The 55,964-nt window shown below is 53.2% G+C and carries 59 protein-coding genes (2 of these 59 cut by a window edge); 43 read left to right on the forward strand and 16 right to left on the reverse strand.

Annotated features, from left to right (window positions below; translation table 11 throughout):
* The 6 genes from EDM60_RS13740 to EDM60_RS13765 all read left to right on the forward strand — a co-directional run.
* On the forward strand, positions 1–244 hold the final stretch of the coding sequence (locus EDM60_RS13740) for a riboflavin synthase (protein ID WP_122964487.1). It extends 419 nt beyond the left edge of the window; 244 of the gene's 663 nt are visible here — the last part of the coding sequence; its start codon lies beyond the left edge, outside the window; its stop codon occupies positions 242–244.
* Positions 245–261: 17 nt separating this feature from the next.
* Positions 262–1,455, forward strand: coding sequence for a bifunctional 3,4-dihydroxy-2-butanone-4-phosphate synthase/GTP cyclohydrolase II (locus EDM60_RS13745; protein WP_122964488.1), 1,194 nt, complete (start codon positions 262–264; stop codon positions 1,453–1,455).
* A gap of 20 nt (positions 1,456–1,475) precedes the next feature.
* Positions 1,476–1,940 (forward strand): 6,7-dimethyl-8-ribityllumazine synthase, encoded by a 465-nt coding sequence (ribH, locus tag EDM60_RS13750; protein WP_122964489.1) that lies wholly within the window; start codon positions 1,476–1,478, stop codon positions 1,938–1,940.
* 142 nt (positions 1,941–2,082) lie between these two features.
* A complete protein-coding gene (locus tag EDM60_RS13755) occupies positions 2,083–3,582 on the forward strand; it encodes a spore germination protein (protein WP_122964490.1) in 1,500 nt (499 codons plus the stop codon).
* Between the two features lie 4 nt (positions 3,583–3,586).
* Positions 3,587–4,675: a GerAB/ArcD/ProY family transporter gene (locus tag EDM60_RS13760; RefSeq protein WP_122964491.1), complete on the forward strand. Its 1,089-nt coding sequence runs from the start codon at positions 3,587–3,589 to the stop codon at positions 4,673–4,675.
* Complete coding sequence (locus tag EDM60_RS13765; protein ID WP_122964492.1) at positions 4,672–5,793, forward strand: Ger(x)C family spore germination protein; 1,122 nt, start codon at positions 4,672–4,674, stop codon at positions 5,791–5,793. The genes EDM60_RS13760 and EDM60_RS13765 overlap by 4 nt, the downstream gene beginning before the upstream one ends.
* Positions 5,794–5,808: 15 nt before the next feature.
* On the opposite strand, the gene EDM60_RS13770 is transcribed toward EDM60_RS13765, so the two are convergent.
* The 3 genes from EDM60_RS13770 to EDM60_RS13780 form a co-directional block, all read right to left on the reverse strand.
* The gene (locus EDM60_RS13770; RefSeq protein ID WP_122964493.1) at positions 5,809–7,338 is read right to left on the reverse strand and encodes an aldehyde dehydrogenase family protein; all 1,530 of its coding nucleotides are present in this window, start codon (positions 7,336–7,338) and stop codon (positions 5,809–5,811) included.
* A gap of 15 nt (positions 7,339–7,353) precedes the next feature.
* A complete protein-coding gene (locus EDM60_RS13775) occupies positions 7,354–7,977 on the reverse strand; it encodes a TetR/AcrR family transcriptional regulator (protein WP_122964494.1) in 624 nt (207 codons plus the stop codon).
* A gap of 109 nt (positions 7,978–8,086) precedes the next feature.
* Positions 8,087–9,094: a M23 family metallopeptidase gene (locus EDM60_RS13780; protein ID WP_122964495.1), complete on the reverse strand. Its 1,008-nt coding sequence runs from the start codon at positions 9,092–9,094 to the stop codon at positions 8,087–8,089.
* A 160-nt stretch (positions 9,095–9,254) separates the two neighbouring features.
* Here EDM60_RS13780 and larC2 point away from each other — a divergent pair, with 160 nt between their 5' ends.
* Positions 9,255–10,289 carry a nickel pincer cofactor biosynthesis protein LarC2 gene (gene larC2 / locus EDM60_RS13785; protein ID WP_122964496.1) on the forward strand — a complete coding sequence of 345 codons (1,035 nt, stop codon included), beginning with the start codon at positions 9,255–9,257 and terminating at the stop codon, positions 10,287–10,289.
* Positions 10,290–10,336: 47 nt separating this feature from the next.
* Positions 10,337–10,888, forward strand: a complete 552-nt coding sequence (locus tag EDM60_RS13790) for a DJ-1/PfpI family protein (protein ID WP_063227367.1) — start codon at positions 10,337–10,339, stop codon at positions 10,886–10,888.
* A 74-nt stretch (positions 10,889–10,962) separates the two neighbouring features.
* On the opposite strand, the gene larC is transcribed toward EDM60_RS13790, so the two are convergent.
* Complete coding sequence (larC, locus tag EDM60_RS13795) at positions 10,963–11,724, reverse strand: nickel pincer cofactor biosynthesis protein LarC (protein WP_122964497.1); 762 nt, start codon at positions 11,722–11,724, stop codon at positions 10,963–10,965.
* Between the two features lie 132 nt (positions 11,725–11,856).
* On the opposite strand from larC, the gene EDM60_RS13800 reads away from it, so the two are divergent.
* The 3 genes from EDM60_RS13800 to lipA all read left to right on the forward strand — a co-directional run bounded on the left by EDM60_RS13800 (position 11,857) and on the right by lipA (position 16,205).
* Complete coding sequence (locus tag EDM60_RS13800; protein ID WP_122964742.1) at positions 11,857–12,981, forward strand: metallophosphoesterase family protein; 1,125 nt, start codon at positions 11,857–11,859, stop codon at positions 12,979–12,981.
* Positions 12,978–15,200 carry an ATP-binding protein gene (locus EDM60_RS13805; RefSeq protein ID WP_122964498.1) on the forward strand — a complete coding sequence of 741 codons (2,223 nt, stop codon included), beginning with the start codon at positions 12,978–12,980 and terminating at the stop codon, positions 15,198–15,200. Before EDM60_RS13800 ends, EDM60_RS13805 begins: the two co-directional genes overlap by 4 nt.
* Before the next feature lie 99 nt (positions 15,201–15,299).
* On the forward strand, positions 15,300–16,205 hold the full coding sequence (lipA, locus tag EDM60_RS13810; RefSeq protein WP_122964499.1) for a lipoyl synthase: 906 nt from the start codon (positions 15,300–15,302) through the stop codon (positions 16,203–16,205).
* Positions 16,206–16,280: 75 nt separating this feature from the next.
* Here the strand turns inward: lipA and EDM60_RS13815 are convergent, their stop codons facing one another.
* The gene (locus tag EDM60_RS13815; RefSeq protein ID WP_229049744.1) at positions 16,281–17,186 is read right to left on the reverse strand and encodes a YhcN/YlaJ family sporulation lipoprotein; all 906 of its coding nucleotides are present in this window, start codon (positions 17,184–17,186) and stop codon (positions 16,281–16,283) included.
* A gap of 116 nt (positions 17,187–17,302) precedes the next feature.
* Between EDM60_RS13815 and EDM60_RS13820 the strand changes: the two genes are divergently transcribed.
* Positions 17,303–17,941: a YutD family protein gene (locus tag EDM60_RS13820; RefSeq protein ID WP_233454159.1), complete on the forward strand. Its 639-nt coding sequence runs from the start codon at positions 17,303–17,305 to the stop codon at positions 17,939–17,941.
* A 62-nt stretch (positions 17,942–18,003) separates the two neighbouring features.
* Here the strand turns inward: EDM60_RS13820 and EDM60_RS13825 are convergent, their stop codons facing one another.
* The 3 genes from EDM60_RS13825 to glpX form a co-directional block, all read right to left on the reverse strand.
* Positions 18,004–18,255: a hypothetical protein gene (locus EDM60_RS13825; RefSeq protein ID WP_122964502.1), complete on the reverse strand. Its 252-nt coding sequence runs from the start codon at positions 18,253–18,255 to the stop codon at positions 18,004–18,006.
* Positions 18,256–18,406: 151 nt separating this feature from the next.
* On the reverse strand, positions 18,407–18,676 hold the full coding sequence (locus EDM60_RS13830; RefSeq protein ID WP_122964503.1) for a DUF3055 domain-containing protein: 270 nt from the start codon (positions 18,674–18,676) through the stop codon (positions 18,407–18,409).
* Between the two features lie 12 nt (positions 18,677–18,688).
* Positions 18,689–19,663 carry a class II fructose-bisphosphatase gene (glpX, locus tag EDM60_RS13835; RefSeq protein ID WP_122964504.1) on the reverse strand — a complete coding sequence of 325 codons (975 nt, stop codon included), beginning with the start codon at positions 19,661–19,663 and terminating at the stop codon, positions 18,689–18,691.
* A 120-nt stretch (positions 19,664–19,783) separates the two neighbouring features.
* On the opposite strand from glpX, the gene EDM60_RS13840 reads away from it, so the two are divergent.
* From EDM60_RS13840 to EDM60_RS13855, 4 genes are all read left to right on the forward strand, one after another.
* Positions 19,784–19,891: a hypothetical protein gene (locus tag EDM60_RS13840; protein ID WP_025843832.1), complete on the forward strand. Its 108-nt coding sequence runs from the start codon at positions 19,784–19,786 to the stop codon at positions 19,889–19,891.
* A gap of 10 nt (positions 19,892–19,901) precedes the next feature.
* Positions 19,902–20,336, forward strand: coding sequence for a DUF86 domain-containing protein (locus EDM60_RS13845; protein WP_122964505.1), 435 nt, complete (start codon positions 19,902–19,904; stop codon positions 20,334–20,336).
* 94 nt (positions 20,337–20,430) lie between these two features.
* Positions 20,431–21,057 (forward strand): helix-turn-helix transcriptional regulator, encoded by a 627-nt coding sequence (locus tag EDM60_RS13850; RefSeq protein ID WP_122964506.1) that lies wholly within the window; start codon positions 20,431–20,433, stop codon positions 21,055–21,057.
* Between the two features lie 140 nt (positions 21,058–21,197).
* Positions 21,198–21,977 carry a TIGR01457 family HAD-type hydrolase gene (locus EDM60_RS13855; RefSeq protein WP_122964507.1) on the forward strand — a complete coding sequence of 260 codons (780 nt, stop codon included), beginning with the start codon at positions 21,198–21,200 and terminating at the stop codon, positions 21,975–21,977.
* Here the strand turns inward: EDM60_RS13855 and EDM60_RS13860 are convergent.
* Entirely contained in the window at positions 21,960–22,481 is a 522-nt protein-coding gene (locus EDM60_RS13860; RefSeq protein ID WP_122964508.1) for a phosphatidylglycerophosphatase A family protein, read from the reverse strand. The genes EDM60_RS13855 and EDM60_RS13860 overlap by 18 nt on opposite strands.
* A gap of 120 nt (positions 22,482–22,601) precedes the next feature.
* Between EDM60_RS13860 and EDM60_RS13865 the strand changes: the two genes are divergently transcribed.
* From EDM60_RS13865 to EDM60_RS13875, 3 genes are read left to right on the forward strand one after another with little or no spacing between them, the layout of a single operon-like run.
* The gene (locus EDM60_RS13865; RefSeq protein ID WP_122964509.1) at positions 22,602–23,687 is read left to right on the forward strand and encodes a protein kinase family protein; all 1,086 of its coding nucleotides are present in this window, start codon (positions 22,602–22,604) and stop codon (positions 23,685–23,687) included.
* A complete protein-coding gene (locus EDM60_RS13870; protein WP_122964510.1) occupies positions 23,644–24,603 on the forward strand; it encodes a 2-hydroxyacid dehydrogenase in 960 nt (319 codons plus the stop codon). Before EDM60_RS13865 ends, EDM60_RS13870 begins: the two co-directional genes overlap by 44 nt.
* On the forward strand, positions 24,600–25,550 hold the full coding sequence (locus tag EDM60_RS13875; protein WP_122964511.1) for an alpha/beta hydrolase: 951 nt from the start codon (positions 24,600–24,602) through the stop codon (positions 25,548–25,550). The genes EDM60_RS13870 and EDM60_RS13875 overlap by 4 nt, the downstream gene beginning before the upstream one ends.
* A gap of 52 nt (positions 25,551–25,602) precedes the next feature.
* Here the strand turns inward: EDM60_RS13875 and EDM60_RS13880 are convergent, their stop codons facing one another.
* Positions 25,603–25,824 (reverse strand): NifU family protein, encoded by a 222-nt coding sequence (locus EDM60_RS13880; protein WP_122964743.1) that lies wholly within the window; start codon positions 25,822–25,824, stop codon positions 25,603–25,605.
* Between the two features lie 193 nt (positions 25,825–26,017).
* Between EDM60_RS13880 and cysK the strand changes: the two genes are divergently transcribed.
* The 14 genes from cysK to EDM60_RS13950 all read left to right on the forward strand — a co-directional run bounded on the left by cysK (position 26,018) and on the right by EDM60_RS13950 (position 40,502).
* Positions 26,018–26,941: a cysteine synthase A gene (gene cysK, locus EDM60_RS13885; RefSeq protein WP_063227383.1), complete on the forward strand. Its 924-nt coding sequence runs from the start codon at positions 26,018–26,020 to the stop codon at positions 26,939–26,941.
* A 1-nt stretch (position 26,942) separates the two neighbouring features.
* Positions 26,943–28,076, forward strand: a complete 1,134-nt coding sequence (locus tag EDM60_RS13890) for a bifunctional cystathionine gamma-lyase/homocysteine desulfhydrase (RefSeq protein ID WP_063227384.1) — start codon at positions 26,943–26,945, stop codon at positions 28,074–28,076.
* A 54-nt stretch (positions 28,077–28,130) separates the two neighbouring features.
* Positions 28,131–28,466 (forward strand): YuzD family protein, encoded by a 336-nt coding sequence (locus EDM60_RS13895; RefSeq protein WP_063227385.1) that lies wholly within the window; start codon positions 28,131–28,133, stop codon positions 28,464–28,466.
* 140 nt (positions 28,467–28,606) lie between these two features.
* On the forward strand, positions 28,607–29,821 hold the full coding sequence (locus tag EDM60_RS13900; protein WP_122964512.1) for a hypothetical protein: 1,215 nt from the start codon (positions 28,607–28,609) through the stop codon (positions 29,819–29,821).
* A 200-nt stretch (positions 29,822–30,021) separates the two neighbouring features.
* Complete coding sequence (locus tag EDM60_RS13905) at positions 30,022–30,915, forward strand: hypothetical protein (RefSeq protein ID WP_122964513.1); 894 nt, start codon at positions 30,022–30,024, stop codon at positions 30,913–30,915.
* 254 nt (positions 30,916–31,169) lie between these two features.
* Complete coding sequence (locus tag EDM60_RS13910) at positions 31,170–31,511, forward strand: hypothetical protein (RefSeq protein WP_122964514.1); 342 nt, start codon at positions 31,170–31,172, stop codon at positions 31,509–31,511.
* Positions 31,512–31,931: 420 nt separating this feature from the next.
* The gene (locus EDM60_RS13915) at positions 31,932–33,230 is read left to right on the forward strand and encodes a hypothetical protein (protein ID WP_141254219.1); all 1,299 of its coding nucleotides are present in this window, start codon (positions 31,932–31,934) and stop codon (positions 33,228–33,230) included.
* A 13-nt stretch (positions 33,231–33,243) separates the two neighbouring features.
* A complete protein-coding gene (locus EDM60_RS13920) occupies positions 33,244–34,170 on the forward strand; it encodes an ABC transporter permease (protein ID WP_122964516.1) in 927 nt (308 codons plus the stop codon).
* Positions 34,171–34,290: 120 nt separating this feature from the next.
* Positions 34,291–35,160: an ABC transporter permease gene (locus tag EDM60_RS13925; RefSeq protein ID WP_122964744.1), complete on the forward strand. Its 870-nt coding sequence runs from the start codon at positions 34,291–34,293 to the stop codon at positions 35,158–35,160.
* Between the two features lie 14 nt (positions 35,161–35,174).
* On the forward strand, positions 35,175–36,173 hold the full coding sequence (locus EDM60_RS13930; RefSeq protein ID WP_122964517.1) for an ABC transporter ATP-binding protein: 999 nt from the start codon (positions 35,175–35,177) through the stop codon (positions 36,171–36,173).
* Positions 36,173–37,156 (forward strand): ABC transporter ATP-binding protein, encoded by a 984-nt coding sequence (locus tag EDM60_RS13935; protein WP_063227392.1) that lies wholly within the window; start codon positions 36,173–36,175, stop codon positions 37,154–37,156. Before EDM60_RS13930 ends, EDM60_RS13935 begins: the two co-directional genes overlap by 1 nt.
* Before the next feature lie 94 nt (positions 37,157–37,250).
* Positions 37,251–38,909, forward strand: coding sequence for a peptide ABC transporter substrate-binding protein (locus EDM60_RS13940; protein WP_122964518.1), 1,659 nt, complete (start codon positions 37,251–37,253; stop codon positions 38,907–38,909).
* 61 nt (positions 38,910–38,970) lie between these two features.
* Entirely contained in the window at positions 38,971–39,708 is a 738-nt protein-coding gene (locus EDM60_RS13945) for a gamma-glutamyl-gamma-aminobutyrate hydrolase family protein (protein WP_208715206.1), read from the forward strand.
* Positions 39,705–40,502, forward strand: a complete 798-nt coding sequence (locus tag EDM60_RS13950; protein WP_122964520.1) for a M55 family metallopeptidase — start codon at positions 39,705–39,707, stop codon at positions 40,500–40,502. The genes EDM60_RS13945 and EDM60_RS13950 overlap by 4 nt, the downstream gene beginning before the upstream one ends.
* Positions 40,503–40,537: 35 nt before the next feature.
* Here the strand turns inward: EDM60_RS13950 and pdxR are convergent, their stop codons facing one another.
* Positions 40,538–41,968, reverse strand: coding sequence for a MocR-like pyridoxine biosynthesis transcription factor PdxR (gene pdxR, locus EDM60_RS13955; protein WP_122964521.1), 1,431 nt, complete (start codon positions 41,966–41,968; stop codon positions 40,538–40,540).
* A 141-nt stretch (positions 41,969–42,109) separates the two neighbouring features.
* Between pdxR and EDM60_RS13960 the strand changes: the two genes are divergently transcribed.
* Positions 42,110–43,003, forward strand: a complete 894-nt coding sequence (locus EDM60_RS13960) for an arylamine N-acetyltransferase family protein (protein WP_122964522.1) — start codon at positions 42,110–42,112, stop codon at positions 43,001–43,003.
* Between the two features lie 195 nt (positions 43,004–43,198).
* On the opposite strand, the gene EDM60_RS13970 is transcribed toward EDM60_RS13960, so the two are convergent.
* The gene (locus EDM60_RS13970) at positions 43,199–44,266 is read right to left on the reverse strand and encodes an NAD(P)/FAD-dependent oxidoreductase (RefSeq protein ID WP_122964523.1); all 1,068 of its coding nucleotides are present in this window, start codon (positions 44,264–44,266) and stop codon (positions 43,199–43,201) included.
* A gap of 173 nt (positions 44,267–44,439) precedes the next feature.
* Between EDM60_RS13970 and EDM60_RS13975 the strand changes: the two genes are divergently transcribed.
* A complete protein-coding gene (locus EDM60_RS13975; RefSeq protein WP_122964524.1) occupies positions 44,440–44,703 on the forward strand; it encodes a DUF1450 domain-containing protein in 264 nt (87 codons plus the stop codon).
* Positions 44,704–44,815: 112 nt separating this feature from the next.
* On the opposite strand, the gene mqnE is transcribed toward EDM60_RS13975, so the two are convergent.
* Entirely contained in the window at positions 44,816–45,919 is a 1,104-nt protein-coding gene (mqnE, locus tag EDM60_RS13980) for an aminofutalosine synthase MqnE (protein ID WP_063227400.1), read from the reverse strand.
* Positions 45,920–46,242: 323 nt separating this feature from the next.
* Here mqnE and EDM60_RS13990 point away from each other — a divergent pair, with 323 nt between their 5' ends.
* The 4 genes from EDM60_RS13990 to EDM60_RS14005 all read left to right on the forward strand — a co-directional run bounded on the left by EDM60_RS13990 (position 46,243) and on the right by EDM60_RS14005 (position 49,398).
* Complete coding sequence (locus EDM60_RS13990; RefSeq protein WP_063227402.1) at positions 46,243–46,461, forward strand: aspartyl-phosphate phosphatase Spo0E family protein; 219 nt, start codon at positions 46,243–46,245, stop codon at positions 46,459–46,461.
* 145 nt (positions 46,462–46,606) lie between these two features.
* Positions 46,607–46,966: an iron-sulfur cluster insertion protein ErpA gene (gene erpA / locus EDM60_RS13995; protein ID WP_063227403.1), complete on the forward strand. Its 360-nt coding sequence runs from the start codon at positions 46,607–46,609 to the stop codon at positions 46,964–46,966.
* A 284-nt stretch (positions 46,967–47,250) separates the two neighbouring features.
* Positions 47,251–47,703, forward strand: coding sequence for a VOC family protein (locus EDM60_RS14000; RefSeq protein ID WP_122964526.1), 453 nt, complete (start codon positions 47,251–47,253; stop codon positions 47,701–47,703).
* A gap of 213 nt (positions 47,704–47,916) precedes the next feature.
* Complete coding sequence (locus tag EDM60_RS14005; protein WP_122964527.1) at positions 47,917–49,398, forward strand: DUF4153 domain-containing protein; 1,482 nt, start codon at positions 47,917–47,919, stop codon at positions 49,396–49,398.
* 29 nt (positions 49,399–49,427) lie between these two features.
* Here EDM60_RS14005 and EDM60_RS14010 read toward each other — a convergent pair whose 3' ends face one another.
* From EDM60_RS14010 to EDM60_RS14020, 3 genes are all read right to left on the reverse strand, one after another.
* The gene (locus tag EDM60_RS14010) at positions 49,428–50,003 is read right to left on the reverse strand and encodes a hypothetical protein (protein ID WP_122964528.1); all 576 of its coding nucleotides are present in this window, start codon (positions 50,001–50,003) and stop codon (positions 49,428–49,430) included.
* A 130-nt stretch (positions 50,004–50,133) separates the two neighbouring features.
* Positions 50,134–51,576, reverse strand: a complete 1,443-nt coding sequence (locus EDM60_RS14015) for a M20 family metallopeptidase (RefSeq protein ID WP_122964529.1) — start codon at positions 51,574–51,576, stop codon at positions 50,134–50,136.
* Between the two features lie 64 nt (positions 51,577–51,640).
* On the reverse strand, positions 51,641–52,882 hold the full coding sequence (locus tag EDM60_RS14020) for an MFS transporter (protein ID WP_122964530.1): 1,242 nt from the start codon (positions 52,880–52,882) through the stop codon (positions 51,641–51,643).
* Positions 52,883–53,113: 231 nt separating this feature from the next.
* Here EDM60_RS14020 and EDM60_RS14025 point away from each other — a divergent pair, with 231 nt between their 5' ends.
* From EDM60_RS14025 to EDM60_RS14040, 4 genes are all read left to right on the forward strand, one after another.
* The gene (locus tag EDM60_RS14025) at positions 53,114–54,442 is read left to right on the forward strand and encodes a helix-turn-helix domain-containing protein (RefSeq protein ID WP_122964531.1); all 1,329 of its coding nucleotides are present in this window, start codon (positions 53,114–53,116) and stop codon (positions 54,440–54,442) included.
* Between the two features lie 118 nt (positions 54,443–54,560).
* Positions 54,561–54,947, forward strand: a complete 387-nt coding sequence (locus tag EDM60_RS14030; protein WP_063227407.1) for a cupredoxin domain-containing protein — start codon at positions 54,561–54,563, stop codon at positions 54,945–54,947.
* A gap of 136 nt (positions 54,948–55,083) precedes the next feature.
* Entirely contained in the window at positions 55,084–55,464 is a 381-nt protein-coding gene (locus EDM60_RS14035) for a hypothetical protein (protein WP_244226804.1), read from the forward strand.
* A 168-nt stretch (positions 55,465–55,632) separates the two neighbouring features.
* Positions 55,633–55,964 carry the 5' portion of a hypothetical protein gene (locus EDM60_RS14040; protein WP_122964532.1) on the forward strand. Its footprint extends 307 nt past the window's final position, so only the first 332 of its 639 coding nucleotides appear in the window; it begins with the start codon at positions 55,633–55,635; the stop codon falls past the right edge of the window.

Consider the following 55,964-nt stretch of genomic DNA (forward strand, 5'->3'; position numbering starts at 1 on the left):
GGATGGCATCAGTCTTACTGTGGTGGAAGCTGCGGATACGCATTTCAGCGTGTCGATCATCCCGCACACGCTGGCGCAGACCAGCTTGCAGGATCGGCGCGCAGGCGATCAGGTGAATCTGGAGACAGACGTCATCGGCAAGTATGTAGAGCGGCTTTTGGGCGATCGCGGCCAGCAAAGGAGCGGACAAGCGGCAGGCTCGACGATCAGCATGGCTTTTTTGCAGGAAAATGGATTTGTCTGAACGAGGAGGGAAGTCCCATGTTTCATCAGATAGAAGAGGCATTGGAAGATTTGCGCCAAGGGAAAGCGATTATCGTAGTGGATGACGAAGATCGGGAAAACGAAGGGGATTTCGTCTGCCTGGCGGAGGCGGCGACACCGGAGATGATCAACTTCATGGCAACGCATGGGCGCGGGCTGGTCTGCGTGCCGATTACGCAAGAGCGCGCGGCCAGATTGAAGCTTGCTCCGATGGTCGAAGACAACACAGACAAGCAAGGGACGGCTTTTACCGTCTCGATTGATGAGGCGAGCACGCATACGGGAATCTCAGCCCATGAGCGTTCGCAGACAGTGCTGGCGATGCTGGATGAGCAGAAGACAGCCGAAGATTTCCGCAAGCCGGGGCATATTTTTCCGTTGATAGCAAAAGCGGGCGGCGTGTTGCGCCGGGCTGGTCACACGGAGGCGGCCGTCGATCTCGCGGAGATGGCTGGCAGTGCTGCGGCAGGCGTGATTTGCGAGATTATGAATGAAGACGGCTCGATGGCCCGGTTGCCGCAGTTGGTAGAGATTGCGCGGCGGTTTGAGCTGAAGCTGATCACGATTGCCGATTTGATCGCGTATCGGATGCGCACGGAATCGCACGTGCACAAAGAAATCGAAGTGAATCTCCCGACGAGCTTCGGCGATTTTCGGATCGCGGCCTATACGAACGAAGTAGATGGCAAAGAACACGTAGCGCTCATCAAGGGCGAGATCGACTCGGACAAGCCGGTTCTCGTCCGGGTGCACTCCGAATGCCTGACCGGGGATATTTTTGGCTCCGAGCGATGCGACTGCGGGCCGCAACTGCATGCTGCGCTTGCGCAAATCGAGGCGGAGGGCGCGGGCATTCTTTTGTACATGCGCCAGGAAGGACGCGGCATCGGGCTGATTAACAAGCTCAAGGCGTACAAGCTCCAGGAGGAAGGGCTTGATACGGTGGAAGCAAACGAAAAGCTGGGCTTTGCGGCCGATTTGCGAGAGTACGGGATCGGTGCGCAAATTCTTCGCGACCTCGGAGTGCGCAGGATGCGCCTTTTGACCAACAATCCTCGCAAAATTCGCGGGCTGGACGGCTACGGGCTGAAAGTAGAAGAAAGAGTGCCGTTGCAAATGCAGGCGCAACCGCACAATCAGCGATATTTGACAACCAAGCAAACGAAGCTGGGGCACTTGCTCCACCTATAATGAAAAGGAGAGTGAACGGAATGAGAACATTTGAAGGACATCTGGTAGGGACAGGACTGCGCGTAGGGATTGTAGCAGGGCGATTTAACGAACTGATCGTCAGCAAGCTGGTTGGCGGCGCTCTCGATGCTTTGAAGCGCCACGGTGTGGAAGAGGAAAACGTCGATGTGGCATGGGTGCCAGGCGCATTTGAAATTCCGCTGATTGCCAAAAAAATGGCCGAATCCGGCCGTTACGACGCGGTAGTGACGCTGGGCGCCGTGATTCGCGGCGCAACTCCGCACTTTGATTACGTGTGCAACGAAGCGGCCAAAGGAGTTGCTTCCTTGTCGCTGTCCACAGGGATTCCGGTTATTTTCGGCGTGCTGACGACAGACAATATCGAGCAAGCGATTGAGCGTGCTGGAACGAAAGCAGGCAACAAAGGCTGGGAGGCCGCTGCGGCTGCGATTGAAATGGCGAATCTGTCGAAGCAGTTTGCCTAAACGAGAACAGTATAGCATGAGAAGGCGAGAAGCGGGGGCTGAGGCTCCCGTTTTTGCATGGATAAAAACGCCTATGGATGGATAAAATCACCACCTATCGGTCAAAGTAAGAAGGATTTTCCTGTAGATCGGGGGATTCAAGATGGAGCCGACAGATTGGTGGAGAGCGCAAGTATTCAAAGTGGCACAAGCCAAGAGCCGTGGCGCGTCGCCTTCGCGTGGCGAGCGAATCACGCCGGAAATGATCAAACAGCAAATGCACAACGTGGATGACCTCAGCAGCCTGGCTTTGACGATCAATGACGAAGAGGTTCACGTTTTTTTTCTAGATACGATGGTGGAACTGACGCAGTTGTATGAAAACGTGTTTTTGCCGTTGCAGCGCTCGGACGGCAGAAATCCGTTGACCGTGCTTCCTTACGCGCAGCCGTGTCGCGAAGGCAACCTGGACTTGCTGCTTGCCAATTTGCTGCGCGGCCATACGATCCTGTTTTTTCTGGAACGGGAGCTTATTTTGCACGTCAATACGTTTCAGGTCGAGCATCGTGCGATTACCAAGTCGGAGAGCGAGGCGACGGTTCTCGGCCCGCAGGATTCGTTTGTGGAGATGCTGGAGATCAACCTGTCGCTCTTGCGCCGCAGATTGACGACGCCCAACCTGAAAATTGTCGCCTACACGATCGGCACAGAGACGCAAAACCGGGTAGCGGTCCTGTACCTGGAAAATATCGCGAACGAGATCAACGTCGAACGCGTGAAGACACGCATCCAAAACGTCGAGTATCAAGGCTTCGTCGGACTGCCTGTTTTGAAACAAATGCTCGAAGACAAGCCGTACTCGCCGTTTCCCCAGTTCGGGCTGACCAGTCGCCCGGACAATGTGGCAGCGGCACTGCTGGATGGCAGAATCATCATTATGCTGAACGGAAGCCCTGAAGCGGCGATCTGCCCGGCCTCTTTTCTGGAGATGTTCAGCAGCCCCGAGGATTTCTACAATCGCTGGTCAACGGCGAGCTTGCTGCGAATGATCCGCTTTTTCGGGCTGTTTGTGACGATTTTGCTTACTTCCAGCTACGTATCCGTCCTGACTTTTCACCCGGAAATGCTCCCTCCCGCCTTGCTGACGATTTTGTCTGAATCGCGCAGCCAGGTGCCTTTTCCTCCGGTCATCGAAGTGATCTTCATTGAGCTGGTTATCGAGATTTTGCGTGAAGCCGGGATACGCATGCCGACGAAAATCGGTCAGACGATCGGGATCGTGGGCGGGATTGTCATCGGAACAGCGTCCGTTCAAGCGGGATTGGCCAGCAACATCTTGATTGTTCTCGTCTCCGTCTCGGCCCTGCTTTCGTTTGTTCCGCCCAATTTTTTGATGAGCAACGCGATTCGTCTCGTTCGTTTCGGCTTTATTTTGATGGCAGGCATGATGGGGATGTACGGTCAGATGCTGATGCTTGCTTTTTTGTTTGCGCATTTGCTCAACCTGACTTCTTTGGGCACTCCTTACATGGCTCCGGGTGTGCCGCGCCAGTGGACGGATTTGTTTAATGGCCTGGTGCGCGCGCCGATGAAGTTCATCGTCTATCGCAACCGCATGTCCAGAGCAAAACGCAAACAGGCGCGGCCCGTTGGTGAGGAGTAGATAGATGGACAGAGGAAAGATTCACAGCCTGAATCCGATCCATGTAATCGGGCTGATCATCAATTCAATGGTCGGCGTCAACCTGCTGTCGCTTTCTCATTTTGCCAGCAAAATGGGCTATAACTTGTGGATGGCGCCGATTTTGCTCGGAATCATTGTGACGCTGACGGTCTTTCCGATGATCGCGCTGTGCAGCCGCTACCCGGGAGATACGCTGTTCGGGATTCATGAAAAGTTGCTGGGGAAGTGGCTGGGTAGCTGCCTGAACGTCCTGGTCATCGTCTACGCCATCCTGAACACATCGACAGCGAATGAAGGATACGTCCGGCTTTTGCAAACCTCGATGCTCAACAACCAGACGATCACCATGCCGTTGCTTGGTTTGACACTCGTCATGATGTACATTACGAACGGCGGAATCAAGCTCGTAGCGAGGTTTTGCCTGCTGGCCCTGTTTTTTACGGGGTGGATGCTGGTGTTGCTGCATTACGGTTTTCAAAAAGGCGGGCTGTCGCATATTTTTCCGCTTTTCAATACCGATCTGGCCAGTGTGCTTGATGCGCTTAACCAATCCTCAGGCAGTATGCTGGGGTACGAAATTTTGTTGATTTACTACCCGTTTATCATCGAAAAGAACAGAGCGCGGCGCCATGTGTTGATCGGCGTATGGACGGTCGTTTTCTTCTACGTGTTGGTGCTGCTCACGAGTGTGGCGTATTTTTCCGAATGGCAGGTGGCGAATCTCGTCTACCCGATTTTGAATCTGTTCAAGGCTGTCGAGCTGTCCTTTTTGGAGCGGGTAGAAAATTTGGGAATCGGTCTGTGGGTGTTTCTCATTCTCAGCACGTCGACCGCGTACTTGTGGATGGCGCGTACGGGGATGGAACAATTGGCGGGGAAACGTCGCTTATGGCATCTCTTGTTGCCGTCCGCGATTTCCTACTTTATGATTCGCGGCCCTCTGTCCGTGGAAGCGCAACGCTACCTGTATGACCAGTTGACTGTTTACTTCGCGTACGGCTTGATCTTGTGGCCGATCTTTTTGCTGATGCTGCACGCTTTGCGGCGAGGAAGGGGGGAGAAGGTGTCATGAGATGGAGCAGCTGGCTCTTTTTGATCGCACTCCTTTCCTGCACGCTTGCGGGCTGTGCAGCCGAATATGAACGTCCGGCGCTTGAAGACATGGCGATGATCGGCGTGATGGGGTTCGACTATGTCGACGATACGCAAATGAAGGTGCTGGTCTCCATTCCGGTTCCGGCAAAAGGCAAGGAAACGACGCAAATTTATGCGACCCAGGCTTCGATGACCAGTGAAGCGATGCTGGCGTTGGCTCCCAAAGTGGAGCGGACGATTACTTTATCGCAGCTGCGCGTCATTTTGTTCAGCGAGGAGCTTGCCCGAAAAAGCGGGATTGGCAAAGTCGTGCTCGATTTGTACCGGAATCCGATTGTGGGCGAAAACGTGTTTATCGCCATCGTCAAAGGCAAAGTAGAGGATGTCATCAGAGGGAAGTACAAGAACAAGCCGGAAATCAACACGTATTTGAACGACTTGCTGCGTCCGAGAGTGGAGACGGCGTTTTCGTCTTTTTCCACGATTCACGATTTTGTCTTCATGATGACCAGCAATATAGGCGATCCGAATTTGCCGTATTTGGTCAAGCAAGACGGGAGCATCGAGATTGCCCAAGTTGCGTTATTGCGAAAGGACAAGATGATTGGACTGTACTCGCAGCGCGAAGGGAAGCTGGTGCAATGTTTGTTGGGACGCAAGCGGCTCCCCCGCGTCAAGTTCGGGTTTGGCGGCCCGGACGCTGCGGAGGAGAACGCCGACATGGAAGAGATCATTTTCGACTTCGTCTGGTCGAAATCAAAAGTGCGGAGCAATGGCAATACGAAAAAGCCGGTCATTCATATCGACCTGGAACTGCGCGGCGTGGTCGTCGGCTATGATGGAAAGAAAAACTTGGATAAGCGTCCGCAGATCACCAAGCTGGTCAAACAAATGGAAAAGCGGATTCAAAGTGAAACGAAAACCATGCTGAAAAACTATCAAAAATGGGGCGTCGATCCGGCTGGCTTGGAGGAAAGCCTCCGGCAGAAATACCATGGGAAATGGACGCGGGAAAAAGGATTGGCCCTCTACAAGAAGGCCGATCTCAACATCAAGGTCAAACTGGACATTCTCGGCTACGGAACCATCAAATAAGGGGGAGCAGGCTTGCTAACGCAGTCGTTTCAGCTCCCGCCAGATGGCTTTCAGCGTGGGAAGATTCCATTTTGGCCTTTTTCCGTAGAGCAGATGGGTCAGCCCGGAAAACATCAGCTGCTGGTCTGGCGTGTACGGATACCAGTTGAACTCGCGCTTTTTCGAGCCGGGATCGTGAATGATCGAGATGCTGTGGGTGAAAGCTTGCAGTCCAACCGGGCCGCGGTAACGGCCGATGCCGCTATCCTTGACCCCGCCAAAAGGGAGGTGCGGATTGGCATAGCTGATGATGACGTCGTTGATGCACACGTTTCCGCTCAACAGCTTTTCCGCCACGCGCTGCGCTTTTGCTTTGTCTGCTGACCAGACAGAGGCATTCAAGCCGTAGGGCGATTCATTGACCAGACGGATGACTTCTGCTTCATCGGAAAAGGTGACGATCGGCAGGACAGGGCCGAATGTCTCTTCGCGCATGATTTTCATTTCCGGTGTGACGCCTGTCAGGATGGTCGGGGCAATGAACATGCTGTCCGTCTGGATCGCTCCGCCAGTGACAGCTGTGGCTCCCGCGGCGAGCGCGTCGTCGATGTGCGCGCGGACGATCCCGATTTGCTGCGGCGACGTCATCGAACCGACTTCTGCCTGCTCGGGAAAGCCTTGGCGCAGCGCTTTTGTTTTTTCGGTGACCAAGCGCAAAAATTCGGAATACACGCGCTCGTGGACATACAGGCGCTCGACGGACATGCACACTTGACCGGAGTTGGTGAAAGCGCCCCAGACGGCACCGTTTGCGGCGCGCTCCAGATGGGCATCGTCGAAAACGATCATCGGGTCTTTTCCGCCCAATTCCAATTCTACGGGGATCAAATGCTCCGCTGCGGCTGCCATGATTTTTTTGCCAGTGGCGACCGAACCTGTGAAAAAGATTTTGTCAGGCCGGGCGGATACAAGCCGACTGCCGACCTCCCGCCCGCCGTGCAGGACAGTGACGACGCCTTCAGGCAGTCCAACAATCCCGAACAGTTCTTCGATCAACAGGCCAGTGGACGGCGTGACTTCTGACGGCTTGAGAATGACGGTATTTCCGGCGACAAGCGCGGATAGCATCGGAATGATGGCAAGCTGAAACGGATAGTTCCACGGCGAGATGACCGCGACAACGCCCATCGGCTTGTAGTGGATGTACGATTTTTTCGGCCAGAGCACGAGCGGGGTGGGAACAGGCTGGGGAGACAGCATTTGCTGTGCGTGCTTTTCGTAAAAACGGATCGTATCAGCGGTGACAAAAATCTCGGTCATGTACGCCTCAAGCGTTACTTTTCCCGTTGCCTGGCTGATTTTTTGCGCCAGCTCCTCGCCGTGCTCGACGAGATAGTGACGCAGGGAAGTGAGATAGCGCAGCCGCTCAGCGAGGGATGTAGCGGACCAGGCAGCAAAGGCGCGCCGTGCTTTTGCTACGGCGGCATCAACCTCGGCCGGGCTGGCCTCCGTTACCGAACCAAAAACTTCGCCAGTCGCAGGATTGCGCAAAGAGAGGACGGACATCATGGATCACCTCATTCATTTTTGATCAAGCGTAAAAAGCGACGCAAGAAAATGCTGCACTGCAAACTGGAAAAGGGCCAAAGCTTCGGCTGCGGGTTTGTCCTCGTCCAGCAAGCTTTGCAAGATCATGCCGTCAATCAAGGAGTAAACGATCGAGCTGGCAGCGTTCTCGTCCATTGCGAGCGGTGCTTGCCGCTCTGTTTGCAGCCGTCTGAGCATGCGCACAATCAAGTCGTGCAGCCGGGCGCGAATGCGGTGGACTTGTTCGAGAAAGACGGGGGTGTACAAAGCCTGCGCTTGCAAATCGTACCAGAGCCGATGCAGCTTGCGGTCTTCTTGGAGACTGCGCCCGAGAACCGTCACGAGTGCGGGGAGCCAACTGTCCAGGGGAGCAGTGACTACTTCGCGTTCCAACTCGTCGATCAAGCGTTCCTTGTAGCTTGCGATGACAGCGAGCAGCAAATCTTCCTTGCTGGCGAAGTAGTAATGCAGGATGCCGAGCGAGACGCCGGATTCCTTGGCGATATCGCGCAAAGACACGTTGGCGTAGCCTTTTTCCGCCAGACAGGCCGTTGCCTGTTCGATCAGGAAGGCTCGCTTCGCTTCTGCTTTCGCTTGGCTTTTGGAAGGGGGAGTCATGCTGTGCACCTCGTTTTTGGACGATCGTCCAATTTTTGATTTGATTGTAATTCGCTGCTGTGCGCTCTGTCAATGGAAATCGAGAACATGCCAAAAAGAAGCGGCTGCATCACCGCTTCCTTTGACGTTCCCAACGCTTGAGATACGGATAAGGGTCAAAAGCCCAATCGGCTCCCCCTGTCTCCCGGTACATGCCGTAATGCAAGTGGGGCGGAAATTTCCCCGCCGTCCCGGGCTTTCCGTAGCCGGAGCTGCCGACATACCCGAGCAATTGCCCTGGCTCGACGATGTCGCCTGGCTTCAACCCTTTTTTAAACGAGGACAGATGCGCGAAGTAATGATACACGTTGCCCATGTCCCGCATGCCGATTCGCCAGCCGCCGTAGCGGTTCCAGCCAATGACCTCGATGACTCCGTAGGCGGTCGACAGGACGGGCGTGCCGTAGCTGGCGAAAATGTCTGTGCCTTCGTGAATGCGGCGTCCTCCCCAGCCGCGAGCGTCTCCCCATGTGCTGCGGTAGCTGTAGTCGTACCGGGCAGGAATGGGAAAATGACGCTCGTCCAGTTGCAGGTGCTGGTATTTGTCGTACACCTGGGCGAATTGCCGGATCGTTTTTACCGAGCGATCGCGCTGGTAGTAAGACCAGACGCCGATTTGCCAGTCATCCGCCGAAAAGCCGTAAGCGGACAGGTAATGAATAAGCGTAGTGAGTGCATCCAAATCGTTGTTGCGGTCGGCGATCCCATCTCCGTCGCCGTCCATTCCCAGCCCGTCAAAAAACTGAATCGATGCCGGGTTGGTATCTTCCGGATCGGGGTTCATCACGCCTGACCAGCGCTCCTGCGGGATATCAACAGCCGTGAGCCGCGCGTTCGATTCTTGCGTATTGGCTTGTTTTTTGCGTATTTTCATCGTGCGCTCGTACTGGTCAATCGCGGCCAAATAGTTCCACGGAATGCCGTACAAAGACTCCATGCGCAAAAAAAGCTGCAGGCGCTCTTTTAGCAGAGGATCTGTCTGTTTGGCAGCAGAGCCTTTGGCAAAGCCTGATTCCAGCGGCAAAACGATTGCTGCCACGCACAAGCTGATCTGAATGATTAGGCGGAAAACTCGCATGCCGACTCCCTCCAGCCAGGGTAGTTTCCGTTGTAGTTTCTGCCAGTCTGAGCGGATTATCCACGATACTTTTTGGAAGCAGGCGAGCAACTTTTCTCCGGAGGCACGGGCATTTGATGTATGATGCAAGAAGAAACAAGCAAAGTTCGGAGGGGAAAAAATGAAGCTGGTCATTCGGGCAGAAGGTCCGATCATGCTGGAATCATTGGTGAAGCCGCTGCAACGGATTGCGAGCAAGCAAGGGATCGGTGCAGCTGAGCCTGCCGCCGCGAAATTCGCCGGGTGCATGCACGATTTGGCGGAGTGGTATCGGGAGGGGATGGATCAGGAACGCTGGCAACGGGAAGCAGCAGCCTTGCGCGAGCTGATGACAAGCCCTTTGACTGACTGGTGCCGGGGCAAGCTGTATGTGGAAACAATCGCCGTCCCGTTCGGTTTGCCGCTCGCCGCCCTGTCGCTTCTGTCCGGGCTGGCGATTCGGGAGACGGAACAGTTGGAGCCGCGTCGCGACTTTTCGCCGCTCGCCGTGCTCTGGCTGAAGGAAGTGGGAGCAAAGCCGATGCGCGGGCTTGCAGGCGAACTGGTGCAGGTGGAAGGCGAAAACAACGTGGCAGCAATTTTGCTGAAGCCAGGCGTTGAAACGGCGCGAGCAGACGGCATACCTGTCGGGTACGAGCAAAGGCAGCACGCCGACGAGCATATCGACGAAGGCATGGTGATATTGCAAGCGAACATAGATGACGCAAGCCCGGAGTGGCTTTCCTATCTGATGGAGCAATGCTTTTTGGCAGGGGCGAACGATGTGCATTTTTTGCCGGTGACGATGAAAAAGAGCAGAGCCGCGACACTGGTGCAAGTCATGTGCTATCAGAGCCAGCTTGAGGCGATGAAAACGATTTTGTTCAGGGAGACGACGACGTTTGGCATTCGCTCTTTTCCTGTAGCGTGTCACCGTCTGGCAAGGCGATTCATCACTGTCCAGACGAGTTGGGGAGAGGTTGCGGTCAAACTCGGCTACCACAGGGGCGAGCGGGTGCAGATTGCGCCGGAATACGAGCACTGCGCGCAGCTTGCCAGAGCCAACGGCGTACCTTTGCAGCAAGTTTATCAGGAAGCTGTGGAACTGGCCGCCCGTAAAAGTTCTGTAAAAATATGGGCAGACAAGCAGGAGCAAGCCGAGCCGCCAAAGAATTGAAAACGTGGAGTATCCAAACCCCAAAACCGTATGGAGGTGGCTGTGTGATGAGCAAAAAAGTGTTGATCGTTACAGGGGATGCCGTAGAAGCCTTGGAGGTGTTCTACCCGTATTACCGTTTGCTGGAAGAGGGTTACGAAGCCGTGATTGCTGCGCCCAGCGTGAAGACGCTGCACACCGTTTGCCACGATTTTGAAGCACACAGCGAGACGTATACGGAAAAGCCGGCTTATCAGCTGCCTGCGCACGCCGCTTTTGCCGACATCAATCCGGAAGCGTTCGACGCCTTGATCATTCCGGGCGGTAGAGCACCCGAGTACATCAGGCTGAACGAAAACTTGAAGCCGATCGTCTCGCACTTTTTTGAAGCGAACAAGCCTGTTGCCGCGATCTGCCACGGTTCACAGGTGCTGGCAATCGTCTCCGAGCATCTCGCTGGCCGCACGCTGACGGCCTATCAGGCATGCAGACCAGACGTCGAGGCGATGGGGGCGATTTACGAAAAAGAAACCCTTCACGTAGACGGCAACCTAGTTTCTGGTCATGCGTGGCCGGATTTGCCCGGCTTTATGCGTGAGTTTTTGCGTCTGCTGCGATAAGCCTATCCTAACCTTTGCCCTTGCCTAAATAAAAACTTCCGCCGACAAAGCACAGCGGCGGAAGTTTTTTTCGTTTACTTGTGTCCGACCAACAGCCGCAACACGTTTGGTTGATCGGGCAGGTCGCGTGTGCCTGCGCCGTAGCCGATGGACTCCACGGTCATCGACGGCAACGAACCGAACTGTTCGACTAGGGCGGCAGCCACCCCTGCTCCGGTAGGGGTGGTCAATTCCTTTTGGATGCTCGTTTCGCGCAGCGGTATGCCGAGCAACAGCTCCATGGTCGCCGGAGCGGGAACCGGGTACAGTCCGTGAGCGCAGCGCACGTAGCCGTTTCCCGTCGGGATCGGCCCGCAGCAAAGCTGCTCGATGTCCAGCTCTTCCAGTCCTAAAGCGATCCCGACGATATCGACGATGGAATCGAGTGCGCCTACCTCATGAAAATGGACCGTATCCACAGGGACATTGTGAATTTTCGCTTCGGCGATCGCGATTTTTTCAAAAATAGCCAGAGAGCGGCGAGTTACGCGCGGCGCCAGTCCGGCAGCCTGGATCATCGCCACAATGTCTTTGTGGCTGCGGTGTGTGTGGTCGTTTCCCAGCACTTTCAAAGGCTTCTGCGGCAGCGAGGGAGCGTGGCTTTCATCGATGACGTCCAGCTTCAAAGCGGAAACGCCAGCTTTGACGACGGTTTTCCACTCCAGGCGAAAATCTCCCGGAGACAGCTTGCGCAACTCCTGTTCGATCCGCTCGCGATTGGCTCCTGCGTCCACCAATGCGGCGAGCAGCATGTCTCCGCTGATCCCCGAAAAACAGTCCAAATACGCGATGCGCACAAGAAACACTCCTTTTCAACCAATGATTTCCTCTGTATCATATAGGGAAAGTATGTTCGTCTGATTGGCGATTGCTTGTCCAAAGTGTACCATTTGCCGATTCAGTTTGTCATGCAAGGAGTTGAGCGCTTCGTGTTGTCATTCATTCATACGGCGGACGTCCATCTGGACGCGCCTTTACATATGCTGGCGGATCGTTACGAGCTTAGGCAGGATGATGTTCGCCGCACGCTGCAAACGATTCGCGACCTGGTCGTGTCCCGGCAGGTCGACTTTTGGCTGATCGCCGGAGATTTGCTGGAATACCACGGGGGCAGAAGAGCGACGGCTGTATTTTTGCGCGATCTGTTCGAAAGTGTCGCTCCGATTCCCGTTTGCATCGCGCCGGGCAACCACGATCCGTGGCGTGCGGATTCGTTTTACCAGACGATGGACTGGCCTGGCAACGTCTACTGGTTTACCCCGGAATGGGGCGTATACGAATTTCCGGAAAAGTCGTGTGTCATCTACGGCTGGGGCTTTGGACAGCCGCACGTCTACGAATCGCCGCTTGCGACTTTTCCGGGCAAGCTGGATGGCTATCGGCATCACCTGATGGTTCTGCACGGCACGATCTTGAACGCGACGAAAGACGAGCACCAGCCTTACGCACCTATGAGCTTGCAGGAGCTTGTTCAGGCGGATGTAGACTACGTCGCTCTCGGGCACATCCACAAGCCGGAACAATTCGTGCATCCGCTCAAAAAGCAGCCGCTTGCCGCCTATCCCGGTTCGCCGGAAGGATTGACCAATAAGGAAACGGGAGAGCGCTGCGTGTTGCACGGCGAGCTGGACGACGCGGGAAAATTGACCTTGCAAGCGATCCCGGTCAGTCAGCGGCAGATTCATAAATGGACCATTCACGCACAAGGAGCGGAAACGGCGGAACAGCTAATCGCAGGGATGGAGGCACAGCTTGGCAGGATCGCCGACCGTGATCTCGTGTATGTGACTTTGACAGGAGAGAGAGCGGCGCATTTTGTTCCCTCGATTCCCGTTCTGGAGCAGCGATTTTCGCGGTTTTTTCTGTTTGCAATTACGGATGAGACGTGGCCGGACATCGATGCGCAGAAGCTGATGGCCGAGGACAGCATTTGGGGAAAATGGCTCGCCAAGCTGGCGCAGATCGAGGCGAATGCCCGCAGCGAAGAAGAGCGGGAAATAGCGAGACAGGCGAAGCAAGAAGCGCTTGCGCGGATTGGGGGGAGCATGCGATGAGAATCGAGGAGCTGACCGTAACCGGGTTCGGAAAATGGCAAGGAGCTGCTTTTCGCTTCGCTCCCGGGCTTAATTTGTTCTACGCCCCCAACGAAGCGGGAAAGTCCACGCTGCTGCAAGCGATTTTCGCCGCCCTGTACGGGATGAAGCGCGACTACGTGAAGACGGCAAGGTATTTGCCTGAATACGAAAAATACCGCCCCTGGCATCAGGGAGAGTATGAAACGATCATTACGTACCAGCTCGGGGGCAAGACGTACCGCTTGCACCGGACGCTTTTGAAAGAGCGGGAACAGACGCGGCTTTTTCTCGACCCGGAATGGACGGAGCTGACAGACATCTACCTGGAGGATCGCCGCAAGGAACGGAACTTTCTCGAAAAGCATCTGGGGCTGACCCGCAGCTTGTTCACCGATTTGACCTGGATCAGACGGGAGCCTTTGGAGGCCGCCGAGCATCTGTTGCCTTCGTTTGCGGATGTGCAGGAGGCAAGCCCGCTTGTCCACACGATTTTGGCGGAGTTGGATCGCGACTTGACGAGCATCGGAAAAAAAGAGCGGGCGGAAAATACGCAAATGGGCAAGGCTGCATCGCGGGTCGCCCGCAAAGAACAGGAGCTGGCTGATGCCGAAGCCGCCTGGCGCATGATTACCCAACTTGCGCAATCGATCCGCGGCTGGGAGGAGGAACGCCAAGGGCTGGAGCAGCGGCGAGCCAGGTTGCAGGCGCGCATGCAAAAGTGGCAGGAGCAGGAACAGCTTTTGCAGGAGCGCTGGCAGCGAAGTTTTACCGCAGTCGACAGGCAAGAGTGGGACTGGTGGGAGCAGTCTGCTGGCAGCGAAGAAGAGCGGCAACTGCACCATCAGGCGCGCAAAGAAGTGGAAAAGTGGGGCGAACCGCGAACTGCCGCCGCGCCAGAAGCGATGCCCGACCAAGCGCTGAACGAGCTTGCGGCCGATTACGAGCGAGGGGTTGCGCTTCGCAAACAGCGGGAGCAGCGCCATTTGCGACTCGCCGAGCTGGCGGTTCTCGCCTTGTCCACCGGGCCGCGCAGCCAGAGCCAGGGACGGGGGCGAACGCAAAGGCAAGGGAACCAGGCGAAGCGGAGGAAAGGCGCCCTGCGTCTGTGGGGTGTTGCAGGGGTGTTTGCCAGCTTGGGTGCAGTCGGTTTGGCGACGGAGCATCCTGTCCTTGGAGGCAGTGCCATTGGTCTGGCTTTGCTTTTGGCCGCGCTCGGCGTAGTTGTGCTGCGGGCAAAAGGGGGCGCAAACAGCAGCAGTCCCGCCGCAGCCATCGACAGCCAGCAAGCGCTGGAGGGAGAACAGCTGCAACAGGAGATCGCCGCCTTGGACGCCGAGTTGGCGGAGCTGGTGGGGCGTTATGGCGTTTCGGATTGGGATACTTTTCTGGCAAAAAGGGAAGAGCTACAACGAAGCGTGCAGGAGCAGCGGACTGTTGCGCTGGAGAACGATCTGGCCAAAACAAGGCGGGAGGAACTGCTGGCGGAAAGCTGGGGCGAGGCGCTGCGCGCGATTTTAAAACGGGAAAAGCGACAGTGCGAGGAAGCGGGGAGCGACTGTCTGGCGCAGTTAGCGCACATCGAAGCCGAGTTGCAGGAGCTGCGGGAAAAAACGGCGAGGGCGCATGGCGAAATGAATGCGCATGAAAGCGAATCCGTAGCGAGTGCCAGAGACGAATACGAGCAAGCCGTGCAGGCGCTTCGCCAGCTGCAGCAACGCAGAGATGCGCTGCAACTGGCGCGGGATACTCTTTTGGAGGCACAAGGGGAGTGGAAGCGGGACGTCACGCCGGACGTAAACCGGATTGCTTCCGAGGTGATGAGCCAAATTACAGCGGGGGCTTATTGCGACGTGAGGCTCGATCCGGGCGAAGGCTTTGCCGTACGCCTGCTGGAGCCATCCCGCAAGCAAATTGTCAGCCAGGAGCAATGCTCCACGGGAACCGCTGACCAGCTTTATTTGGCGCAAAGGCTGGCTCTGCTGCATCATGTGAGCAAGCGGACGGAACCGTTGCCGCTGTTTTTGGACGACCATTTTGTCCATTATGACGACGAGCGGTTGCGAAGAACATTGGCGTACGTTGCCGAGCTGGCAGCGGAGCAGCAAGTGTTTTTGTTTACTTGCCACGAGCGCGAGCGGCGCATGCTGGAATCGTTGCTGTCCGGAGGGGCTCGGCATAAAGTGCATCGGATCGGGTAATTGTTACCTCAATTGTGAAAGAGGTTGCCCCTTGTATATCCAACCTCTATAATGGAGATTGATTATGTCTCGTACCAAGATACATGAGGAGTGGGCCCTATGACGCAACGCAAGCCGGAGTGGCTCAAGATCAACCTTGTTTCAGGACCAGAACTCGCCAGCTTCAAAGAGTTGAAGCAAACGATGCGCAGCAAGACGCTACATACTGTTTGCGAAGAAGCCAAATGCCCCAACATTCATGAATGCTGGGCCAGCGGAACAGCTACGTTCATGATTTTGGGTGATATATGTACCCGTGCCTGTCGGTTTTGCGCAGTAAAAACCGGATTGCCGACGGAGCTTGATGTGGCCGAACCGGAACGCGTGGCAGAAGCAGCCGAGCAGATGCGTTTGCGACATGTTGTCGTGACTTCTGTTGCCCGCGACGATTTGAAAGACGGAGGCGCACAAATTTTCGCAGAGACGATCCGGGCGATTCGCCGTCGTCTGCCGTTTGCCTCTGTGGAAGTATTGATTCCCGATTTCCAAGGAAACTGGGATGCATTGAAGCTCGTCATGGACGCGAAGCCAGACGTGCTGAACCACAATATTGAGGCTGTTCGCCGCCTGTCCGATCGCGTGCGGGCGCGCGCCAAGTACGACCGGACTTTGGAACTGTTGAAAAAGGCGAAGGAATTTCAGCCAAACATTCCAACGAAGTCCAGCCTGATGATCGGTGTAGGCGAGACGCTCGAAGAAGTGATCGAGACAATGGACGATTTGCGTTCCGCAGATGTCAACATCATGACAATCGGTCAGTACCTGCAACCGACGAAAAAGCACCTGAAGGTAGAGCACTATTACCATCCGGATGAATTTGCCCGCCTGAAGGAAGAGGGCATGAAGCGGGGCTTCAGCCACGTCGAAGCAGGGCCGCTCGTACGCAGCTCTTACCATGCCCACGAACAGGCCAATGCAGCGAAGGAAACCATCGCCAAGGAAACGGCAATGCCACAGGCGCAATAACAGGGAAGAACCCCTCCTGCAAGCGAGACGAGTCGCGGCAAAAGGGGTTCTTTTTACGTACAGGGGAGATTCGCACTAGCGACTGGTTGTACCCATGTTAGCTTTGTGGGTTGCATGCGCGTTCGTTTGCGCTTTTGTGCTGGTTCCTTGCTCGCGATCCGTCATGCCGCCCATTCGCTTGATCAGCGTATCGATGCTGGCTGCGTCTTCGTTACGCGCCGTATGCAGATTGCTTGAGCGGCTGGCGACACGGGCGATTTCCTGAATGTCGTTCGGATTGTCCGTTACGTACACTTTGTAGTAACGTGGTGAAATCGACTGCGCATTCATTTTCGCCTGGTTTTTGGCGGTGCGGGCGTCAGCTCCCTGCGTGTTCAGGCCGACGAAGATTTCTTCATCCGTCACCAGGACAGTAGATTGCTGAACGCCGGGGCAGCTCGTTGTGACGTTGCCGACTGCTTGCGCCAGCGCATCACGGTCTACATAGACGTTTTGGGCGCCAGCGGTCTTCATGCTGGCCCGGTTCGTCTGGACGTAGCCCATTTTCGGCATGCCGGTTTGCATGATACCAGCTCCTGCACGATTCCAGGCCCGCTTTTGATAAATGGAATGATTCATTCCATTCGGCGTGCCCAACGCTCCGGCGTTGTGGTCGGTAAAGGCGTTGTACGGTCGCATGCCACTTGTGTAGGCGTTGTAATTGTTGACGTTCGCCCGTGGATACGTCCCGTTCGGATGCAAGCCATTATCGACGCCAGGCGCGTTGTTCAGACCGACCCCGTTACGCACGTGCAGTCCGTCAAAGTTTGCGGAGCGCACACCGTCGTAGTTGCGGACATGCAGCCCGTCAACATTCGTTACGTGAGGAGCAGCCTGATTCGGATGCGTGTAGTTCGGCGCAGCGTTGTTTGCGCAAGCGGAAGCCAAGAGAGCAATGCCTGCAATCGCAGGATACAACCATGTCTTTTTCAATGGTAACACCCCCTACACGATAGAATGTCCAGGGGGCAGGTGCAGTTTTCGTGGGAATTTTATCTCTTGCTGTTTGAAATATGGTAAGATGTACAAAAGTAAACAAGTGTAAGGAGGAAGCGGACTTGATTCGCACGCAAGCCGGTACTTATGAAGTCATGGAAGAAAATCGCGACGGCTGGAATCCGGAAGCATTCAGGGAGCGTTACAGCGATATCCTCGATAAATACGATTACATCGTAGGGGACTGGGGCTACGGACAGCTTCGTCTGCGGGGATTTTATACAGATGCCAATCGCAAAGTACCGTTCGAGCAGAGGATCGCCGCTTTGGATGAGTACCTGCACGAGTTTTGCAACTTTGGCTGCCCGTACTTCGTCTTGCGCAAAGTGAAGGATGCCATTGGACATAGCGGTGGAGAGCACGAAGGCAACGACGATAATCCGGACACGATTCTCGATATTCGCCATGACGCGTCAAGGGGAGAAAGTTCGGCTGTCATTGTCGAACGCAAGGACCGACGTCGTTTTAACCCCCGGCAAAACAAGCAGGATCGCCAGGAGCGAAACAATAACGGAGCTTCCCACGACCGTTCCGGTGCTGGTCGCAACGATCGGTCAGACAAGCCCAAGTTCCACAAAGAAAAGCAGGACAAAAACGGCAAGGACTCTTCCTCGCGGGAAAAACGTCCGAACCAGATGCGTTCCAACCGGGAGCGCGACAAAGTTCCGACTGGTCAGAACACGCCCAAGCGTGACACATAGAAAGACAAAAGCAAACAGCCCCGGGACTAGGGGCTGTTTTGCTGTACATAAATCTTGCTTCATCAAAAGCCGCCGCCGTAAAACGGAAAGGGCTGATACGGGTACGGGTAGTACGGATAGGAGTATGGATACGGGTATGGATAGTAATAAGGCGGATAGTAGCTATAAGGGAGCGGAATGATCACAGGACCAATTCCTTCGTCTCTTCTTCGGCGAAAGAAGACGGGATGCGCCTGATCTTCCGGAATCATCTGGTATTGTTCGTCCGCCTGATGGCCCTGCAACTGGTTTTCGTCAGCTTGATACGGTTGCATATTGCGACTGCACTCCTCTCAGTGTCTGTATGTGCAGTAGCAGTATACGAGACATCCGCCTGCAAGGAGCGTTGTCCCGATGGAAATGGGCAGCAAAAAAGCCTATCCCCGGGCTCTTGTGTCAAGAGCGGGATAGGCCCAAAAAGCGGAATTAAACGACAGTCTCCAAAAAAGTTTTCAGCTCTTCTGCTTCCCGCTCGTTCAGATTGAAGGCAAATTCGAGGTAGCCTTCTTCTTCCAGATCGTCGTGCCCGATAATGGCAGAGCGGCCGTTTTGGATGTTGATGACGATTTTTTTGCCGTAAAAACGGTTTGTCGTCGTGATAGCCAGATCGAATCGGGTAGCTTCGCCCATAAAGCTGACGAAGCGGGTTTTCGTGTCCTCCGGTTCGTCGTACAAGAAAAACAGGTCATTCACCATAAATACGCTCCTCTACTTCCATAACAGATTTGGTTTGTGTTCGATATTGTGCAAAGCGCGGACAAAACGGATCGTTTTCGTTTGGGCGCGCATGACGATGGAATGCGTCTCCACCATATCGTCGCCCAGGTAGCGAACTCCTTGAAGCAGCTCGCCGTCCGATACGCCTGTGGCGGCAAAAATGGCGTCGTCTCCTTTTACCATATCGTTCAAGGTCAACAACTGCTCCGGATTGGTCAGGCCCATCTTGATACAGCGTTCGCGTTCCCCGTTATTTTGCGGCTTGAGCATCGCCTGCATGTCTCCGCCGAGGCATTTGATCGCCGCCGCGCTAATGACGCCTTCCGGTGCTCCGCCGATTCCGAGAAACAGGTCGATCCCTGTATGTGGCAGACAGGCGGCAATCGCTGCGCCTACATCGCCATCGCCGAACAGCTTGACGCGCGCGCCTTTTTCCCGCACCGTGTCGATGATGTGCTGGTGCCGCTCCCGTTCCTGAACGATCACAGTCACGTCGGAAACGCGCTTGTTGTTCGCTTTCGCTACCACTTCAATCATTTTATCCACGGGATCAAGCAAGTTGATTTGTCCCGCAGCCCGTTTGCCCACAGCCATTTTCATCATGTACATGTCAGGGGCATGAAGCAGCGTTCCGCGGTCACCGATCGCGATGACCGACATGGCATTGTTGTGGCCTTTGGCGACGATCGTGGTTCCTTCCAGCGGGTCGACAGCGACATCAACCTCCGGGCCGCCAGCTTCGGGGTGACCGAGTTTTTCGCCAATGTACAGCATCGGCGCTTCATCCAGCTCTCCTTCGCCAATCACGACGGTTCCCCGCATGTTGATGGTGTCGAACATGGCGCGCATGGCGCTTGTCGCCGCTCCGTCCGCTTCATTTTTCTTTCCCCGACCCATCCAGTGAGACGAGGCGAGGGCAGCCATTTCCGTCACCCGCACGATTTCCAATGCCAGTTCGCGTTCCACAGTTGTGTTCCTCCCTTTATGCCGGCAAAATTCACCCCATCATTGTAACACAAAGTACAAGCTGATTCGTGACAGCAGGGACAAATTTGGTATACTGTTGGAGGAAAAGAGGTGAAAGCCGTGAGCAATTCCTATTTGCAGGAAGGGGAATTGGTCCTTCTCGTCCTGGTGCTGACATTTGTGTTTACTACCTATTATGCGAAACGAAAAGCCAAAAAGCGAAAATAAGGAGAATCTTATGTACGACGTGAATACAAAGCGAATTGACCAAGTTTTAGCATATATGTCTCTCATGCTTGATCTGCTGGACAAGCTCAGGGAACGAGGAGCCGAGGCGGTTTTGGCGGATGAAGTGGCTGTTGCAGCGATGGAGCGAGCCCTGCACTTGTCCATCGAAGGAATTGTCGATGTAGGGAATGCGTTGATCGACGGCTTTATCATGCGTGACCCTGGCAGCTATAGCGACATCGTAGAAATTTTGCGTGACGAACAAGTCATTACAGATGAGCAAGCGGTCGTCTTGACGCGCGTCGTTGATTTCCGCAAGCATCTGGTGATTGACTACACAAGCGTTCCTGCTGGAGAAATGTTTGCGCTGGCAGAAGAGGCAGTCGCAGCGATGCGCCAGTTTGACCCGCAAGTTCGCGCTTTTTTGCAGAAAGAATTGTTCTAGAAAATGGAGAAGCGGATTTTTTATACAAAACACTTTCGTTTGTTTACTAAAGCGTGCCGATCCGCTACAATAAGTAGAAAGGACGGTGATACGTATGACAAACGAGGGGACGTCCACTCGTGACCAAATCCTGCACATGCTCAAGGTAAAAGGCTCACTCTCTGTCAGCGACATGGCCGTCGAGCTTGGCATTACTGAAATGGCGGTCAGACGCCATCTGAACACTTTGGAGAGAGACAATCTGATCAAGTCCACGCTTGTAAGACAAGCAATGGGACGACCGACGAATGTATATTCCTTGTCGCAGGAAGCAGATGAGCTGTTTCCGCGCAATTATTCTCATTTGACACTGGACTTCCTGCAAGATTTGAAAGACATCGACGGAATGGGCAAAGTCGAGATGCTGTTTCGCCGCCGCGAAAATCGCCTGGAGGAATCGTATCGCTCCCAAGTGCAAGGGGAGTTGAAGGACCGCGTAGCGAAGCTGGCGGAGCTGCAAAACGAAAAAGGCTACATGGTGGAATGGGAAGCGGACGCGGACGGCAACACGTACCGCATTCAGGAGTTCAACTGTCCGATCGCCCAAGTCGCGCGCGAGTTCAACCAGGCTTGTACCTGTGAGCTTTCCTTGTTCCGCCGCGTGCTGAACGCCGATGTGGAGCAAACCTCCTGCATGGCAAAAGGCGGAGACAAGTGCGTGTTTGAAATCAAAAAAGCGTAAATACAGTGTCAGTGATGACCACTTTTGTACGATTGCGTGCGAGGGTGGTTTTTTGCTGTTGAAAAAACATACAGCCGACTCGTCAAACGATGAAAAAGCGGGTATGGTAAATGGGTACAACAGGGTGGAGGAGATCAGACATGAAACCATACAAAGGCTATTTGCTCGATTTGGATGGAACGATTTACCGCGGTCATGAAGCGATCCCAGGGGCTGGCGAGTTTGTCCGCTATTTGCAGGACAAGCAGATTCCGTACCTGTTTTTAACCAACAACTCTTCGACATCGGCTGAGCGAGTGGCGGATCGGTTGACGGGGATGGGAATCGAGGCGACTGCCCGTGACGTTTACACGACAAGCATGGCGACTGTCCAGTATTTACAAGAGCAGGCGCCCGCCGGGGCAAACGTATACGCGATCGGGGAGGAAGGCTTGCTGACACAACTGGAAGCAGCAGGCTATCGCCTGACCGAAGCTGATCCGGACTACGTCATTGTCGGAATCGACCGTGCCTTTACCTACGAAAAGCTCGCAGTGGCTGCGCGCGCGATCCGTTCAGGAGCCACTTTTATCGCAACCAATGCCGACGCCGCCTTGCCTACTGACGCGGGACTATTCCCGGGGAACGGCTCGTTGGTAGCGGCTGTTTCCGTTGCATCCGCCACCAAACCGATTGTGATTGGCAAACCGGAGTCCATCATCGTGCGCTATGCGCTGGAAGTGCTCGGGACAAAAGCTTCCGAGACGTTAATTGTCGGCGATAACCTGTTTACCGATATTGAAGCCGGAGCAAACAGCGGGTTGGACAGCCTGCTCGTTTTGACTGGCTACTCTACGCGTGAGGAAGCCGCCAGCCATACGGCAAAGCCGACGTATGTCGCCAGCGATTTGCCGGAATGGCAGCTACGAATCTCGCTCTAGACACTCTTCCTGCTGCTTTTGGCGATGGGCAATCCGGCTCGACGCTGCTGCGGCTACCGCTCCTACGAGGTCGTCCAAAAACGTGTGGACGCCGAAGCTTTTGTCGTTGAGCTGGGCGAGCTTGCCGTGTTTAAGCTTGTCGACATAGCCGAAGTTGGTGAAGCCGATGCTGCCGTACAAATTCACGATGGCGAGCGCCAGCACTTCATCTACGCCATACAAAGGCTCGTCCGCTTCAATAATCGACTGGAGCGGGGGCAGCAGCTGTTTTTGTTCGGCGAGCATGTCCAGTTGAATGCCAGTCAGCAAGGCATTTTGCACCTCGCGTTTGTTCAGAACGGCCTGCACGCTCTCCAGACACAGCTGCATCGTCAGATCGGGGACGTATTGTTCTTGCAGGAAAAAGACAATCTCGGCGATGTCGTCGAGGGAAACGCCGCGTTTCGTCAAAAGCTCAATGACCGCCTCCAGGCAGCTTTCGCTGTTCAGCGGGTGTTCGACCATCGGTATTCCTCCTTTTCTGGCAAACATGGGTGCTCCTAGTATCTGCAGCCAGATAGGCACCTATCCCGGCTTGGCGACATACAATGCGCCTAGAGAAGGTGTGCAAGGAGGCTGACCTGTATGGAGGAAAAAGAACTGCTTCAGGAGCAGTATGGATTCCAACTGCAAAATTATCGGGTGACGGGCGCCAGCAAAGTGCTCGAAACCGACCAGGGCTTGTATTACATGTTTGAAGCGCCGGCGGGGTATCGATACAAAAGCAAATTCATCGAGAAAGTGCGCAAGCATCTGGAGCAGCAAAAAGACATTCGGATGCTCAAGCTAGTCAAGACGACGGGCGGGCAGCCCCATTTTGTCGAGGATGAACAGCTATACTACTTGTATCGGGGAGTGCGCGAGTCGGTTCCGGAAAATTCGTTTTACGCCAGCGGACAGTCGTTGGCGCAGTTCCATCAGGCGACGAAAAATTTTTCCGGCGAAAAACTGTTCATCCCGTACAGCTCGCTTGGAAACTGGCCGAGTACGTGGAGACGGAAATTGCGGCATTACAACGAGTACCGCGATGAACTGGATGAGTCCAATGCCGAGCTGACGCCGATGGATGAGCTGCTTTTGACTTGCTACACGTACGTGCATCAGCTTGGGGAAATATCTGTGCAATACTTGCTGGAAGCGGGCTACGACAAAGTCGTGAAAGAAACGGCAGGACTTGGAAAAGTAGCCTACCAAAATTTTGATCAAGGGTATATGCTATGGAATGAGAAGGATGTACGCCTGATGGCGGGAGAATGGAACTGGGTTCTCGACATGCGGGCTCGCGATCTTGGGCAATGGCTGAAAGCCGAAACGAAGCGCAACGGTTGGGACGACGAAGCCGTGATTCACTTTTTGGACGGCTACAACAGTGTTGCGCCGTTGCTGACAGGAGAGTACGCCGTCATTTACGCCCTCATGCTCTACCCTGGCCGTTTTTTGAAGCTCGTGGAGTCGTACAAGGAGCTTCCGCTGGAGGAGCGGCAGGAAGTAAACGCGGAAGGCTGGCAATCCCAACTGGAAGACGAGCTTGCGAAAATGGAAGAAGGACTCCGGCGCTATCCCCGTCTGGTCGCAGATCATTATGGCGTCACCATTCCACAAATCGATTGGCTGTGGAGGCAAAACAATGAGCAAGCCACAAGTATTCGTCACGAGGAAACTGACCAATGAAGTCATAGCCATGCTGGAGACGGTAGCCGATGTGAAGCAATGGGAGGAGGACACTCCTGTGCCGCGCGAAAAGCTGCTCGAAGAGATCGAGCACGCCGATGCGGTGCTGACCATGCTGACGGAACGGGTGGACGAGGAGCTTTTGGCTCGTGCCAAAAAGCTGCGAGTCGTCGCGAATATGGCTGTGGGCTATGACAATATCGATGTGCCTGCCTGCAAAAGACGCGGGATCGCGGTGACCAATACGCCAGATGTTTTGACGGAAGCGACCGCAGACCTGGCATTCGCCCTGCTGCTTGCGACTGGCCGGAGAGTGACGGAAGCCAACCGCTTTTTGCTCGCAGGCGAATGGACGTCATGGAGCCCGTACTTGATGGCGGGACAAAGCGTGTACGGAGCTACGCTTGGCATTATCGGCATGGGGAGAATCGGGGAAGCGGTCGCACGGCGAGCAGCCGGGTTCAACATGCGCATTTTGTACCATAACCGCAATCGCAAGGAAGAGGCGGAGGCCAAGACGGGAGCGCGGCTGGTTGGGCTGGAGGAATTGCTTCAGGAAGCGGATTACGTCGTGCTGCTGACGCCGCTGACAGCGGAAACGAAGCACCTGATGGGAGCGTATGAATTTTCCCTGATGAAAAAATCGGCGGTCTTCGTGAACGTTTCCCGTGGCGAAACCGTCGATGAAGCCGCTTTGCATCATGCATTGACCACTGGACAGATTTGGGCGGCGGGGCTGGACGTATTTGCCCAGGAGCCAGTTCCGCTCGATCATCCGCTTTTGGCGCTGAAAAATGTGGTGGCGCTCCCGCACATTGGCAGTGCCACGATCCAGACGCGCAATGAGATGGCGTCGCTGGCCGCCGCCAATATTGTCGCTGTACTGAGTGGAAAGGAGCCGTTGACCGCTTTATGAGCACCGTGTTGATCATCGTGGCGAGCCTTTTGCTGCTGGGGATTCTGGCCGCTTCCGCCGTCGCTTTGCATGTGACGTGGCGCTTGACGCATCCGGTGCGCAAACCGATTGACATGAACCCGGAGGACTTCGGACTGGTGGCGGCGGAAGCGGTTGTTTTTCCCAGTCGGGAGACAACTATTTCGCTCTCGGGCTGGTATCATTCCGCTGCCCGAAACGGGCGCACGCCGAATGGCCGGACGCTGATTTTTGCCCATGGCTACAGCCAAAACAGGCAAGAGCCGCACCTTCCCGCTCTGGCGCTCGCAAGCAAACTCGTTCAGGCGGGCTACGATGTGTTGATGTTCGATTTTCGTAACAGCGGGGAGTCGACTCCGGCTTTGACCACAATCGGTTTGCGCGAGCAGCATGACTTGCTCGGCGCGATTGATTTTGTGGCGGCGAAGCATCCCGAACAAACCATTGGACTCGTCGGTTTCTCCATGGGCGCGGCGACTTCTTTGCTCGTCGGGGGAAGAGATGAGCGGATTGCGGCAGTGGTGGCGGACTCTCCCTTTTATTCGCTCAGCGAGTATTTGGAAGAAAATTTGCCGCAATGGACGGGCCTCCCGCGCTTTCCTTTCAACTGGCTGATTTTGACGCTGAGTCCTGTTTTTCTCAGGGCGAATCCGCGTCATGTCAAGCCTTTTGAGATCGTTCGCCAAGCGAAAAAGCCGATCCTGTTCATTCATGGCACGGGAGATCATACGGTGCCTGCGGAAAACAGCAAGCGGCTGCACGCTCTGGCAGAAGACGAGGATTCGCAAATTTGGCTGGTGCCGCACGCCGGGCACGTACGCAGCTTTGCTTTGATTCCCGACGAGTACGCAGAGCGGGTCATCGCCTTTTTGGAAAGAGGCATGGCGAAAACGGGGCAAAGTGGCAAGGCATCGATCTTGGGAAAATGAAAAAAGCAGCTACGCGTAAGCGGATAGCTGCTTTCATGGCTGTGCGCCTGGATTAGAATACTTGTTGAACTTCCTTGATGCCTGGGATTTCTTCCACCAGTGCACGTTCAATCCCTGCTTTCAGGGTAATGGTGGACGAAGGGCAGCTGCCGCATGCACCCATCAGGCGCAGCTTTACGATGCCTTCTTCTACGTCAACGAGTTGTACGTCACCACCGTCACGTTGCAGGTAAGGGCGCAGTTTATCGAGAACTTCTTGTACTTGATCCATCATATCCATGGTCGATTCACTCCTTTCCAACCTCTCCTTTATTATAATCGTACGCCGGTGATAAATCCATGGCTTACATGCCCTGTCGACACTTTCCTGGGAGAAGTATAATCAAAGTGGGCTGGCATGGACTTTTTGCAATAGCAGCATGTTATAATGAAAAAGCAAGTACTTCAACATAAGGAGTCAGATCTTCGTGAACGTATTTCGCAATGTGAAGGAACTGATTGGCAATACACCAATCGTCGAAATTACACAGTTTGAGCTTCCAGAAGGAGTGCGCTTGTTCGCCAAACTGGAATACTTTAACCCAGGTGGCAGCGTAAAAGACAGACTGGGCATGGAATTGATTCGCGCCGCTGAAGAGAGCGGCCAGCTGAAGCCAGGCGGCACCATTATCGAACCGACAGCAGGGAATACAGGGATTGGCGTAGCACTGGCCGCTGTAGGAACCGGCTATAAAGTCATTTTTTGCGTACCAGCCAAATTTTCCGAGGAAAAGCAAGAGTTGATGCGCGCACTTGGAGCCGAGGTTGTAAATACCCCGACTGAACTGGGGATCAAGGGAGCGATTGCCAAAGCACAAGAGCTGGCAGCATCGATTCCTGGCTCATTCGTGCCGCAGCAGTTCGCTAACCCGGCAAACCCTGACGCCCACTACAAGACGACAGGCCCTGAAATCTGGAGCCAGATGGACGGACAAGTAGACGTGTTCGTTGCAGGCGCCGGGTCTGGTGGTACGTTCATGGGGGCTGCCCGCTACCTGAAGGAGCAAAACCCGAACGTCAAAACCGTCATCGTGGAGCCAGAAGGTTCGATTTTGAACGGGGGAGAATCCGGTCCGCACAAAACGGAAGGGATCGGCATGGAATTTTTGCCGCCATTCATGGACACCAGCTATTTTAATGCGATTCACACGATTCTCGATGTGGAAGCATTTGATCTGGTCAAGCAGCTCGCAGCCAAAGAAGGCTTGCTCGTCGGAAGCTCTGCCGGAGCAGCGATGGCAGCAGCTTTGCGCGAAGCGAAAGAAGCAGCGCCGGGCACCAACATCGTCACGCTGTTTGCCGATGGCAGCGAACGCTATCTGAGCAAAAAAATCTACCAGGGAGGAATCTAAGATGCGCATTAAAACTCGTCTGATCCACGGCGGTATCGATGGAGATCCACATACAGGAGCGGTTTCCGTTCCGATTTACCAAGTGAGCACGTACAAACAGGAAGCGATTGGCGTGCACAAAGGCTTCGAGTACTCCCGCACAGGCAACCCGACGCGCCACGCGCTGGAAACGTACATTGCCGAGATCGAAGGCGGAGCGCGCGGCTTTGCTTTTGGCTCCGGGATGGCGGCTTTGTCCACGATTTTGTCTTTGTTCAGCAAAGGCGATCATCTTGTAGTGGGTGACGATGTGTACGGCGGTACATATCGCGTCGTAACTCGCGTATTTTCCCGCATGGGCCTGGAAGCAAGCTACGTCGACACGAGCAACCTGGAAGCGGTAGAGGCAGCCATTCGCCCGGAAACAAAGGCGATCATCATGGAAACGCCGACCAACCCATTGCTCAAAGTAAGCGACATCCGTGCGCTGGCAGACATCGCCAAAGCAAAAGGCGTGCTGCTCGTAGTCGACAACACGTTCATGACTCCATACTGGCAAAATCCGCTCGATCTGGGCGCAGACATCGTGTTCCACAGCGCAACGAAGTATTTGGGCGGACATAGCGATGTGGTCGCTGGTCTGGTCGTTGCAAAAGATGCGCAGCTTGGCGAAGACCTGCATTTCGTGCAAAATGCGATTGGCGGCGTCCTCGGCCCACAAGATTCCTGGCTGCTTCTGCGCGGGATGAAAACGCTCGGAATCCGCATGGAAGAGCATGAGCACAACGCCCGCACGATAGCAAAATGGCTGTCTGAGCGCAGCGACATCAAGCGTGTCATCTACCCTGGCTTGTCCAATCACTCCGGTCATGAGCTGATCCAAAAACAGGCTCGCGGCTTTGGCGGCATGATCTCCTTCGACGTTGGCAGCGCAGAGCGTGCCGATGAAGTTTTGGCAAAAGTGAAGTATTACACATTGGCAGAATCGCTCGGGGCAGTTGAAAGCCTGATCAGCGTGCCTGCTCGTATGACGCATGCTTCCATCCCGGCAGAACGCCGCGCCGAGTTGGGCATCACAGATGGACTGGTTCGCATTTCCGTGGGAATCGAAGATGTGCAAGACCTGATTGAAGATCTGGATCAGGCTCTGTCCTAAATCGCATAACGAATGCAACTCAGCTACGGACGGACTCGCGAGGAGGCGGATGAGATGAGTGTGGAAATCAAGGTATTCGGAACCGAACAGCTTTGCGCAAGCTGCGTCAATTTGCCATCTGCCAAAGAGACAGCAGAATGGTTGCAGGCTGCCCTTTCTCGCAAATACGGAAGCGACAGCATCCGCATCGTGTACAGCGACTTTCAACAGCCGCAGACAGACGATGACAAAAGCTGGGCGACACGCATCATTGAGGAAGATTTATGGTATCCGCTTGTCGTAATTTCCGGGGAAATTGTCGGCGAGGGAAATCCTAAGCTGAAAGATATTTACGAAAAGCTGGAAAGCATGGGGGTTGCCCCGGTAGCTGTCCAGACTGAGAGCGAATAAGCTATCGCCAAAAGCTCGACCAGTTGGATACAAGCCGATCAGATGAGAAGCATCTGGTCGGTTTTTTTATGTTGATATGTTACTTTCCATTTCCTTCTGCGTCCATATTGGTATGACATGAAAAAAGGATGATTTTGACCATGCAAGGAAAACAGTTTGTTTTTAGCCTGCTGACGTGTACGCTTTGTCTCTCGGCTGTGCCAGTTGTGTCGCCCGCTCTGAATATCGCCGCAGCGGCTTCTCCTGCCTACAAAATCACATACAAGCTCCCGGCTAATCCAGAGAAGTATTTGTTTTTGAATGTGCAGATGGTTTCGCTTGCAAACCCGCAGACGCCTGCGACAGTGCGGGAGTATCCGATCAAACAGTATTTGGTTGACTCGACGGGGAATCTCGACCATTACAAATTGGAGTTTGACGACAACCGAAAGTTTGTCACATCCAAAAAAGGCTTCCTGTGGAACTTTTATCAGATGATCGGGATTTTTCCGCCTGCGTATCCAGAGGGTGGGAAACTTGCTGAACTGGATCGGCAAATCGATACTTTGGATGGCTATTCCCCGGAAGGGCTACAGGCGAGGAAGGCGCGTGCCGAGCTGGAGCTGAACGCCCGAATACAGCCACTCATCCATGCCGGGTATGTCAAACCGGAGGAAATCGATGACGGGATTGCGACAAGAGAATTTGTAGCGACGGTGTTTTATCGTGCATTCAAAGATGTGCGTCCTTACCACGGAGGCATTGACCTGAAAGACTCGGAGAATGAAGCCGTGCGCTGGGCGGTGGAGAGTGGGCTGCCAGGTTTTCCCGTAGACAGCAAAGGATTTGTGTTCCCGCAGTCACCGCTCGATCTGGAACCAGGAGAGAAAAATTTCCCGGAGACGTATGCCTACGATCGTGTCTTTCAGTTTGTTCAGCTGATTTTTCCAGGGAAAAAGACAGCAAGCGGCTGGGCGTACTATCAAGTGAAGCTGCTGCCCGGAATGGCGCCTGTGCAGCCGCGAGAGATCATCTCGGTCAACGGCAAGCCTTTTGCAGAGGGAGCAGAGAACTACTCGATTGAACAGACGAACGAATACCAAAATGCCAGCAGAAAAATCGCCCAGCATTTCATTCAGCGCTTCCCGCAGGTGCTTGAGCAAGCGCGCAAAGATGCGCTGAAGCCGCGCGTCTGGGATTGGAGCCGGGACGTGATCCACCATCCGACATTCGCCAAGCAGGTCGCCGCCTACCGCAAAAACAAGAGCAGCCAAAACTTGAACGCTGTGTATCAGGCGGTGCGAGCGCACTACAACCTGAGCATTCGCCAAGATTCGGCTGCGAATGTGAAAAGCGTGCTCGACAACGTCAAGTAAGCTGTGGCACAGGCGCTTTTTTGCCTGCCGGGAAGTGAACAGAGCGAGAAAGCGGCGCACTTTCTGCAACTGGTTGCCCGCCCCTGCACAGAAAGTTTTTACCTCTTTGTTTTTGATTCGTAAACCGTTTGTAACGAAATGGAACGGGCTTCGTCCTATAGTTGTACATGAAGACAAGAACAACTTGGGAGGAAAAAACAATGAACAAAAAATGGATGAAGCCCGCTGCATTCCTCGTATTGGCAGGAGTAGTAGGAGTAGCAGGATTGAATATGGCAGGAACAAAAGTGGCTCACGCCGATTCGGAAAAAGGCAAGCTGTTCGCAGCGGCAGCAGACTTGAAGCTCGACAAAAACACGTACGTCATCGATGTAAAGTCCGCCGATGTGAACGGCGACAAGGTTGAAGATAAAGTATTTCTGGTTGGACAAAAAGAAAAGGCAGACGACATCTACGCTTCCAACATGAACATCGTCGTACAAGATGGCAAATCGAAAGCGTACAGCACAACAGACATCAAGGAGCTGGGCGGCTACGAAGGCGAACTGACTCTCGTCGACTTTACCGGAGATCACGTAGCAGATGCGTTTGTGAAAACCGCAACAGGCGGCAGCGGCGGCATTTACAGCCACGTTATTGCCACTTTCGCAAACAACAAGCCCGCTGTCATTTTTGGCGAAAAGGAAAACGAGGGCATCCGCTATGAAGGCAAGTTCGTGGATGGCTTTAAAGTAGAAGGCAAAGGCTCCAAGCTGGACAAGCCGCTGACCATTGACGTGAGCGCCAATCAGGACGTATATGTCGCAGCGAAGCTGTACGACAAAGCAGGCAAAGTGCAGGCAACCGGCGACGATGTAAACGTCTATTCGTATCCGTTCGGCTCGCTTACGCCAATCGACATGGATGGAAACGGAACGTTTGAACTTGTAGGAGAACAGCGAATCGTGGGCATGAACAACACAGATACCGTGTCCCGCATCAACTCCGTATGGGGCTATCAGGGCGAGGGCAAATGGAATCCTTGGGAAGTGGAATACTCTACCTTCCTGATCAAGCATCCAGGCGAAGCGATCAACACAATGATCGGCAAATAACATACTTGCCTTGCCTATGCCACAACAGAGGGGGTGTCTCCAAAGTCGATTTTCCGACCAGGAGACGCTCCTTTTTTCGTGTGACAAAACTGACAAAACGTAGGGAAACTGTGGTTCGGGTTTTGGGCTTTTTTGTTCGTCTTTTTGGGGCGGCCCCTCGCTGCTTTTTCCCGGCCGAGAGGTGTTGGTGTTCTATCGTCCAGCGGTCGCACATATCCTTCTTTGGAAGAGCCCAAATCAAGGAGGACGAGCCGATGGAACAGCTAATCGCCCGCTTTTATGAATTGAAAGAAATCCAGAAGCAGGTAGAGGATGAACTTGGCGCGCTGCGAAGCAAGCTGCTCGACGCTTACGCGGAAGCCGGAAGCGCCGAGGAAGGTGACTTCAAGCTGGTGATCAGCTACCAGGAGCGGCGAGACTACAGCGACGACCGCCTGTACAATTCTTTGCCCGACCCGTCTCTTTGGCGGCTCATGTCGCGGGCGGACACCGGGAAAATTGCCAGTCTGCTCAAGCTGAACGTGATTCACGAGAAGATACTGGAAGGCACATATGAGCAGAAAAAGGTGCCTGTGCTGCGGGTGCAGAAGTTGTGAGGGGGAATTTCCGTTAGGCAGCAGCGAGCGGTAAAAACAGTGTAATTTAAAAAGCGCACTATAAAAGGAACAGCAAAGCGGATAAGAGCTTATTCCAGCGCAATGAGCGTGTGAGAATAAGCTTTTTTTGTGTGGGCAAATAGGCGAGCGACGCCCTAGGCAGGGGTGCTCCCTCGACTTTCTTCTATAGCAATTCCTTATACCCACCCCCCTCCTCCCAACAAAAAAATGATACCTAATATAGATTGACAATTCTGATTTTTATAAATAATATTAATTTAACTCGAATTACAGACATATTACAGAACGAAAAATGTCGAAAAGTCACTGCTTGACTGCTCGTTAAATTGGATTTTATTGCCAAATCCTTTTATCTTTACGAATAGCAGACTAATTAAAGAACAAGTAGAAGGTGATTAATTGAACCTAACATTCGCTGTCATTGGTCCCAGGTTGCTAGTCGAAGATATTTGCACCGTGCTCGCGGAGTTTCCGCATATCGAACCGATCAGGCTCATTTACGATTCGGAAAAGAGTGTGCGGGAGCTGCTCCAGGAATGCATGGAAGTTTACGATGTCTACTTTTTCAGCGGCGATGTGCCGTTCCTTCTCTCCCAGGACCTGATCCCGCCCCATTCGTGCTCGATTTTCATCCCCTTCGAAGGAACTGATCTGTACAGAGCGATCTTCCAGATTTATCGCCACTATCACTTTTTCCCGACCATCAGCTTTGACGGTATTCCAGCCAAGCACTTGCAAGAGTTTTTTGACGAGATTGAAGCGAAAGGAGTGCATTGGTTCTCGAAAAACATGGACGGCTTCCAAAATTCGGAGGAGCTGTACGAGCATCATCTGACGCTATGGCAAGAGGGCAAGGCGCAAGTCGTTGCCACCAGCATTCACTCCGTCTACGAGCGCTTGAAGGGTGAGCACGTCCCGGTCTTTTTCATCAAAAGCACGAAGCAGCTCATTCGCGACACGATCAATAAAGCACTGTGGCTGGCGCGGGATCAGAAAAAGCAACTGGCGCAAATTACGGTGCTGCAATTTCGGATCGAGCCTGCCGAGGGCGAACAGCTTGGCGATGCGCTCGACAAATATCAAAAGAAAGTGACGGAGTTCAGCAAACGGCTGTTTGCGTCGATGACGAGCGCCGATCCGGGGCAGTACACGTTGTATACCACGCGGGGGATCGTGGAAAAAGTGACCAAAGACTTTTCCAGCTTTCCCGTCCTGAAAAACAGCAGCGGAGAGCTGGGAACGATGAACCTGGGCATCGGCATGGGCGAGACAGTCGAGCGGGCTTTGTACAATGCCAATCGCGCCGTCGAATTTGCTTTTCGCAACCCGGGCAACAGCGCCTATCTCATCGACGACCAGATGAAGGTGCTCGGTCCGCTCGGCACGCGCAACACGCTCGATTATTCCCTCATCGGCGAAGAGCGGGGCGATTTTGTCTCGACGTCGATTCGCAAGCTGTTTTCCTGGCTCCAGCTCATCCAGAAAAACGAGGTGACGACACGGGAAATTAGCGTCGGAATGAACACGGGGGAGCGCAATGCAGCGAGGATGGTGCAGAAGATGAAGGAAAAAGGGATAGCCGAAGTCATCGGCACGGAATCGATGAGTCAGCGAGGCAGGCCGAGGCCGATTTATCGCATCGATCTGCACAAGCTGTCTCTGGAAGTAAAAGTGCGGCACGACCCGAAAGACGTTTAAAAGGAGGTTTGAGATGGCTGGCTATATCGTGAAGCGGTTTTTTGCGAGCATATTGACGATGTTTGTCCTCATCACGATCACGTTTTTTCTGATGCACGCAGTGCCGGGAGGGCCTTTCAGCCCGGCGGAGGAACGGAAAGTGCCCAAAAGCGTCATGGAAAAGATGGAGGAAAAATTCGGCTTGAATGAACCACTGAGCGTCCAGTACGTGAATTACTTGAAAAGCATTGCCCAGGGCGATCTCGGCTTTTCCTTCAAGCAGTCCGATGTGACGGTGAATGAATTGATCTCACGCGGCTTCCCTGTCTCCGCAAAAGTCGGGCTGGTGGCGATCGTCGTAGCGCTCATCGTCGGGATGCTGCTTGGCATTACGTCAGCGATCAAGCGCGGAAAATGGGCGGATTGGGCATCGATGATCTTTGCCACAGTCGGCATCTCCATTCCGAATTTCGTCATTACCGTGCTGATGCTGTTTCTGTTCGCCGTTGTCCTGAAGCTTTTGCCTACCTACGGATTGTCCAGCTGGAAGCATTACATTTTGCCTGTCATCGGTCTTGCCTTTGGCCCGATCGCTTATATCGCCAGGTTGATGCGTTCCAGCATGCTGGAAGTGATGCGCCAGGACTACATTTTGACAGCGCGGGCCAAAGGCGTCCCGGAATACCGCGTCATTTTCAAGCACGCACTGAAAAACGCGATTATCCCGATCGTCACGTATTTGGGGCCGCTGGTCGCCGCCTTGTTAACGGGGAGCTTCATCGTGGAGCGCGTGTTTTCCATCCCGGGCATCGGCAGGGACTTCGTGACGGGCATCAGCGACCGGGATTACTCGGTTATTTTGGGGCTGACCGTCTTTCTCGGGCTTTTCATCATCGTGGCAAACTTTATCGTGGACGTTTTGTACGCGATTATCGACCGGCGGGTAAAAATCGAGGAGTAGGTGATGACGAACATGAATTACGCCTGGAAGGGGAGCGAGGGGGCCAATCTGCGCGGAGACAGGGAGCAGGAGTGGGCGGATATTCCCGATGAGGATTTCGCCAGACTGGACGCTGGCACGATGCAAAGCGAGACGATCTCGCGTCCGAGCAAATCGTACTGGCAAGACGCGTGGAGCCGTTTTCGGAAAGACCCGCTGGCGATGATCGGTTTGTGCACGATTGTGGTCATTGCCGTTGCGGCGATCGTCGGCCCGCTGTTTTCCGCGTACACGTACGATGGACAGGATATTGCCAATCAAAATCAGGGGCCGTCTGCGGAGCATTGGTTCGGAACGGACAAATTCGGGCGGGACATTTTCGTGCGTGCCCTGTACGGTGCGCAAATCAGCCTGACGATCGGGGTAGCCGCTGCGGCGATCAATCTCGTAATCGGCGTTATTTACGGCGGAATCTCCGGCTATCTCGGCGGCAAGGTCGACATGGTGATGATGCGGATTGTCGACATCATGATCGGCGTGCCCGAGCTGCTGTACATTATTTTGCTGATGATGTTCCTCGGCAATACGATCGAGAGCATCCTGATTGCGATGTCGCTGACGTACTGGATCGGGACGGCGCGGATGGTTCGCTCCCAAGTTATCACGCTCAAGCATCAGGAGTTTGTGCTGGCGGCGCGGGCTACCGGCTCGTCCAACATGCGCATTTTGTTCAAGCATCTGATTCCGAACAGCATGGGCCCGATTATCGTGACCGTTACGTTTCTCGTGCCGTCGGCGATCTTCACGGAAGCGTTTCTCAGCTTTTTGGGGATCGGGATTCAGGTGCCGATGGCAAGCTGGGGCACGCTCGTCAACGATGCGATTCCGACTTTGTTTACCCAGCCGTATCAGATGCTGTTCCCGGCACTCGCGATCAGCATTACGATGTTCGCGCTGAACTTCATCGGCGACGGCTTGCGCGATGCGCTGGACCCAAGGCTAAAGAAATAAAGGCGGGTGATAACGTGAAATTGCTCCAGGTAGAGAACTTGAAAACGACATTTCACATCGACGCAGGACAGGTGCAAGCCGTCCGCGGGATTTCCTTTCATGTGGAAAAAGGCGAGTCTATCGGCATCGTGGGGGAATCCGGTTCGGGCAAAAGCGTGTCGATGCTCTCCCTTTTGAAGCTGCTGCCGGACAACGCCACATTGACAGCGGACAACATCTTGTTTGACGGCGCGCAGATGGTCAATACGAGTCAAAAAGCGATGCGCAAAATGCTCGGGCGCGACATTGGCATGATTTTTCAAGACCCGATGACGTCGCTGAATCCGCTGTTTACCGTCGGCGAGCAAATCATCGAGCCGCTGCGCATTCACCAAAAGCTGTCGAAGGAAGCAGCGCGGCAAAGAGCGATCGAGATTTTGCGCATGGTGGAAATCCCCAGTCCCGAAAAGCGATTGAAGCAGTATCCGCACGAATTTTCCGGCGGCATGCGGCAGCGCGTCATGATTGCCATCGCCCTGTCCTGTTCGCCCAAGCTGCTGATTGCCGACGAGCCGACGACCGCGCTCGATGTGACGATTCAGGCGCAAATCCTCGATCTGATGCGCGACTTGAAAGACAAGCTGAACGTCTCGATTGTGATGATTACGCACGATCTCGGTGTAATTGCCAACATGTGCAACCGGATCATCGTCATGTACGGCGGCACGATTGTTGAGCAAGGAACGACTCGCGAAATTTTTTACAAACCGCGCCATCCGTATACGTGGGGGCTGTTGCGTTCCATCCCGCAGTTTACGGAAGGGGAAAAGAAAAAGCTCATCTCCATCCCGGGCAGCCCGCCCGATTTGCTCCGCCCGCCTGCCGGATGTGCCTTCACGTCGCGCTGTCCGTACGCGATGAAGGTTTGCGAAAAGCAGCCGCCGCAGTCCGTCGCGCTGTCTGAAACCCACCAGGCCGCCTGTTGGCTGATGCATCCAAAAGCGGCCAACCATATGCGGGAGGTGATCGGCTAATGGCAAAGCCCGCTTCGGCGCTGGTAGAAGTGCGGAATTTGAAAAAGCATTTCGAGGTGCAAAAGAGCTTCCTCGGCCGCAGCTCTACGCTGCTCAAGGCAGTAGACGACGTCAGCTTTACGATTTTCAGAGGGGAGACATTCGGACTGGTCGGAGAATCCGGGTGCGGCAAATCGACGATCGGCAGAACACTGTTGAAGCTGTACGAGCCAACTGCTGGCGAGATCATTTTCGACGGCCAGCCAATCACCCGGCTCACGCACAAAGAAATGTTGCCCTACCGCAAAAAAATGCAAATGATTTTCCAAGACCCGTACGCTTCGCTCGACCCGCGCATGACGATCGCGCAGATTATCGGAGATCCGCTGGCGGTACATAACATTTATCGCGGAAAGGACCGAGTGGATCGGGTCAAGGAGCTGATCGAGCTGGTCGGATTGAAAGCGGATCACCTCAATCGGTATCCGCATGAATTTTCCGGGGGCCAGCGTCAGCGGATCGGGATCGCTCGCGCCCTGGCTGTCGAGCCGGAGTTCATTATTTGCGACGAGCCAATCTCTGCCCTGGACGTCTCGATTCAGGCGCAGGTCGTCAACATGCTGGAAGAGTTGCAGGAACGATTCGGGCTGACGTACTTGTTCGTCTCCCACGACTTGTCGATGGTTCGGCATATTTCCCACAAAGTCGGCGTCATGTACCTGGGGAGCCTGGTCGAATACGCGAGCGTGCACGATTTGTACACGAACATGCAGCATCCGTACACGCGGGCGTTGTTGTCTGCGGTACCGATTGCCGACCCGGACACGGCAGAAGGGAGCGAGCGCATCCACCTCCAGGGTGATGTGCCCAGCCCGTTGAATCCACCGAGCGGCTGTGCGTTTCGGACACGTTGCCCACATGCGCTGCACCGCTGCGCAGAAGAGAAGCCTGCTTTAAAAGACAGCGGCAACGGCCACCTCGTTGCTTGCCATTTGCTCGATTGACAGTCTTTTCGCCATCTTTTCGCTTTTCACCAGCGAGATATGAATGCCGTGTTTTCGGACGGCTCATATAAATGCAAAAAATGGGGGGACGAGTATGAAAAAGAGGTTGGGCATCGTTTTGGCGGCGCTACTTGCGATCACATCAGTCACAGCCGGATGTAGCAGCTCAGGCACGGCACCGCAGGGAGAGAATCAAGGACAGCAGACGGCGCCGAAAGCGGAGGGCGAGAAGCCTGCTGCCGAGCAAAAAATCATTTATGCGTTGAGCAAAGAGCCGGAGGAGATGGACCCGACGCTGAACGTGTACGCGCGCTCGTCCATCGTGTTGCAAAACTTGTTCCGCGGTCTTTATAAAATCGATGAATCCGGGAAAAAGCCCGTGCCGTCGCTTGCCGAAGGGTATGAGCTGGATGCGACAGGCACCAAGTACACTTTTAAAATCGACAAAAATGCCAAATGGTCTGACGGAAAGCCCGTAACCGCCCAAGACTTCGAGTATTCCTGGAAGCGTGTGCTCAATCCGGACGTCGCTTCCGGCGCGGCTTTTTACTTGTACTACATCAAAAACGGCAAGGCGTACAACGAAAAGCAAGCGAAAGCAGAAGATGTCGGCGTCAAGGCCGTCGATGAAAGCACGCTGGAAGTAACGCTGGAAAATCCGACTCCGTACTTCCTGGAGCTGTTGTGCGTTACCGCCTACTACCCGGTGCGTCAGGACGTAGTGGAAAAAGAAGGCTGGACCAAATCGCCCGAGACGTATTTGACGACAGGACCGTTCATGCTGACAGAGCTTCGCCCGAAAGAAAAATACGTCCTGAAGAAAAATCCGAACTACCTCGAAGCGGATAAAGTGAAGCTGGATACGCTGGAAATCGTGTTCATCGAGTCCACCGAAGCAGAGCTTGCCGCCTATACGAACGGCGAGATTCAAGTGTCCGACAACATCAGCCCGGAAGGCATGAAGCAGTATCAAAGCACGCCTGATTTTTTCTCTGTTCCCCGGATCGGCATGCAATATTTTGATTTCAACGCATCCAAAAAGCCGTTTGATGACGCGAAAGTCCGCAAAGCATTCAGCATCTCGATCAATCGCGACCAGATCATCAAAAATATTGTGCAGTCTGTAGAGAAGCCTGCTTTCGGCATGGTGCCGTACGGAATCCCGGATGGGGTGCAAAAAGACAAGGAATACCGCGATGTCGTCGGCAACGTATTCAGCGAAAACGTCGACGAGGCGAAAAAACTGCTCGCCGAAGCAGGGTATCCGAACGGGCAAGGCATCCCGGAAATTACGATGATCGTCATGGCGAGCCAGTCGGACAAAGACATCGCCCAAGCGCTGCAAAGCATGTGGAAGCAAAATTTGGGAGTAGATGTCAACATCCAGACGTTTGAATCGAAAGTGTATTGGGACGAGATTGAAAACGGCAATTTCCACATCGCTTCTGACGGTTGGACAGGAGACTACCCGGACCCGATGACGAACCTCGACATCTTTGAAGGCGTGAATACAGCCGACGACCTGAGATGGAACAGCGCCGAATACGACCGTTTGCTGGAAGAAAACCGCAAAATCTCCGATCAGGCAAAGCGGATGGAAAACTTCGCGAAGGCGGAAAAAATCTTGGCCGACGAAATGCCGCTGATGCCGATTCGCTTCTTTGAAGATCAGTTCCTGGCGAAGCCGAATGTCAAAGGCGTGCTGAAAAACTACATCGGTCACACCATTTTTGAATATGCGCATGTAGAATAACATTTCAACGGGGAAAGGGCCGGTAAGTGGAAGCTTGTCGGCCCTGCCTCACGAGGGAGCCATGAAGATGAAGCCGATTATCGGTTTGACCACATTTTTGTCCGAACAGTCGAAGTACAGTACGGTAAGCCGAAACTACGTCGACTCGATTTACGCTGCGGGAGGCGTGCCGATCACGATTCCGATCGTAGAGGACAAGACAGATTACAGCGAGTACATAGACTTGGTAGACGGCATTTTGTTCACGGGCGGCAACGATATCGCGCCGTACTATTTTGGCGAAAATCCGCTGAAAGAGCTGCACTCGATGTCTTCGATCCGCGACGAATACGAACTCTCGCTTTTTCGCAAAGCGTATGAGAAAAACGTGCCGATTTTCGGGATTTGCCGGGGCATCCAACTGATCAATGTCGCGCTGGGAGGCAGTCTCTATCAGGACATCTACAGCCAAATTCCCGGCGCTTTGGGGCACTCGCCGACGCAAACAGCTTCCGATGAACTGTACCATTCCATTCAAATCAGCAAACATACGCAACTGTATGATATCTTTGGAGAAGAGCGAATTTTCACTAATTCTTTCCATCACCAATCGGTCAAACAACTGGGAAAAAACCTGATCGCGACGGCATTTTCCGAGGATGGGATCGTGGAGGCGCTCGAAAGCACGGAGGAGCGGTTTTTGCTGGGGGTTCAATGGCACCCGGAATGCATGACCAAACGACATCCGATGTTTCTGAAGCTGTTTTCTGCGTTTATTCAAGCATCGCTTGTCCACAAACAAAAGGAGGTATCGGCATGAAACTGTTTATCAGCGCGGATTTGGAAGGAGTAGCAGGCATCGTCAACTGGACGGAAGCCGACATCGAAAGCTCGTTTTCCAAATACTTTACCGAACAGATGACGAAAGAAGTGAATGCAGCCTGTGAAGCGGCGATTGCGGCGGGGGCAACGGACATTCTCGTAAAAGACGCGCACAGCACAGCGCGCAACCTCGATCCGTCCAAACTGCCTGAGCAGGTGAAAATTTTGCGGGGCTGGACGCGCGATCCGTATTCGATGATGGCAGGGCTAGATGAGAGCTATGATGGCGTTTTGTTTATCGGCTACCACGCGGCGGCGGGGGCGAACGGCAACCCGCTGGCGCATACCATGAACATGCAAAACGAGTATGTCAAAATCAACGGAGAAATCGCCAGCGAGCTGCTGATCAACGTCTACATCGCCGCTTCCATGGGTGTGCCTGCGTTGCTGGTCACCGGAGATAAAATGATTTGCGAGGAAGCGCAGACGATCAACCCGCACATCAAGACCGTTCCCGTCAATGAAGGCATCGGCAACGCAGCCATCTCGATTCATCCGAATGTCGCTCTGCGACAAATCAAGGAACAGGTTCAAGCTGTACTTGCCGATGACTTGTCCAAATACAAGGTGCAACTGCCGGAAACGTTTCATGTCGAGATCGCTTTCCGCGAGCATTATTTGGCTTATCGCGGCTCTTTTTATCCAGGAGCCAAGCAGACGGGCGCCAAGACCGTCGAATTTGCGGCGGACGACTACATGGAAGTGTTGCGCTTTTTGTTTTTTGTTTTGTAAAACGCTGAAAACGAGCTGTTCCGGAGGCTTTGCGCCTAGCGGGACAGCTCGCTGATTCCTTTCCACGCCTGGCTCAACCGTTTGATGCCCTCCTCCATTTTGCTCTCATCCATCCCGGCAAAACCCATATAAATACGCGGATACTCTGACGCAGGCGGAGTCATCCACAGCTCGCTGACATCGTACACCTGCACACCGTTTTCCGCTGCCCGTTTTACCAGAGACGAAGCTGGCTCGCGCGTTTTCACCGTCAACTGGACATGCAGACCTGCATTGTGGCCGGAAATGGTGACGAGCTCGCCCAAATAAGCGTGAAGCAGCTCGATGAACCGATGATGCGCTTTTGCATATGTACGCCTGATCCGGCGAATATGACGGTACCAGTGGCCTTGTTCCATGAAAGCTTGCATGGCCCATTGATCGATCCTTGAAGGCCCCTGATACAAATATTGAATGCTTGGAAGTTTGCGGGCAAGCTCAGCGGGCAGCACCATGTAGCTCATGCGAAGCGCAGGAGAGAATACTTTGGAAAAAGTGCCCAGATAGACGACCCTTCCGGCGTGATCCAGCCCTTGCAAGGAAGGAATCGGCTTGCCGACATAGCGAAATTCGCCGTCGTAGTCATCCTCGATGATGAAGGCTTCGTTTGTGCGCGCCCATTGCAGCAAACGTTCCCGCTCCGGGTACGGGATGATGCTCCCCGTGGGAAATTGATGAGAAGGGGTAATATAGACGACTTGTGCCTGGGAGCGAGCGACTTCGTCCAGAGAGATCCCTTTTTCATCGACGCCGATCGGTGTGACCCGATAGCCGCTTTGCAAAAAATGGTCGCGAACAGGGGCATAGCCAGGCTCCTCAAACGCGATATGATTCACACCTTGCAGGAGCTTGATCAAAATGGCGATGCTGTATTGAATCCCGGAGCTTACGACAATTTGTTCCGGGACGCAGCGAACCCCTCTTGAATGGCGCAAATAGGACGCAAGAACGGTACGAAACGAAAGCTCGCCCTGTGGATCGCCATAACTGCAAATTTTGTGTTGGGCATGATCCAGCGCATGGTGCAGCATCTTTCGCCAAAGGCGAAAAGGGAAGGTCTGTTCATGAATGGCTGAAGGGCGAAAATCGATCAGGGCGGAAGCAACTCCGGGCGCGAAAGGCAGCGATGACAGGTCTTTTTGGTCAACCATCTGTCTCGTTTGTGTCTGGGGCGGCTCTAACTGGAACGGACTGGCTACATACAGACCGGAGCGGGGCTTGCTGATCACATAGCCTTCTGTCACCAGCATCTGGTAGGCGGTTTCGACCGTCGTTTTACTGATGTGCATATGCTGCTGAAGCGATCGGATCGAAGGCAAGCGGGAGCCGTACGGCAAATCGCCGTTTTTAATCTGGTCGCGTATTTGCGTGTACACCTGTATGTACTGTGGCTCGGGAGCGTGACTGTTGATGGAAAGAGAAAGCATCTGACGACAAGCTCCTTTCGCATCTGTCTTTAAAAAATACTTCGAAACTGTCTCTTTTTGCAGGGGCAGTTCTAGTATAAATTGAGGGAGGATTCCCTTCAACAAAAAAGGGAGGAAGAAAGCTGGAGCGGAGGTTGACCGATGATATTGACGAGAGAAGAACAAAGAGCGTATGTAAAACGTCTGGGCATAGCGGATATTTCAGCTCCGACCAAATCGTACTTGTTTGAACTGCAAAAAGCGCATGTACACAAGCTGCCCTGGCAGACGCTCGATATTTTTGCGGGAAAGCCAACCACTATCGAGCCGCGTGAAACCGTCCAGATGGTGATAGCAGGCCGGAGCGGTTATTGCTTTCATCTAAACGGGGCGTTTGCTGCGTTGCTTCGTTCGTTGGGATATAAAGTTTCCATGCATCGGGCAGGTGTTCAGCCGCTGGGAGAAGCGCCGCGGGTCAACTCGTTCCACCTCGGTTTGACTGTCCAACTCACAAATGATGCGGGAGAAGAGGAAAACTGGCTGGTCGATGTCGGCCTCGGAGATATGCCTGTAGAACCGTTGCCGATGCGCTTTGGCGTCTATGAGCAAAGTCCGTACACCCACAAGCTCCTGCCGTCGAGTGTTGCGGCTGGGGGATGGCGTCTGGATCACGACCCCGAGGCCAATTTTGCCGGAGTAGACTTTGCTCCCGAAGTTGTCGAGGACATTCGTGTATTCCAGCCCAATCACGAGCATTACTGTCATTCCGCTGATTCTCCGTGGATCAATCTGTTTCTCATCCGAAACCGGAGCGAGCAGGCGTCCAACGAGCTGCGGGGGTGCATCTGGCGAAAGCATGACAAAGACGGCATCCGCAAGATGGAGATCGAATCGAAAGCCATGTGGCTCGAATTGCTGGGAGACATGTTTGGCGAGCATCTCGTTCATTACAACAGTCTGGAACGGGACGCGATTTGGCAAAAAGTGTGCGCGAAGCATGAAGAGTGGAAAAGGGCGCAGGAGCGAGAGGCTGGGCGGACGGAGACGACTATGTAAGCAACACGAATACGGCATCCGAAATCCCCTGCCTATCCTCGATCATAGCCCCACACCCCATCGTAATCAATGTTTCTTGACCAATCAGGCGGCACATCGTTTGGATACGTTCATTCATTTGAACATTCACGCCTTTTCAGCATGCATGACACAAAAAGAAAACCTGTTTGACCAACTGGCCAACAGGCTTGCATGTTATCCCATATGTTTTTTGTACATCCAGAGCTGACCGCTTTTGATGACGCGTGCCATCTGGCCGACCAGAGACATTTTCCCCATGCTGGCAAAGCCCTCTTTTTTGCCGAGGGAGCCGAGGAAGCCCTTGTGCTTGAGCGCTGGCAGCGAGGCAGGGTATTCTTCGCCCTTAATGTCTTTTTTCAGCATCATGGCGATTTGGTCACCTTGAATCTCGGCTGTCTGGGCGCTCGGCGCAATGATCGTGCTCGCACAGTCGCCTACGACGTAAACGTTTGTATGGGTAGGAATCTGGTGATACTGATTTAACTTGGCGCGTCCGATGTTGTCTGTCTCAATCGGCAGGGAGCGAATGATGCGATTGGCCTGAATACCGGCTGTCCACACGATGACATCGCTTTGAACCGGCTGGTTGTGGTTGTACACCACTCCCGGTTCGATTCCTGTTACACAAGCCATGGAGACAAGCTGAACCTCATGCTCGATAAACCATTGGGAAGCGTATTCCTGCAATTTTTTCGGGAATGGGCTCAAAATGCTTGGGCCGCGGTCGATGATGCGCACGTTCAGGTCGGGACGGCTTTCGCGCAGTTCTGCTGCCATTTCCACGCCGGAAAGTCCACCACCCACAACGGTAACCGTACCATATGGATTCACATTATTGATTGCCATGTATGTGTTGCGGGTAGCTCCCATGGATTGGATCGAGCAAGTAAACTGCTCTGCACCAGGTATGTCATGGTAGCGATCCTCACAGCCCAATCCGATGACGAGCCAATCGTACGAGAGGGCGTCCCCGTTTGCAAAATTGACGACCTGCTCGTCCAAATCCACTTCGCTGACTTCGCCGTATTTGACAGTCAGGCGCGGATCGTTTGGAAAATTAACTCGCAAGTGAGATTCTGGCGTAGTACCTGCTGCCAGAGCGTAGTACTCCGTTTTCAAGCCGTGAAACGGCATACGGTCTACGAGGGTAATAAACACGTCGTCTGGTAAATCAGGGGACAGGACTCGCTCGATAATACGAAGACCCCCGTATCCTCCACCAAGGATCACAAGTCGTTTCATAGAAGGTCTAGTCCTTTCTTCTGTCCGTTTTTTACAGCACCCATTCTATTTTTAGTCTCTTTCCGTAAAAATGCAAGCAGAATCTTTTTCCCGTTTTCTCCGCTGGATTTTTGCAAAAGTCGCGGTACAATAAAGTACGTGACGATGTTGGAATAATCGGTAGGTGAAGATAGATGAAACCTTTGGTAGAATTTTGCGCGAGCAACGTAGCTTCCTATACACAGCCTGTCGTGGACGCTCTGGAAAACGACCCCGAGCTGGACGTCGATGTTCTTGAATACGGCTGTCTCGGCTATTGCGGAGAGTGCTATATGGAGCCGTTTGCCCTGGTAAACGGAACGCTTTTGCAAGCTCCGTCGGCCGATGAATTGCTTGTGAAAATCAAGAACTACTTGCGGGAGGAAGAAGCGCTGCTGAATGCAGACTTTCCTCTATAAGCTGTTTTCTTAGGATGTTCATTGAAGGCCGCGAAAAAACGCGTGTGTACGGAAATAAAAAAGAAGCTGATGTCCCACGACGCGACGGTCGGGCATCAGCTTCTTGCCGTTTTTAGTGTTCTTTGATGACGTTGTAGAACGTATCGCGTTCCAGGGCGCGTTTGCCAGCGCCTTTGATCAGCCAGACGAGTTCGTCAACCGTCAAGGCTTGCTGGGTGAGCGCTCCGGCCGAGTGGCTGATGCGCTCTTCAATCAAAGTACCATGTGCATCGGAAATACCCATAGTCAGCGACAGTTGCGTCAGCTGTGTACCGATATTAATGAAGTAAGCTTTGATGTGCTGGAAATTGTCCAGCATGAGGCGGCTGATTGCCATTGTTTTCAGGTCGTCGATGGCAGAGTTGCGGCGTTTGATGCCGGCAGTTGCCTTGATCGGCTGAACAGCGAGCGGGATGAATACCATGAAGCCGTTTGTATCGTCTTGCAGCTCGCGCAGGCGCAGCATGTGAATGACGCGCTCCTCCAAAGTCTCGATGGAGCCGTACAGCATGGTTGTATGTGTCCGGAACCCAAGCTCATGAGCGGTGCGGTGAACTTGCAGGTACATGTCAGTGCTCGCTTTTTCCGGGCTCATTTTCATCCGGTAGCGCTCCGTCAAAATTTCGGCGCCGCCGCCAGTCAGCGTTTCCAGACCTGCTTTTTTCAGCTCGAGCAAAACTTCGCGAATGGACAGACCGGAGATGCGGGAGAAAAACTCGATCTCTGCACCTGTGTAGGCTTTCATGGTGACATCCGGGTAAGCTTGCTTCAGGATGCGCACGTTGTCGAGATAGTATTCAAACGGCTTGTGCTGATTGTGGCCGCCTACGATGTGAAATTCACGAATCCCTGGATGAAAGCGGGTTTCTACATAATGAAGCAATTCTTCTTTGCTCATTGTGTATGCACCCTCGTCGCCTTCATCACGACGAAATCCGCAAAATCTACAGTGAGCTTCGCAAACGTTTGTCGGATTGATGTACAAGTTTTGCAAAAAGTAGACTTTATCTTCGTTTTTGCGGTAATTGACGACATTTGCCAATTGTCCGATCGTCAAAAGATCGTTGGAGTTAAAGAGAGTAACGCCGTCTTCCAAAGTGAGGCGTTCGCCGTGCATGACTTTTTCCGCGATTCCGGCGAGCGATTTGTCTTGGATGGCAATGGTTTCAAGCGCCATTCCAAACACTTCCTTTCTAGGTCGAGTGGTAAGGGATAAGAGCTGTTCGTCCAGGCCATGCCCAATCAGAAACGTTCCTTGGGGGTGGAGAAAGCTCAATAAAAAGGGAAAATCTCGGGCAACAAGGCATCTATATTATAAACCTGTTAGTATGTACGAACAATAAGATAAGTTCTCCAACTGTTTGCTGTAAAATTCTAACATTTATCGCCATATTTTTGTTGCATTTTTGGGGGAATGTGGGAAATTTTGTTTGCGAAATGATGGCCGTTCTTGTAAAATATAGTAAGAAAGCCTGATCTACTATTAGGAGGAGCTTCATAATGCGGGACGTTTTGCTCGAAAAAATCGAACTCCTTCGACAGCGTATGGTAATTATGGGGTTAGAGGTTGGGTTGGATCATCCAGAAGTCCTAGAATACAGTATGCAAATTGATCAACTACACAACGAACTGAACCAGATAGATCATAATCTGTCTAAGGTAGGCCGAAAGAAGACGTATCGTTTTTATTTAACCGAGAACAATGCTTTTTTTGCATAAGGAGGGGGAGCCCTTCTTTTTTGTTTGCCTTTTTCCAGCAGTATGAGCGCCCGAAGTGCAGGGGAACCTTGTGAGAAGGGTTGCATCTTTTGTATACTGAACATATAGAAAGGGTAAAGTTAGCCTGCAAAGGAGGGAGTCAAGCATGATTACATTGACAGAAAAAGCCAGCTTGAAAGTAAAAGAGATGTTGGCAGCAGAAAACAAGCCCGGGATGTTTTTGCGGGTAGGTGTTCGACCTGGCGGTTGCAGCGGCTTTACGTATGGGATGGGCTGGGATCAGGAAATGAAGGAAGGCGACGAAACCTTCGAACAACACGGCGTGAAGATTGTTGTCGACAAGGACAGCTATCTATACATTAAAGGTACCGAGATTGATTACAAGGAATCGATGATGGGCGGCGGCTTTTCCATCGAAAATCCGAATGCCATCGCTTCTTGCGGCTGTGGGTCGTCCTTCAAGACCGCGCTGGCAAAAGGCAAAGAGGAAAAATGTGACGATTAAATTTGGGCTAGACTGTATGGAGAAAACCTCTTTGGTTCGTGTGGATCGAATGCACGAACCGAAGGGGGTTTTTTATTTGTGGCTATGTTAAAACGCCGTACAAGGAACCGTGGAAATGGACGAAACGTATTTCTTGTTCTCCGAAAAGGGCAGTTTCGTTTAATGATTAAAAATAATATGCAGGAGATAATAGCGTAACTCCGAATTGTTAAATTACAAAAATATTAGAATTTTTCGTAGTTTACTATACTGTGATTTATCTGTACACATAAGGAGATAAAACTATGGACAAAAACAAATTGCTAAGAATGGACAATGTTGGCATCGTTGTAGAATCCCTTGATGACGCAATCGCTTTCTTCGAGGAGATTGGCTTGAGGCTCGAAGGGCGAGCTACTGTCGAAGGCGAATGGGCTGGTCGCGTAACCGGACTGGGTTCGCAGTGTGTAGAGATTGCTATGATGGTTACCCCGGATGGCCACAGCCGACTTGAACTTTCGCGCTTTCTCACCCCACCCACTATATCAGACCACCGAACTGCTCCTGTAAATTCCCTCGGTTATCTACGCGTCATGTTCGCGGTTGAAGACATTGACGAAATGGTATCCAGACTCACTAAGCATGGTGCTCAGCTCGTTGGCGAAGTGGTTCAGTACAAGGACTCGTATCGGCTCTGCTACATTCGTGGAGTTGAAGGACTGCTGATCGGTTTGGCGGAACAGCTCGGCAAAAAATAAGGGACGTTTAGTCGTGATGCATGAACTTTACTAACGGGTACGATAGCCCAATAAGCCGCCTCTTCCATGGGGCGGTTTTCTTATCGTAAAATATTTATTTCTTCCAGCATTTGTAACAAATGACCAAGCCCGCTCGTACTAACTACAAGCAGCTGCCGCATAGCTGCGATCTCTGTTCCTTTCAGAAGAGGAAAATCACAAGGAGTGAAGGACGTGGCGGAACGGTCACAGGAACAAAAAGCTTACCAGTGGTTGCTGCTGGGGGCTTTCGGAATCGGCTGTCTTGGCGATTTGCTGTTTTACGGCAAAAATTATGGCGTATCGTACCCGCTGTTTTTTATAGGAATGTATGCGCTGTTCGTATGGCAAGCCAAGCTGCATCAGAGACTGAGCTTTTCACGGGAAAACAAATACATCTGGCTTCTGTGTGTGCCGATCGGCATGTTGTCGCTTACGTTTGCGCTCTTTTCCAATGGCTACTTTCACTTGTTCAACTTCGTGCTGGTGCCGATGCTGTTTGTGCTGCAAACGATGCTTTTCACCGGGCGCCATAAAGCGAAATGGCATGAGATCATGTTTGTGGGAGAGCTGTTGGAGATATTGGTTTACTATACGCCGAAGCATACACGGCTGCCGTTCATCATGATCAAAGGATCGGTCAAAGGCCGGATGAACCAGCGAAACTACGGCGTGTTGAAAAAAATCATGACCGGACTCTTGATCTCCTTGCCGATTTTGCTCGTCGTGCTGACCTTGTTGTCACAAGCGGACCGCGTGTTTGGCCATTTTCTGAATGAAATTCCCGATATGCTGATTGATGTAGATTCAGTCGAAGGCATGTTTCGCCTGTTTGTGATCGGACTTGTAACGCTAGTGGTGTTTGGCTACATGTACTCCCTGTTTGGCAAACGGGCAGACACGGTGGAGCTTCCGCAGCCGCAAGAGCAGGAAAAGATCGTCTGGGACGGGATTATTTTGGTGACGATCCTGACGATTATTGATGCCGTGTATGCTGCTTTTACATACATCCAGATTTCGTATTTGTTCAGCGGAGCGAAAGCAGCTCTCCCGGAAGGACTGACGTACGCCGAGTATGCCAAAAACGGCTTCAACGAGCTGCTGACAGTGACGGTCATCAATTTCATCATCTTGCTTGCCACACTGTATCTCGTATCGCGCAAAAATCGGCTGTTGTATCGCTCTGTACAAGTGTTGCTCACGCTGCTTACGGTCTGTACCAGCTTTATGCTCTTTTCGGCGTACTATCGGCTGTCGTTGTACGAAGCAGCTTATGGCTACACGCATACCCGTTTGCTCGCTCATCTGTTCATGATTTTTTTGCTGATCCTGTTTGCGATCGCCTTGTGGAAAATTTGGCGAGACAGCTTTTCGTTGTTCAAATATTACGCGCTCGTGACGCTCGCGAGCTACGTGTTTATCAACTACATCAACATGGACGTCATCATCGCCCAAAATAACCTAGAGCGCTATCGGGCAACGGGAAATATTGACGTCGAGTATTTGGGCAGGCTTTCGTACGATGTGGTGCCGTATTTGCAGGAATTGAAAGCGGACGAATCGTTGAAAGCAGCTGTGACGTATGAGCTGGAAAACAAATGGGCGGAACTGCGCGGAGAGTCGAGCTGGCAGTCGTTCAACTGGTCGAAGTACAGGGCGAAGCAGTACCTTCCCTAACCAAAAAGCAAAGCGGAGACGAGGGGCAGCTATCGTCTCCGCTTGCTTTTTTGGCGATAAAAAAAGAACAAGGCGATGACACAAAAGACGACCGCAACTGCGCCAGCGAAAGCGGGAAGCGTCCAGTCGCTTGCAGACGAAGGGGGCGGAGGGAGCGGAGCGCTTCTGGTTCCCAAGGCTTGCAAGTCTTCTGTCGCATCGGCGAGCAGGGTGGTGCGGGTGCAAATGTTTGTCTCCAGATCGCTGTGCTCCCAGTACGAGGCGTAGACAAGGTATTCGTCTCCCGGCTGAAAAGGAATGCCGCATCCGCCGCCCAAGCCACTCGTGACGACGAGCACCTGTGATTGCAAGGCCCCTTTCCAGACAGTCTGCACTTCAAACGTAACATCGAAGCCGATTCTTGCCGGGGTAGACGAAAAAGGCATTCTCACAGGCTCCTCGACGCGAAGCACTTTTCCGCTGAAGACGGCAGCAGATTGCCCCAGCGCTGTCACCGGATCGGGAGCAGGAGCACAACTGCAAGCCGCTGCCGGACTTGGGCTGAGCAAAGAGGTAACGATGACGGCGACAGCGAATAGCCAGTATGGTATGGCGCGAAACAGCATGGAAAATCACCCCCGGTATTTATTTGACGAGGGAAGAGGGAGAGTGTTCCAGTTGTGCCCAAAAAGCCCTTGCCGCTCTGAAAAAAAGAGCGAAGCAAGGGCTTTTATACGATACAGCAGGTTTATCCTATTAGCGCCGAGCGGCTGGCTTGATGTCGGCCGGGATTGGGCAGACGTAGGAGGTGCCGTCCAGCTTTTCTCGCAGCTCGGCTTTGGCCTCCGCGATTTTTTCCGGGTGAAGCAGGACGTCGATGGCGGTTGCGGCCATGACTTTGCCCGCGTGCAACATTCCTTTGTGGCCGATCGACATGCCGCCTTGGGCTACGGCTTGCCACGAATGCAACTGGGTGCCCATCGCAAAGCACGTCGTTGAGCATTGGACAGTCGGAACGATCCAACTGACATCGCCCACATCAGTCGAGCCCGACATGAGTCTTGCTTGCGGAAGCAGAGGCAGGAGTACAGTGGAAAGCTCCTCGCTGCCCAACTGCTCTGTCAGCTTTTTACCGGATGCCCCCATGACTTTGGCAATCATGTTCAGATCGCTGCTTTTGTCCGACTCGGGAATCGTCTCGCGAATTTGGCGGGCGAAGTTCTGCTCTTCCTCGGTAAAAGCAGGAGTGCCCAACTGTTTGAAATTGTCGTACATGACGCGCTCCAGCGTCTGGTTCGGAATCAGGTTGGAGCATGCTTTGTCAAAAATGATGTCCACGGCCGTCTCCGTCATCATGGCCGCTCCCTGGGCAATCTTCCTGATCCGTTGATAAATTTCTTCGACCTGCTTCGCATGGGGAGCGCGGATCAAATAGAGCACGTCCGCTTCCGCCTGCACGACATTTGGCGAAAAGCCTCCCGAATTGGTAATCGCATAGTGCACGCGGGCTTCCGGGATGATGTGCTCGCGCAAGTAGTTGACCCCGATATTCATCAGCTCGACGGCATCGAGGGCGCTGCGGCCAAGGTGCGGTGCAGCCGCGGCGTGAGCAGCCTTGCCTTTGAACTTGAAGTACACCTGATAGTTGGCGAGGCTGCTGATCGACATGAGCGTGTTAAACGTTTGCGGATGCCAGCAAATCGCGTAGTCCGCATCGTCGAACAAACCTTCGCGAGCCATGTACGCTTTGCCGGAGCCGCCCTCTTCTGCCGGACAACCGTAGTAGCGCACGGTCCCTTCCAGTTGGTTTTCTTCCATATAATGGCGAATGGCGACTGCGGCAGCCAACGATCCTGTTCCGAGCAGATTGTGGCCGCAGCCGTGACCGTTTCCGCCTGGCTGGATCGGGGTGTGGGTAGCTGTTCCGCGTTCCTGACTTAGCCCGGAGAGAGCGTCGTACTCGCCCAAAATAGCGATCACCGGAGCACCGCTCCCATAGCTTCCGACAAAAGCCGTCTCGATTCCCGCCACGCCTTTTTCTACTGTGAAGCCTTCGTTTTCCAATGCCTCGCATAAAAGCTCTGCGGAGCGAAATTCTTCAAAGCGTGTTTCGGCAAACTCCCAAATCCGGTCGCTCACATACGTGAACCATTCCTTTTTTTGCTCGATGATTTCAGAAATGCGTTGATGATAGGACATAATAACACCTCATTGTTCCATTCTTTTTTTGCATGCTGGCTTGCGCCGCGCGTACAGTCTGGCGCTAGTTGCCGACGGGAACCGAGCTGGCAGGTTCGCTCGTGGCTGGCGGTACTGTGCGAATCGTCATCCCGATAAAAAACGGAATGGCGACAGCGATGATCAAAAGCCAAAATGCTGCATCATAGGAGCCGTTGAACTGCTGGATCATGAAGCCCATGGCTGTCGGCGCGATCACTCCTGCGAGCTGCCCGCCGAGATAGATCAAGCCGGAAGCGGCACCGACAGAAGACGCGTCTATGTATTTGAGCGGCATCGTCAACGTAGTGGTAACAGCTGCGGCGAGACCGATATTGGCAATGGCCTGATAAAAGACAACCAGAGCGACGGTAGGAGCTTTCGACAAGAGATAAAGCGCTATGATGCCGATGAAAGAACCGATGACAATCAATAATTTTTCGCGGCCTACCATTCGTTTGTCCAACAGCCAGCCAGTGATGAGAACCGTCACAAAAGACAGAACGGCTGGAATCGCAGCCAATGCCCCCATGGCTACCATATCGAGATGGCGAACCTTGACCATGTAGGAAGGCATCCAGGACATCATGCCCCACGTTACCATGGAGATGCCGAAGTATATGGCCATCAGCTTCCAGAGCATGGAGATTTTCAAGAGCGAGCGGAGGGGCAGCTTATCCTTTTTCGTTGTTGCCATACTTTCTGCTGCTTTGGTTGGGTGTAAAAATTTGGCGTACAAAAGCGCTAAAAACAAGCCGAGAACACCGAGGATGACGAACATGATTTGCCAGCCGAAGTGTTGGGACAAGCTGGCGGCTACAAGCGTGGCGAGTACAGACCCGATGGTGGTGGCAGAGGTCAAGATGGACTTGGCCCGGGCGCGTTCATGCTGCGAAAAGCTTTCCGCTACCGCAACAGAGCTGGCGGAAGGATAGCTTCCCTCGCCGATTCCGAACAGAAAGCGGATGACGATGAGCGAGAGGAACGACCAGGCAGTACCTGTGAGGATCGTAAAAAGAGACCAGACGACGACGGAAACGAGAATGACTTTTCGCGAGCCGAATTTGTCGGCGAGACTGCCCCCGATCGGCTGCATGATCGCATAGCTCAGAAAAAAGCTGCTCAAAATCAGTCCGACCTGGGTTTCGGTCAGGCCAAATTCCTGGGAAATCGGGATCACGGCAACGTTGATGGCAACCTTGTCAAAATAGTTGATAATCCAGCCGAGACAGAGAAGTCCGAGGACCAGGTACTTGTTCTTGCTGTTCGCTACTGCGCTTGTGTTCATCGTAAGGCCTCCTTGTTAGCGTTTTCATGGTTGGATGCGAATGGTGCAAAAAAAACATCGGCGAGCAAGTCGGAAGGCAGCACACTCCTTTAAAAACTATTTTTGGACACTATAAAGACGATTTCTAAAAACAACTTTACGGCATTGTTTTGAACATTGCAAGTCTTTTCAAAATATTTTCAAAGAGGCGCAAATCTCCTATAATGACAAAAGAGTAAAGGGGGAATCTTTATGATCCGTTTGGGTGCTATCCTTGCCCAGCACTCGCAAAAAGAACTGGCATCTGTCCCCATGCGGGTTCAGGACAGCTGCGAGCTGGTCATGCTGCCCTATCATCGTCTGCATGAAACACCGACAATCTACAGGCAAAATCAGCAAAAAGTAGACGGTTTTGTCCTGACAGAGCTTGCGTATGCCTATTTGCTGCAAGAATGGGGAAGCTTCCCGATTCCGACATATACGCTTTCGATCAGCGAGCAAGAGTTTTACAAAAAGCTGTTTCAGCTCAGCCTGCGCAAACGCGATCTCGATTTTTCCAGAGTGTACATCGACTTTATTTTTGAGGCGAATCAGTACCTCGGATTGAAAGAAGTAGTCGGGGCAGACGCCATGCCGTACACGTTGTCTCCGGTGGAAGTGAACGACCAGATTTACGAGGCGGTGCTGGATGAGCATCTCCGCTTGTGGAAAGCAGGCAAAATCGACTTTTCCATGACGCGGATGAGCAACATCGTGCAAGATTTGACGGACCACGGAGTGCCGCATCAGTATGTGTTTCCTTCGCCGGAATCGGCCGCAGCGCAGTTTGAACAGATGGCTGCCGAACTGGCGGCGATCAAGCTGGCGGAGAGCCGGATTGCGATCGGGCATATCACAATCGGGGATGTCGAGGGGCAAAAGGAGAATCTCAACGAATGGGAGCTGCGGCAAATGCTTCTGCACAAGTCACTTTTGGAGTTCAGTGCCGAGAAAAAAGTGCCGTTCATCATCCAGAAATCGGCTGCCAGCTTTGAGATCATCAGTTCATTCAAAGATTTGAAAATGCTGACGGACAACCTCACGCACTGTCTGTTACTCGCCTATTTGGAAAAGACGTTGCCGTTTCCCGTCCACGTCGGCTGGGGGGTGGGCAACAGCATGTACAAAGCAAGGATGAACGCCCAATCAGCGAACAGCATGTCTACAGCAGGCAAAACATCTGGCACGTACGTCGTAACAGACAGCGACCAGGTCATCGGGCCGTTGGGCGAGGAAACATGCTTGCAATACCGCAACCAGATCAACGACTACATTCAGCGGTTGAGCGAAGAGACAGACTTGTCTACCTTGCAGTTGCAAAAAATATTGGCGGTACTCGCGAAGACGGAAAGCAACGAGCTGACGGCGGACGAGCTGGCGTATCACCTCGGACTTACGGTGCGCAGCGCCAATCGCATCCTGAATCGCCTGGAGGAAAAAGGGGTCGCCAAAATTTTGTACAAAAAGCAAGAAAAGCTGCGGGGGCGCCCGACAAAGGTGTACCAAATCGAGTTGCCGGCGGAAGAGGACGGTCCGAAATAATAGACCGTTCAATAATTGGTAGCAATTTCGTCACGATTCAGTCACAGATTCCCAGATTTTGGACGGCTACTTTCCAGTAAGATGGAAGTGTAGAATCAAGTAGAAAGAAGGGGTCATTGTGAACAAGAAGTGGACTCTGTTGGTTTCGGCAGTTGCTTTTTCGGCGATGCTGATGACAGCATGCGGCGGCAAGGAGCAAGCGGCAAACACCAATTCTACAGAGGCTCCGGCGGCAGCGACGGATGGCAATGGAATCAACATCGAAGCTAGCAACTGGAAGTTCAACCAAGATGTTTATGAAGTAAAAGCAGGCGAAGAGTTTACAATCAATTTCAAGTCCACGGAAGGCTTCCATGGAATCGGAATTGAGGGCTTGGACGTCGATATTCAAAAAGACGGCAGCAAAACACTGAAAGTGGATAAAGCTGGCGAGTACAAAATTTTCTGCAACGTGATCTGCGGACCGGAACACGGCAACATGATCGCGAAACTGGTAGTCAAATAAATGCCAAACCCAAACACTCTGGCTCGCATTAGCGGGTTGGGGTGTTTTTTATTTTGCCGATCCACTTTGCTTTACAGGGCGATGACACATGTTTTCCCGCCTTTTGGCACAGATTAAGGAGGAAAAGTTTTCAAGCTTGCTTTCACGAATGGAGATGACAGCTTTGGAAAGAAAGACGTACTACGTCACCATGCAAGCGGGAACGACGGTTGCGGAAATTCGCGATGAAAAAGGCTCCTCCACCTATGATTTTGAGATCGAGGTAACAGACGTGGAGGTCGGCATGATGCGCGATCTGTTCAACAACTGTATTCACGGCGACTTCATGATGTGGATGCACGGGCATACACTCTGGTCGGACATGCCGGATCGGGACAATGACGAGTACGATGACAACTTGCGGGAAATTTATCGGTTGATCTACCAGCACGGTACGGCAAAAACGAAGCAAGATTTGGAGCAAATGGGGCTTGTGAAGCTGTTCGGTTTCGAGAGAGCGGGAATCCGGCCGCTGTAATCAGCCTGTTTGGGAAATTACACATTTTTACATATTTATCCGACAAGCTTGCCACAACCGCTGGGAACAATGACGACGAACAAGGCCAAAAAACGAGTGATGCCTTGAGGCGAGCGCCATGAGTCAAGCAAGGCGAAGGCGCAAAACGAGCGAAAAGGAGAGAACAGCATGAAAAAGTGGACAAACAGCGTGGTAGTAGCCGCAATCGCAGCGGGACTGGTATTGCCTGGTCTTGCACTGGCAGAGGAAACAACTCTCGCAACGACAGGGATGACGACAGCCAGTCGAACAGCACACAGCCACGGCGATCATGAGCGGGTGGACATCAAGGTTCGGCACGGGATGCACGGCAGCGCTCACCAAAAAATGTACATGCTGCTTTTGGCGGAAAAATATACGCCAGATAGTGTGGCCGAGTGGCAAGGAGTGTTCAAGGAACGGGAACGCCTGATGAACGAATTTGCGGCTCTGGGAGAAGACCCGAAATGGAAGGCGAAGCG

This window comes from Brevibacillus parabrevis, assembly GCF_003710905.1.
GTDB lineage: Bacteria > Bacillota > Bacilli > Brevibacillales > Brevibacillaceae > Brevibacillus > Brevibacillus parabrevis.

What these genes read in the sequence shown, in the direction of transcription:
- EDM60_RS13745 (WP_122964488.1), top strand. Translation starts at nt 262, where the DNA reads ATGTTTCATCAGATAGAAGAGGCATTGGAAGATTTGCGCCAAGGGAAA.
- ribH (WP_122964489.1), top strand. Translation starts at nt 1,476, where the DNA reads ATGAGAACATTTGAAGGACATCTGGTAGGGACAGGACTGCGCGTAGGG.
- EDM60_RS13755 (WP_122964490.1), top strand. Translation starts at nt 2,083, where the DNA reads ATGGAGCCGACAGATTGGTGGAGAGCGCAAGTATTCAAAGTGGCACAA.
- EDM60_RS13760 (WP_122964491.1), top strand. Translation starts at nt 3,587, where the DNA reads ATGGACAGAGGAAAGATTCACAGCCTGAATCCGATCCATGTAATCGGG.
- EDM60_RS13765 (WP_122964492.1), top strand. Translation starts at nt 4,672, where the DNA reads ATGAGATGGAGCAGCTGGCTCTTTTTGATCGCACTCCTTTCCTGCACG.
- EDM60_RS13770 (WP_122964493.1), bottom strand. Translation starts at nt 7,338, where the DNA reads ATGTCCGTCCTCTCTTTGCGCAATCCTGCGACTGGCGAAGTTTTTGGT.
- EDM60_RS13775 (WP_122964494.1), bottom strand. Translation starts at nt 7,977, where the DNA reads ATGACTCCCCCTTCCAAAAGCCAAGCGAAAGCAGAAGCGAAGCGAGCC.
- EDM60_RS13780 (WP_122964495.1), bottom strand. Translation starts at nt 9,094, where the DNA reads ATGCGAGTTTTCCGCCTAATCATTCAGATCAGCTTGTGCGTGGCAGCA.
- larC2 (WP_122964496.1), top strand. Translation starts at nt 9,255, where the DNA reads ATGAAGCTGGTCATTCGGGCAGAAGGTCCGATCATGCTGGAATCATTG.
- EDM60_RS13790 (WP_063227367.1), top strand. Translation starts at nt 10,337, where the DNA reads ATGAGCAAAAAAGTGTTGATCGTTACAGGGGATGCCGTAGAAGCCTTG.
- EDM60_RS13805 (WP_122964498.1), top strand. Translation starts at nt 12,978, where the DNA reads ATGAGAATCGAGGAGCTGACCGTAACCGGGTTCGGAAAATGGCAAGGA.
- lipA (WP_122964499.1), top strand. Translation starts at nt 15,300, where the DNA reads ATGACGCAACGCAAGCCGGAGTGGCTCAAGATCAACCTTGTTTCAGGA.
- EDM60_RS13825 (WP_122964502.1), bottom strand. Translation starts at nt 18,255, where the DNA reads ATGCAACCGTATCAAGCTGACGAAAACCAGTTGCAGGGCCATCAGGCG.
- EDM60_RS13830 (WP_122964503.1), bottom strand. Translation starts at nt 18,676, where the DNA reads ATGGTGAATGACCTGTTTTTCTTGTACGACGAACCGGAGGACACGAAA.
- EDM60_RS13845 (WP_122964505.1), top strand. Translation starts at nt 19,902, where the DNA reads ATGTACGACGTGAATACAAAGCGAATTGACCAAGTTTTAGCATATATG.
- EDM60_RS13850 (WP_122964506.1), top strand. Translation starts at nt 20,431, where the DNA reads ATGACAAACGAGGGGACGTCCACTCGTGACCAAATCCTGCACATGCTC.
- EDM60_RS13855 (WP_122964507.1), top strand. Translation starts at nt 21,198, where the DNA reads ATGAAACCATACAAAGGCTATTTGCTCGATTTGGATGGAACGATTTAC.
- EDM60_RS13860 (WP_122964508.1), bottom strand. Translation starts at nt 22,481, where the DNA reads ATGGTCGAACACCCGCTGAACAGCGAAAGCTGCCTGGAGGCGGTCATT.
- EDM60_RS13865 (WP_122964509.1), top strand. Translation starts at nt 22,602, where the DNA reads ATGGAGGAAAAAGAACTGCTTCAGGAGCAGTATGGATTCCAACTGCAA.
- EDM60_RS13870 (WP_122964510.1), top strand. Translation starts at nt 23,644, where the DNA reads ATGAGCAAGCCACAAGTATTCGTCACGAGGAAACTGACCAATGAAGTC.
- EDM60_RS13875 (WP_122964511.1), top strand. Translation starts at nt 24,600, where the DNA reads ATGAGCACCGTGTTGATCATCGTGGCGAGCCTTTTGCTGCTGGGGATT.
- EDM60_RS13880 (WP_122964743.1), bottom strand. Translation starts at nt 25,824, where the DNA reads ATGATGGATCAAGTACAAGAAGTTCTCGATAAACTGCGCCCTTACCTG.
- EDM60_RS13890 (WP_063227384.1), top strand. Translation starts at nt 26,943, where the DNA reads ATGCGCATTAAAACTCGTCTGATCCACGGCGGTATCGATGGAGATCCA.
- EDM60_RS13895 (WP_063227385.1), top strand. Translation starts at nt 28,131, where the DNA reads ATGAGTGTGGAAATCAAGGTATTCGGAACCGAACAGCTTTGCGCAAGC.
- EDM60_RS13900 (WP_122964512.1), top strand. Translation starts at nt 28,607, where the DNA reads ATGCAAGGAAAACAGTTTGTTTTTAGCCTGCTGACGTGTACGCTTTGT.
- EDM60_RS13905 (WP_122964513.1), top strand. Translation starts at nt 30,022, where the DNA reads ATGAACAAAAAATGGATGAAGCCCGCTGCATTCCTCGTATTGGCAGGA.
- EDM60_RS13910 (WP_122964514.1), top strand. Translation starts at nt 31,170, where the DNA reads ATGGAACAGCTAATCGCCCGCTTTTATGAATTGAAAGAAATCCAGAAG.
- EDM60_RS13920 (WP_122964516.1), top strand. Translation starts at nt 33,244, where the DNA reads ATGGCTGGCTATATCGTGAAGCGGTTTTTTGCGAGCATATTGACGATG.
- EDM60_RS13925 (WP_122964744.1), top strand. Translation starts at nt 34,291, where the DNA reads ATGCAAAGCGAGACGATCTCGCGTCCGAGCAAATCGTACTGGCAAGAC.
- EDM60_RS13935 (WP_063227392.1), top strand. Translation starts at nt 36,173, where the DNA reads ATGGCAAAGCCCGCTTCGGCGCTGGTAGAAGTGCGGAATTTGAAAAAG.
- EDM60_RS13940 (WP_122964518.1), top strand. Translation starts at nt 37,251, where the DNA reads ATGAAAAAGAGGTTGGGCATCGTTTTGGCGGCGCTACTTGCGATCACA.
- EDM60_RS13945 (WP_208715206.1), top strand. Translation starts at nt 38,971, where the DNA reads ATGAAGATGAAGCCGATTATCGGTTTGACCACATTTTTGTCCGAACAG.
- EDM60_RS13950 (WP_122964520.1), top strand. Translation starts at nt 39,705, where the DNA reads ATGAAACTGTTTATCAGCGCGGATTTGGAAGGAGTAGCAGGCATCGTC.
- pdxR (WP_122964521.1), bottom strand. Translation starts at nt 41,968, where the DNA reads ATGCTTTCTCTTTCCATCAACAGTCACGCTCCCGAGCCACAGTACATA.
- EDM60_RS13960 (WP_122964522.1), top strand. Translation starts at nt 42,110, where the DNA reads ATGATATTGACGAGAGAAGAACAAAGAGCGTATGTAAAACGTCTGGGC.
- EDM60_RS13970 (WP_122964523.1), bottom strand. Translation starts at nt 44,266, where the DNA reads ATGAAACGACTTGTGATCCTTGGTGGAGGATACGGGGGTCTTCGTATT.
- EDM60_RS13975 (WP_122964524.1), top strand. Translation starts at nt 44,440, where the DNA reads ATGAAACCTTTGGTAGAATTTTGCGCGAGCAACGTAGCTTCCTATACA.
- mqnE (WP_063227400.1), bottom strand. Translation starts at nt 45,919, where the DNA reads ATGGCGCTTGAAACCATTGCCATCCAAGACAAATCGCTCGCCGGAATC.
- EDM60_RS13990 (WP_063227402.1), top strand. Translation starts at nt 46,243, where the DNA reads ATGCGGGACGTTTTGCTCGAAAAAATCGAACTCCTTCGACAGCGTATG.
- erpA (WP_063227403.1), top strand. Translation starts at nt 46,607, where the DNA reads ATGATTACATTGACAGAAAAAGCCAGCTTGAAAGTAAAAGAGATGTTG.
- EDM60_RS14000 (WP_122964526.1), top strand. Translation starts at nt 47,251, where the DNA reads ATGGACAAAAACAAATTGCTAAGAATGGACAATGTTGGCATCGTTGTA.
- EDM60_RS14010 (WP_122964528.1), bottom strand. Translation starts at nt 50,003, where the DNA reads ATGCTGTTTCGCGCCATACCATACTGGCTATTCGCTGTCGCCGTCATC.
- EDM60_RS14015 (WP_122964529.1), bottom strand. Translation starts at nt 51,576, where the DNA reads ATGTCCTATCATCAACGCATTTCTGAAATCATCGAGCAAAAAAAGGAA.
- EDM60_RS14020 (WP_122964530.1), bottom strand. Translation starts at nt 52,882, where the DNA reads ATGAACACAAGCGCAGTAGCGAACAGCAAGAACAAGTACCTGGTCCTC.
- EDM60_RS14025 (WP_122964531.1), top strand. Translation starts at nt 53,114, where the DNA reads ATGATCCGTTTGGGTGCTATCCTTGCCCAGCACTCGCAAAAAGAACTG.